Origin of the sequence: Enorma phocaeensis (assembly GCF_016901575.1) — a bacterium.
GTDB lineage: Bacteria > Actinomycetota > Coriobacteriia > Coriobacteriales > Coriobacteriaceae > Limicola > Limicola phocaeensis_A.
Genome location: NZ_JACJKQ010000018.1, coordinates 1 through 44,973 on the forward strand (window position 1 = coordinate 1; position 44,973 = coordinate 44,973).

The window sequence follows — 44,973 nt, forward strand, 5'->3', positions numbered from 1 at the left end:
TTCTCAAGGTGCACGCCCCGCGGCTCGGGGCCGCGCGGCAAGGGGATATAATGCCAGACCTCGGCGCCCCCGGGGGCGGGAATCCGCGTCTCCACGAGGTGCACACATTTCTATTTCGTGCGGCGTGTCCTGTAGCGCTCTTCTGCCTTCTACCTCTAAGCGAATCCTCCTCGCGCAAGGTCGCAGCCCGCCTCGAGAAGAGCATCCCTTCGCCGAGCCGTGGGCGCCTCCGCATAAACCCTCACCACCGGCTCTGTTCCCCCTGGACGAAGCAGCAGCCACGATTCGTCAGCGAACTCTAGCCTGAGCCCGTCCATGTGGCTTACCGCAACAGGCGTCTCTCCTGCGATCTCATGGGGGTTCAGGCCCGGCAGCATCGTCCTGAACATTTCAATGACCTCGTTTTCGAGCCGAAGGTCTCGTCTGCCATATACGAGCGCTCCGAAGGCTTCCTCCATTTCCGCCACGAGCGCGCCTAGGGTCTTCCCTGTCTGTGCCATCAGCTCGCAAAGCATCAGGTTCACCAACAAGCCGTCTCTCTCGCGCATATGGGCAGGAATGCCGATTCCTCCGGCCTCCTCGCCACCGATCAGGACGTCGCCTTTGCACATCTCCTTATATATATGCTTGAAGCCAACCGGGCGCACCGTCACGCGGCAACCCAATGCGCGGCACACGCGCTTCGTGAGCGTCGATGTTGACAGGTTGAGCACCACACGACCCTGCATGCCGCGGTTTCGCACCAAATGCCCCGCGACGAGCGCGATGATCTTGTGTGGGCTCACAAACGTGCCGTGCTCGTCAACGGCACCCACTCGGTCCGCATCTCCATCGTTGATCAGCCCGGCGCTCACGCAGTGTTCGACCACCGCCCTCTCGCAATCATCGACCCAAGGCTCGATGGGGTCGGGATGAATCTCCTCGGCGTCCGCGTCGTCTGCGCTATGGATTTCCACCGACTCGATGCCGAGCGCGCCGAGCACCAGCGGGAAACATCCCCGCGCGGCGCCATAGAGAGGGTCGTACACCACGCGAAGTCCCGCTTGCGCGATGGCATCCGCATCGACCCGCGAGCACAGCTCGTCAAGGTAGGGCGTTACGAAGTCCGTTCGCTGAATTGCGCCGTGTATGGATGGGGCCGTTGGCTCCAAAACCTCCTCGAGCAGGTCGATGAAGTCATCGGACGCCGTGCCGCCGTCGTCCATGCGCACCTTAATGCCCAGATAGTCTGGAGGATTGTGCGATCCGGTCACCACCAGACCGCCGCAGGCACGCTGGTCGTGCGCGATAGTCCACGAGACCGCAGGTGTTGGCGACGGCCTGTCGCACACCTTCGCGTTCAAACCGCACCCCGCAAGAACGCGCCCCGCCAGGCAAGCAAAATGCTCGGCACCCGGACGCGTATCGTAACCTACATATACGATGGCCCCAGGAGCCATCCGGCTCCAAAGCTCTCCGGCGGCGGCGGCAATACGGGCAACGGCCTCTTCGGTAAAGTCGCCGTCGCGCCGAGCCCTCCACCCATCGGTTCCAAAATGAATGATCGCGCCCACGCGCAAACTCCTCTCAGGGCTGTTCCATACGAGGAAGATATACCCAGAGGAGACCGGGATGCGCCGCACCTGCATGGCGCGGACAGAATATGCAAAAGGCTGAACACAGGGCGTCGCTTCATTCGAAACGGGGGCTCGCCAGACGAGGCATTCCGTTCGACCGCGGTAGAGGAGCCCGGCCGGAAGGACCCACGGCGCGGGACACCGTGCATAGGCACAGGACCCTGGGCGATCGTGCCGGGTGGCGCCCTCCTACAGCTCGAGCACCTCGGCAAGGGCGGCGGTCGTGACCGCCGTGGTACCGCAGCAACCCCCCACGAGATGCGCCCCCGCATCGACCCAGACACGAGCGGCGCGCGCATGCGCCTCGGCATCTTCCGCCCATACCAGGCGCTCGTCTTCGTCGCGTCTGGGAGACCCGGCATTCGGGCGAATCATAACCGGCGTGCGCGCAGAGGCGGCCATGCGCGGCACCGCACGTGTGGCCGCATCAACCGAACAGCAATTCACCCCGACGGCAGACGCCCCGTGGCGCTCAGCCCAAACCACGGCGGCCTCAACATTGAGGCCGTCGCCCAAAAGGCTGCCCTCGTCGTCGATGGCAAAACTCATCCACACCGGCATGCCCTCGGCGACATCCAAAACGCCGGCGACCGCAGGCTCGAGCTCGCGAATCGAAACGAACGTCTCGAGCATGAGCGCATCGACGCCAGAAGCAAGAAGGGCATACGCCTGCTCGCGGTACGCGGCACGGGCGGCGCGGTACGCCGGCGTCTCCTTCTCAAACCAGTCAATGCCGCAAGCACCGATAGAACCGACGACAAACTGAGGGCAGCACGCGCGGGCACACGCCACGGCGGCGCGATTCACCTCGTCGGCGCCCTGTTCGATTCCGTCGCGCACGAGCGCCGGAGAGGACGCTTGAAACGTATTTGTCAGCATGATCTGGGCGCCGGCAGCAGCGTAAAGCGCATGCACCCTCTCGACCGTCTCGGGCTCGGCGATATTCCAAAATGCGGGAGGAACGTCGGACGAGCCCTCACCGGACATGAGCACGCTCCCTACAGGCCCCTGCATGAGCATGGGCTCGTCATGCAGGCGCTCCATCAAATCGGCGGCACCTGAGCGGTTGTAATAGGATGGGTCGAAACGCGTGGAGCCCGACGCTTGGACAACGCCGCCCATGGACTAGTCCTCCACCACCGTGACGCCCTGGTTCTCCAAATACGCGAGCCAGCGGTCCATCGTGTCTTCGGAAAGGGCGTGCTCCATCATGCATGCCTCCGCGTCGGCACGCTCAAACCCCACGCCCAGCTCTTGGATCAGGAACGTGCGCAGCAAGCGATGACGGTACCAAACCGCCTTTCCCACCTCGCGGCCCTGAGGCGTGAGCATCACCTTGCCATAGTGGGACTGCTCGACAAGGCCCTGTGCCTTAAGGGCGGCGACTGCCTTGTTCACCGACGCCTTTGACACGTTCAGCTTGTTCGCAATATCCACCGACCGGACGCCGCCTTCGGCGCCCTCCTCCTGCTCGATGCGGACCATGCACTCAAGATAGTCCTCATTGGCCATGGTGAGGTGAAGCTCGCGCGAGCGATCAGTGGTGTCCATGCCGTCCCCTCTCAATGTTGTCATTGCAGCTGATTCTACCGCAACAATCGGCGCCTCATACATGCACGACATGCCAAAACGCGGCGGCGCTGCCGTGCTAGAGTAGGTCCAGGGCCGCAGTCTTGCGCCCTGGCAACATCCAAAATCGACCCGAGGGGGAGCCCATGGCATCGACCTCATCCACCACCAGTCCCGACGTCCTTACTCGATTTCTACGCTATGTCCAAGTCGACACCCAGTCGAGCGACGAGCATGCCGACCACGTGCCCTCGAGCGCCATACAGTTTGACCTCGCACGCCTGCTCGCCGATGAGCTGCGCGCGCTGGGCGCACAAAACGTCCAGGTTTCCGACCATGCCTATGTGACGGCGCATATTCCGGCAAGCCCGGGAGCCGAGGGCCGTCCCCGCCTGGGCCTCATCGCGCATCTCGATACCACCGAGGTGGTCTCGGGCTTCGGTGTGAGGCCCCACGTGGTGCACTACGAGGGCGGCGACTTGGTCTGCGGCATCGTCGACGGCAAGCCTGTCGCCATCGGCACCGAAAAGGTCGCCGCGCTTCGGGACCTCGTGGGCGAGGACCTCGTATGCACCGACGGCACCACGCTTCTTGGAGCTGACGACAAGGCGGGCATCGCCGAGATCATGGCACTCGTCGCACGGCTCAGCAATCATCCAGAACTCCCCCATCCCCCGCTGGGCGTCTGCTTCTGCCCGGACGAAGAGATCGGCCATGGGGCGGAGCTGCTCGACATCGATGCCTTTGGATGCTCCTACGCCTACACCGTCGACGGCGGGCCCATCGGAGAGCTCGAGTGGGAATGCTTCAACGCCAGCGAAGTGACCGTACGCTTCCGCGGCTACTCGATACACCCCGGCGATGCCAAGGACCGCATGGTGAACGCCGGCAACCTCTTCACCGCCTTCCACGGCCTGTTGCCCGCCCCCATGCGCCCCGAGCACACCGAAGGGTATGAGGGCTTCATTCACCTGGAGGGCGTCTCCGCCACCTGCGAGCATGCAACCGCCCGCTATATCGTCCGTGACCACGACGCGCAAAAGTTCGCATCAAAAGTCGATCTCATGCGGCGCGCTGCCGACTTCATCAACGCGCAGCAGGGCGAAGAGCGCGTGACCATAGAGGTAAAGCCCCAGTATCGCAATATGGCCGAGATCGTCGCCGGCTATCCGGAGCTTATCGACGTGGCAAAAGAGGCGTTCGCCGCCGCAGGGGTCGAGCCGCGCGTGCTCCCCATCCGTGGCGGCACCGACGGTGCGCAGCTCTCGTTCCGCGGGCTCCCCTGCCCCAACCTGTCCACCGGAGGCTACTGCTGCCACGGCGTCAATGAGTTTATTCCTGTTCGCTCGCTCGTAACGATGGTCGACGTGCTTCAGGAGCTTGTTGCGCGCTTTGCATAGATGAGCAAAGGCGGCGAGGTCCACGATGGGGCCTCGCCGCCTTTTCGGTGCATCAGGAGTAATCTACTGCGCCGTCGAAGATTCACCGTCCGACGAAGAGCTCGAGCTTGAGCCCGTCGTGGCGTTACCGGAAGCCCAATCCTCGTTGCTGTTGTTCGACAGGTCCCCAATCGTGGCGGAATCCCCCGTCTCCCCCATGGACTGCGGGCCCTGCGGATCCTCGCCGTCGTCCACGCGCTCCATCATTTTGGCGAGCGCTTCCTCATAGACGAATACGTAGCTCTGTCCATTGATATAAGTGCTCTCGTTTGCATAGGACGGGATGTTCGCCGACCAGATGTTGTTGGTGTCCATGCCGCGCATGGCGTTTACCAGCGCGACGATGTCCGACGCGCTCAAGTCGGTAACAACCATGTTCGCCACCGATTCGACCAGCGACACGATGGTGGTCGGATCGAGCTTGTTGAGGATCTGATCTGCCAAGGCACCCAGCACCATGCGCTGGTGGCGCATACGGGTGTAGTCGCCGTCGAGGAACTGGTGACGAGCACGGCTGAAGGTGAGAGCGGCTTCGCCGTCCATGTGCTGCTGGCCAGCCTCGATCTTGACAGGGCCGGCCTCGGGGTCGTCCACCTCGTCGCCTTCGGGCACGTAGATATCGATGCCGCCCACAGCGTCGATGAGCGACTTCATGCCCTCGAAGCTGACCTCGGCATAGTGAGAGATCTGCACGTCACAGAGGTCGTTGACGGCCTGAACCATCTTCTCCGCGCCGCCCAGCGAGTAGGCAGCGTTGATCTTGTAGGTGCCGCCATCGATCGTGACCTTGGTGTCACGCGGGATCGAGATGAGCGTCACCTGCTTGTTGGGCGCATCGATGCGCGCGAGGATAATGGAGTCCGAACGCTCCACCTCTCCGTCCTGGCGGCCATCGGTGCCCAGAAGAAGCATGTAAAACGGCTCGCGGGTCACGTCGGAGTCGACAAGGATCTGCTGAAGGGCGCTCGTGATGATGGAGCTGTCGTTCAGTCGGCTCATGATGCTGGTAAACCAGGCACCTGCCGCGACGACGCCCACCAACAGCACGCCCACCACGCCGCAGAGAATCCCCCTGCGAACGCGCTTGCGCGTACGACGCTGACGGGCGCGCTCGGAATAACGTCCCACGTTCTCGCGGCTGTAGATTCGACTCGCCGCACCTGTCGTCGGTCGCCGGGAATTCTGAATGGGCTTCTTCCGGATGCTCATACGTGGTTCCTGCTCTAGTCTTCTTCGGGGTCGGGAATTGCGTCACGTTCGACGCGGGCACCGATAGCAGTAAGCTTCTCGCAGAAACGCTCGTAACCACGATCGATGTGGTGGATGGCCGAAACCTCGGTGGTGCCCTCAGCGACCAGGCCCGCAACGACCAACGCCGCGCCGCCGCGCAAATCGGGCGAAACTACCTGGGCACCCGACAAGGCGGGCACGCCATGCACGATGGCATGGTGGCTCTCGATACGGATGTTTGCCCCCATGCGCTGCAGCTCGGAGGCGAACATGAAGCGATTCTCGAAGATGTTTTCGGTGATAACTGAAACACCATCGGCAAGCGCGTTCAAAATCATGATCTGCGCCTGCATATCGGTGGGGAATCCCGGGAAGGGAAGGGTCTGGATGTCCACGGGGCGCAGATGGGGAGCGCGCCAGACGCGCAGGCCGTCCTCGGTGCGCTCGCAGCGAACGCCCATGAGCTCGAGCTTCTTGATCACCATGCCCAGGTGGTGGGGGTTGAAACCGGTGACCTCGAGGCCGTGATCGTCTGCGGCCAGAGCGCCCGCCACGATGAACGTACCCGCCTCGATGCGGTCGCCGATCACCTGGTGCGTCACGGGGTGAAGCTCTTCGACGCCCTCGATGGTCACAACCGGGGTGCCGGCGCCCGTGACCTTGGCGCCCATCTCGTTCAGCATGTTGGCGAGGTCGACGATTTCAGGCTCGCGCGCCGCGTTGTCGATCGTGGTGGTGCCATTTGCGCGGACAGCCGCCATGATGAGGTTCTCGGTGGCGCCCACGCTTGCAAACTCGAGCGACACCAGGCTGCCCGTCATGCCGTGCTCGGCGTTTGCATAGATGTAGCCGTGGTCGGTGTCGAAACTCACCCCAAGGGCCTCGAGCCCCAGGATGTGCATATCGATCTTGCGCGCGCCCAGGTTGCAGCCGCCCGGCATGGCGATCTTCGCACGCCCGAAGCGCCCCAAAAGCGGGCCCATGACGGCCGTCGAGGCGCGCATCTTGGCGACCAGCCCGTAGGGAGCTTCCCAAGAATCAACGGTAGAGGTGTCGATGACCAGGGTATGCTCGTCGGCCACCTCGATGGTCGCCCCCATGCCTTTGAGCACCTTGCCCATGACATGAACGTCCGAGATATTGGGAACGTTGGTGAGCGTCGTGGCTCCCGGCGCGAGCAGCGTCGCCGCCATGAGCTTGAGCGCCGAGTTCTTAGCACCCGAGACATGGACCTTGCCCCCGATAGAGCGTCCGCCATGAACGCGAATAATATCCAAAGTCTGCCCTTTCAAAAGAAAGCCCGGGGCGCGCTGCGCTCCCGGGCATGATGTTGGCCGCTGTCAATGATCGGCAGCGTTGCCGATCATTTCGTTGCGAGCAGGAGTTTACACCATGCGATTTCATTATAGAGGTAGGCACGGTGTGCATCATCTTCAGACAAATTACTCAGCTGGTCTTCAAAACCTTCGACCTTCGCCTGAAGCTCTGCATGGTCAACCACAGATACGTCCGCCGCACGCTCGGCTAAGATGACCACCTCGTCCTCGGTTATCTCGGCATAGCCGCCGCTCACCGCAAAGACATGGCTCGCCGTGCCCATCTCGGTGTCCGAGACACGCACATAGCCGGCCTGGATGGTGCAGATTTCGCTGGCGTGACGCGGCAGGACGCCCAGCTCGCCGTCGGTGGAGGGAAGCGCCACGAAGGCGGCCTCCCCCTCGAAGGCGAGCGACTCGGGACACACGATACGGACGTGCATGGTCTTACTGCTCCTTCATCTTCGCAGCGCGCTCACGCACGTCGTCGATGGTGCCGGCGTAACGGAACGCCTGCTCGGGCAAATCGTCGCACTTGCCATCGACGATCTCGGCGAAGGAGCGCACGGTGTCCTCGACGCGTACGTACACGCCGGGGTTGCCGGTAAACTTCTCTGCCACGTGGAAGGGCTGCGAGAGGAACTGCTGGATCTTGCGCGCACGGGAAACCGTGAGGCGCTGCTCCTCAGAAAGCTCGTCCATGCCCAGGATGGCAATGATGTCCTGAAGGTCTGAGTACTCTTGCAGAATCTCCTGGACCTTAACCGCGACGCGATAGTGCTCCTCGCCCACGATGGCGGGATCGAGCGCGTCGGAGGTGGATGCAAGCGGGTCGATTGCAGGATACAGGCCCAAGGACGCGATGGAGCGCGAAAGCACCGTCGTGGCGTCGAGATGGGTGAAGGTGGTGGCAGGTGCCGGGTCGGTCAGGTCGTCTGCAGGCACGTAGACGGCCTGAACCGAGGTAATCGATCCGGTCTTCGTGGAGGTGATGCGCTCCTGAAGGTCGCCCATCTCGGTGGCAAGCGTGGGCTGATAGCCCACTGCCGACGGCATGCGGCCCAGCAACGCCGAGACCTCGGATCCGGCCTGCGAGAAACGGAAGATGTTGTCGATGAACAGAAGCACGTCCTGTCCACGGTCGCGGAAATACTCCGCGGTGGTGAGGCCGGCAAGGCCGATGCGCAGACGCGCTCCCGGCGGCTCGTTCATCTGCCCGTAGACCAGGCAGGTCTTATCGATGACGCCCGATTCGCTCATCTCGAGGTACAGGTCGGTGCCCTCTCGCGTGCGCTCGCCGACGCCGGTGAACACCGACGTGCCGCCGTGCTCCTGCGCGAGGTTGTTGATGAGCTCCTGGATAAGCACCGTCTTGCCCACGCCGGCGCCGCCGAACAGGCCCGTCTTGCCGCCGCGGATATAGGGCTCCAAAAGGTCGATGGCCTTGATGCCCGTTTCGAAAATCTCGGTGTTGGTGGTGAGCTCGTCGAAATGCGGGGCGGGGTGATGGATGGGATAGTAGTCCTCGACCTCGGGCATCGGCTTGCCATCCACCGGCTTGCCCAACACGTTCCACACGCGGCCCAGCGTTCCCGGGCCCACCGGCATCTTCATGGGCTCACCGGTGTCAACGGCGACGATGCCACGGGTCAGGCCATCCGTTGAGGTCATGGCCACCGTGCGGACGACGCCGCCGGGAAGCTGGCTTTCGACCTCGAGGACGGTGCTCAGATGCCCCATCGGCGTGTCGGCCTCGACGGTCAGGGCGTTATAGATGGCGGGAACCACCCCGTCGAACTTCACGTCTACGACAGGCCCGATGATGCGGACGATGCGGCCTTCGCCGGCGGTCGGACGCTCTACGGCCTCCTGCACCGCCGACCGGCTGATGGTGTCTGTCATTGTTGTTCCTCCAATGCTGAGGCTCCGCCAACGATCTCGTTGAGCTCGGTGGTGATGGACCCCTGGCGCACGCGGTTATACGTGCGGGTAAGAGTGGCGATGATGGTGTTGGCGTTCTCCGTCGCGGAGTTCATCGCCTTGCGGCGCGCCCCTTGCTCGGCGGCAGCCGAATCGATGAGCGACTGGTGGATGACCGTAAGGATGTAGCTTGGCACGAGCTTGCCCAGAACATGGGCAGCGGACGGCACGAAGCTGAACGAAGAGGAGACGCGACGCGGCCCCTCGTCATCGTTCTTGCGCGGCCCGTGTGCCATGGCGACGGCCTCGGCATCCAGCGGAAGCAGACGCTCGACGCGCAGCTGCTGGTCCACTCGGTTGCGCGCGTGATGGTAGACGATCTGCACCTCGTCGAGCCTGCCCTGCGCGTACTCGTCGCACACATAGCTCGCGATCATGCGCGCCTGCTCGAAATCGGGCTCGGCGGAAGACCCCTCGAAGTGCATGACGAGCTCCGGACGATGCCGGAAATACTCGCTGGGCTTGCGTCCGCAGGTGATGATCGATACCTCTGCGCCCTGCTCGCGCCACTCGCGCCCGATGCGCTCGGCCTCGCGCTCGACGACGACGTTGAAGCCGCCGGCAAGCCCGCGATCCGACGCCACGGCGATGACCAGACCGCGGCTCACCCCTTCATGGGGAGTGAGCATGTCGCTGGTGCCCGCCGCCTCAGCGTCCTGCGCAACGGTGAGCATGACGTCGGTGAGGGCACGCTTGTAAGGCTCTGCCTTTTGCGCGCGGTCAAGCGCGCGGCGAATCTTGGCGGTGGAAACCATCTCCATCGTGCGCGTGATCTGCCGCGTGCTGGTGACCGACGTGATGCGTTTCTTGATGTCGCGAAGGTTTGCCATGGAGCTAGTTCTCCTTGACCTCTGCCGCAGGCGTCTCCGGGGCGGTCGCACGACGCGCCACGAAGTCGCTCTTGAAATCGGCGATGGCCTGACGCAGCCTGTCGGCGAGATCGCCTTCCACCTTCTCGGCGCGCAGGCGCTCGAGCAGCTGGCCAAACGAGCTGTCCATATGGGCGATCAACTCGTCACGGAAAGGAATGACCTGCGAGACGGGCAGATCGTCCACAAAACCCTCGTTGCCGGCAAAGAGCGCCAGAACCTGGTCGACCACGTCGAGCGTGCGGAAGCGCGGCTGCTTCAGGAGCTCCGTCATGCGGGCGCCGTGCGTGAGCTGCCGCTGGGTCGCCTGGTCGAGGTCGCTGCCGAACTGCGAGAAGCCTGCGAGCTCCTGGTAGGATGCCAAGTCGAGACGAAGCGAGCCCGACACCTGCTTCATGGACTTCACCTGGGCGGCGCCGCCGACACGAGACACCGAGATGCCCACGTCGACAGCGGGGCGCTGCCCCTGGTGGAACAGGTCGCTCTGAAGATAGATCTGGCCGTCCGTGATGGAGATCACGTTGGTGGGAATGTAGGCAGACACGTCGCCGTCCTGCGTCTCGATGAGCGGAAGCGCGGTCATGGAGCCGTAGCCGTTCTCGCGGCTCAGCTTGCACGCGCGCTCAAGCAGGCGGGAATGCAGATAGAAGATGTCGCCGGGATACGCCTCGCGTCCGGGCGGACGGCGCAGCGTAAGCGACATCTGACGATAGGCGACTGCCTGCTTGGAGAGGTCGTCATAGACCACGAGCACGTGACCGCCCGGGTTGTCCGCCGAGGCGGGCTTCCCGTTTGAGCCGTTGTACATGAAGTATTCGCCGATGGCGGCGCCCGCCATCGGAGCGATGTACTGCAGAGGCGCCGAGTCGGCAGCCGTCGCAGACACGATGATGGTGTAGTCGAGCGCGTGATGCTTGGCAAGCGTCTCACGGATGCTCGCCACGGTGGACGCCTTCTGTCCCACGGCAACATAGATGCAGACCATGTCCTTGCCGCGCTGGTTGATGATGGCGTCGATGGCGATGGCGGTCTTTCCCGTCTTGCGGTCGCCGATGATAAGCTCGCGCTGGCCGCGTCCGATGGGAATCATCGAATCGATGGCGAGGATGCCGGTCTGCACCGGCTCGCACACCGGCGTACGGTCGATGACGCCGGGAGCCTTGAACTCGATGGGGCGGTAGTCGGTGGTATGAATCTCACCGAGACCGTCGATGGGGTCGCCCAGGGGATTCACCACGCGACCAAGCATGCCGCGGCCGACCGGGATATCCATGATGTGGCCCGTGGTGCGGCATTCGTCCCCCTCGCGGATGACGGCGACGTTGCCGAACAACACCGCGCCCACCTCGTCGCGTTCAAGATTCTGCACGAGGCCATAGACGGTCTCTCCGGTGAGTCCGCTCTTGAACTCCAGAAGCTCGCCCGCCATGGCGCCGCGAAGGCCCGAGACGCGTGCGATGCCGTCTCCCACCTCATCGACGTAGGAGAGTTCCTGGGTGTCGACCACCGCAGAGAGCGAGTCCAGGCGCTGCGCCAGGACCTGAGCGATGTCTTCCATCTTCAAGGTGTCCGTCATGCGAGATCACCTCCTGCTTTCATAGTGGTTTCAACGAGCGTCTTGCGCGCGGCACGAAGCTGCGTCTTGACCGAGACGTCACGGCGCTGGCCGCGGGCCTCGAGCACAAGGCCGCCGATGATGGTTGGATCGACCTGCTCGATGAGGAAGACCTCGCGGTCGAGATCCTGCTCGAGACGGGCGCGGATCTTCGCCCTCAGCTCGTCATCGAGCGGAATCGCCGTGGTCACGGTAACGCCCACAACGTCTTCGTCCTCGTCGGCCATGGCGCGAAAAGCCTCGGCCACCTGCGGGAGCATGTCCAGCTGCCCGCGCGTGACCATGCAGGAAAGCGCTGCCAGCAGCTCCGGCGAGGCCTGGGCGAGGACCTCAAGATTCTTGAGATCGTCGAACACCCTGCCATCAGCCTTGGCCGATTCCATGAGGGAGCGCGCGTAGGTCTCGACAACCCTGTTCTCCCTGCGGCTAGTTGGCATTCAGACTACCCGCTTCCTTGAGATACTGCTCGATGAGTCGGCGCTGCTCGCCATCCTCATCAAGGGACTTCTCCACGATCTTCGCTGCCACAGAGACCGAGAGGTCGGCGATGGTGCCGGCGGCATCGGCGTAGAGCGAACGACGCTCCTCCTCGACCGTGGCATGCGCCTTGGCGATGATGTCCTCCGCCTCGGCATGCGCCGCCGCGATGATGCGGGCGCGCTCGGCCTCGGCGTCCTGACGCGCCTCGAGCACGATGTCGGCCGCCTGGCGGCGGGCATCGGTGACGAGGGCATCGGAGACGGCGCGGTCCTCGATGGCCTTCTGCTTGGTGCGCTCAGCCTCATCAAGGCTGTCGGCGATGCGCTTCTCGCGCTCCTCCATCATCGAGAGGACTTTAGGCCAGGCAAGCTTGCTCAGGACCACCAAGATGATGAGAAACGCTATGAGCGCCGGCACGAACTCTGCCATGTTGGGGATGAGAATGCTCGGGCCGCCGGCGGAACCCTCGGCGAACGCGGTAGCAGGCATCATCGCCACAAGAGAGGCGGCCGCAGCCATGAGCGCGCGGTTCGAATACTTCATAGTCAACTCCTTTGAGGACACGAGCGATGCCCTAGGAGATGAGCGTCACGACGAAGCCGATGAGGCCCAGCGCCTCGGTGAACGCGGATGCCAGGATGAAGACCGTGAAGGCTCGACCCTGGATCTCGGGCTGGCGAGCCATGGCGCTCGTGGCGCCGAATGCAGCAAGGCCGATGGCGAGGCCGGCACCGATAACACCGAGACCATATCCGATAACTCCCACAATTCCTCCTTTGCCGTGCGCCTAGGGCGCGAGGTTTCCTATGTCGATGGGCGAGGCCGCCCATATGACACCATGCGATGCGCGTTTCGCGCGAAAACTAGTGGCCGTCAGCCTCGGCGATCTGGATATACACAGCCGAGAGCACCGTGAAGACGTAGGCCTGGACAAACGCGACGATGAGCTCGACCGCGTAGATGATCAGCAGGATGGCGAGCCAGGCGATGCTCGGGATGGCACCCGCGATCGTGGCCGCAGTGGCCTGCTCGAGCAAGGGTTCGGCAAACAGCGCGGCCATGATGGAGAACGAGCCCATGACGATATGGCCGGCGAACATGTTGCAGAACAGACGGATGGCGAGCGTAATGGGGCGCAGCAGCAGCGAGAACACCTCGATCACCCACACGAACACATTCATGGGGAAGGCGACGCCTGCAGGAGCGAGGCTCTTGAAGTAGCCGATGACGCCGTGCTTTTTGCAGCCGTAGTAGACAAAGTACACGAAGGAGCACAGCGCAAGCGCAGCCGTGCAGCCGATGGCGCCCGTTCCCGGCTTCATGCCAGGAATCAGGCCGATGAAGTTATTGACCAAAATGAAGAAGAAGACCGTGGCAAGGAACGGGAAATGTTTCTTCCAATTGGTTCCCACCACGCCCTTGGCAACGTCGTTCTCAACGTATTCGATGACGTATTCGACGCCGTTGACGAACGTGCCGTGCGGAACGAGCGTCTGCTTCTTCACGAACGCGAAGATCAAGATGCAGAACACCGCCGCAGCGACCAAGAGCCAAAACGAGTACTGCGTGATGCCGACGGTAAGGTCGCCGGCAACCGGAGCCGAGGAAAACTCGGCCACGAGATGCTGAATCTCTCCCGACAGCTTCTCGAATGCTTCCACAATTCCACCTTTCCGACACGACGGCACGCTGGCCGTCGGGCTCGGTCAGCCCTTGTGGGCAATGACCGCCATGGCGACCGCAACCCAACAGACGAAAAAGCCGCCCAGCTCCCCCACCAAAAACGGCAGGAGCGCATCGCGGGCAACCAGGTATACGGCAACCACCGCCACGAACAGGATAGCGAACGAGACGATGACCCCCAGCATGCCTTTCGCCATGTTGGCATCGCATGTGCGCCGAAGCACCGGCACCAGGGCCAGGAGCAACGGTACGAACGCGAAGATGCCTACGAGCGCCCCGAGAACGACGGCGGGCAGGTGTGCGAGCAGATCGATCTGGGCCATCTCTCGTACCTTTCCGTCCCCGAACCCGAGCTGCGACCGCAGGGGCCCGTAAACATCATCCGCCTATTCTAGCCAGCTCTGGTGAAAAAACAACCCGTATTGCAAGGCGCGGCTCCGCAGCTTGGGCGCCAAACGGACAAATCGGCTTCGAATCATCACAATTCGCAGGTCAGCGCGGCCGTGTCTACCTATGACAGCAAGCTGGACCGCACCTTCCACGATAACGCACGCGCGCCCGCTCGAGCTGTCCATCATGGAACGCCGGCATGACGAATCGTCACGTCGCCGGCGCTCCCATGCAACGCATGCACCTAGTCGTCGAGCGCCATGATCTTCTCGACGCGCTGGGCATGACGCCCGCCTTCGAAATCCGTGGATAGGAAGACCTTCACGATCTCCTTGTTCACGTCCAGGTCGACGAAGCGGCCCGAGAGGCACACGACGTTGCCGTTGTTGTGCTGGCGGAAAAGCTCGGCGAACTGAGGCGAAGTGATGGACGAGGCCCGCACGCCCGCAACCTTGTCGGCAGTGAGCGCCATGCCGATGCCCGTGCCGCATACGAGCACGCCGCGGTCAGCGCTGCCGCTCGAGACCGCCTGGGCGACCGGAAGAGCGTAGTCGGGGTAATCGACGCTCCCCTCGTTGGTGGTACCAAAGTCCTCGACTTCGTGACCGAGCTCGGCGATATAGGCTTTGAGCTGCTCTTTCTGTTCAAACCCGCCATGGTCGGCGGCGATGGCGACACGCATGTGACGTCCTTCCCTAGAGGATGTGCTACACAAAGGTACTGTAACATGACGCGGCCCGCGTCGAGCCGCGGAACGGCGGGACGCGGGCACGGCATGAGCAGGGCGGCAGCGCCGCGGCGCGACTGCCTATAGAGACCCGCGCGTGCGCGACACCGCGTCGTGCCAACCGGCGAGGTTGCGCGCGCGAACCTCGTCATCGCCCTTCGGGTCGAAGCGGTCCGCGACGGCGCGATTCTGCTCGATCTCCTCGCGATCCTCCCAGAAACCCACCGAAAGCCCCGCCAGATAGGCGGCTCCCAGCGCCGTGGTCTCGACGGACTCGGACTGGATGATGGGAATCTGCAGCAGGTCCGCCTGGAACTGCATGATGAACTCGTTGCGCGAGGCCGCTCCGTCCACATAGAGGCTCTCGAGACGAACGCCCGCGTCCGCCTCCATGGCGTGCAGCACGTCGTAGCTCTGATAGGCCATGGACTCGCAGGCGGCGCGCACGATGGTGGCGCGGTCAGACGCCCCGGTAAGACCGCAGATAAGGCCCCGGGCGGACGAATCCCACCAGGGCGCCCCAAGCCCGCTGAAGGCAGGGACCAGATAGCATCCCCCGTTGTCCGGGCGCGAGGACGCGATGTCTGCCGTCTCGCGAGCCGACGAGATGATGCCCAGCTTGTCGCGAAGCCATTGGATGGTGGAGCCAGCGTGGAAGATGGACCCCTCGAGCGCGTAGCTCACCTTACCGCCCTCGGCGATGCCGATGGTGGAGACGAGCCCCTGGTGCGACTCGACCACGCGGTCGCCGGTGTTCATGAGCATGAAGCAGCCGGTGCCATAGGTGTTCTTCGTCTCGCCGGGCTTGAAGCAGCAGTGCCCGAAGAGCGACGCCTGCTGATCGCCGGCCACTCCGGCGATGCGGGGCATATGGGTCATGACCTCACTCGACACCCGGCCATAGTCGCTCGCGCTCTCATGCAGCTCGGGCAGCATCGCGCGCGGGATGTCCAGAAGCTCCAGCAACTCATCGTCCCAGTCGAGGGTGTGGATGTTGAAGAGCATGGTACGGCTGGCGTTGGTATAGTCGGTCGCGTGCACCAAGCCGCCGGTCAGGTTGTAGACAAGCCAGGTGTCGATGGTGCCAAAGACCAGCCTTCCCGCCTCGGCGAGCTCGCGCGCGCCGCTCACGTTGTCCAAAATCCAGGCAATCTTGGTCGCAGAGAAGTAGGCGTCGGGGGTAAGCCCCGTCTTTGCCCGAATCGTGTCCGCGTGGCCCTCGGCGACGAGCGCATCGGCGATGGGAGCCGTTCGGCGGCACTGCCAGCCGATGGCGTTGTAGATGGGCTGGCCGCTCTCGCGATCCCACACCACCGTGGTCTCGCGCTGGTTGGAGATGCCCACCGCGGCAATGCTGTCAGAATGGATACCGCTTTTGTACTGGACCTCGATCATGACCGCGATCTGGGACGCAAGGATTTCCATAGGGTCCTGCTCGACCCAGCCGGAATGCGGATACGTGGTCTTGAGCGGACGCGACGCCTGAGCAACGATGCAGCCATACTCGTCGACGATGACCGCGCGCACCGAGGTGGTGCCGCTGTCGAGCGCCATGATATAGCCGCTTTCGTAGGAGAAATCGTTCTGCACCAAATTGAGGTCGCGCAGCGAGATTGCCATCTTGCACCTTTTTCTAAAGCGCCCGGGCACCGTCGTCGCCAGGAGGGGTCTGTGCAGATGCCACCACGCGCTCGATCTCCGCGGCGGGCAGCGCCCCCTGACGAATGATTTGCAACGAGCCCGAGACGAGCGAGACGATCGTCGAGGCATCCCGGCAGGGCGTGGCGCCGGCATCGATAGCGATGTCTACGCCGGCAAGCACCTCGGGTTCAACGTCGGCAAAGGCTGCCGGGGCGGGGTTTCCATGCGTGTTGGCGCTCGTGACGGCCAGCGGGCAGGCGCAGGCACGAACAAGCGCCGCGACGACGGGAGAACGCGACGCACGCAGGGCCACGGTCCCATCGGACGCCTGCATGAAGGCGGGCACGCGCTCGTTTGCCTTGATCACGATCGTGAGGGCGCCGGGCCACAGCTCTCGAGCAAGCGCGCGGGTTGCAGGGTCGATGTCGCGCCCATATCGATCAAGGTCCTCCGGACCGCCGACAAGCCAGGGGACGGTCTGCGCGAGATCGCGGCGCTTTACCGAAAAGATGCGACGGTATCCCGATCCCTCCGGAGGCAGCTCGTCGCCGCCTCGGGCAGCGGCGGCTACCGCGACGCCGATGCCATAGACGGTCTCGGTTGGGATGAGCGCCAACCCGCCTGCGTTCAGCATGCGCGCGGCATCATTCACCGCCAGACCGTGCGGGCGCCTCGCCTCTCCGTCGATTCGATAAAGCCTCTGCATCGGTTTTCGCCCAGTCCCCCATCTTCTGCGCGCGCAGCGAGCGTCCGACACGCCAAAGTCCGTGTCGGCCGTCGTGCGTGACGCGAGTCTTCCTGCCAATCATGCACGGGGCATTGTCTCACGCGCCAGGCGATCTGGAGCGTGCAAAGGGCACCCACCTCGCAGACGGGGCTCAGTTTCCGGTGAAGGGAACAAATTATGTTGGTTGGATGGTTCGCAACCGGTCTTTTGGTCCGGCACGAGCCGATCCAGGCAATCGAAGGCCTGTCAGGGCGAGACCTGATTGCCCGAGCGGCCCTAGAGACGAGGCATGCGCGCGAGCACGAAACGAGGTCGCCGCGCAAGGTCAGAGGCCACCCGCACATCTTCCATGCCCGCGGCTCGGCACAGCCCTGCAGCCACATCGAGGGCATCTTCAAAAAGCTCGCAGGCAAGAAGCCCGCCAGGGCTCAGCATGCGCGGCGCCGCCGAAAGGAGGCGGCGGAATATGTCAAGTCCGTCCTCGCCGCCATCGAGGGCAAGCGACGGCTCGAAATCGCGAACCTCGACGGGAAGCGTGGGCATGACCCGCGAAGGAATGTAGGGAGGGTTGGAGACCAAAACATCGAAGGTTCCCAGCTCGTCGGCGGTAACAGGAGCCGTAAGGTCGCCCTGGCGAATATCGACCTTGTCGGGTGAGATTCCGAGCCGCTCGCGATTGCGACGCGCGAGGCCGACTGCATGGGCGTCGATGTCGGTGGCAACGCAAAGCACGCGACCCGCGCGCTCGGAGGCAATCGAAAGCGAGATGCATCCCGTTCCGCATCCGACCTCGAGCACGCGCGCGCGGCGAACATGTCCCACGCCGCCGTTCCCCTCAGCGTCTTGGACATCAGAGGGTGCCTCGGCTGCCCCGGCATCGCCCGTCTCCAACATCTCGGCGGCAGGCCCGTTGTCCTCCGCCTCGGCAGCGGCGCCCGGCTCGCCCCCGGCCGCGTCAGGGACCTCCCCCGCACCGGCGGCGCGCTTCTCCTCTGCAAGACGCGCGCGCTCCTCCTGACGGGCCTGGTCGACCTCGGCGTTCCAGGGCAGCTCCACGCGCTCTCGGCGCAAAGCGGGCTGCATGGGCCCCAGTATCTCGCGGTCAAGGTACTCGAGCACCAGCTCTACAAGCATCTCGGTCTCTGGCCGAGGAATAAGCACGCCGCGCTCGCAGGTAACGTCGATGGTGCGGAACGACGTCTCTCCCAAGATATATTGGAGCGGCTCGCCGCCACGGCGACGCACCGCCGCATCATGCATGACCGCAAGCTCCTGGGACGATAGGGGGCGATCCATATTCATGTAGAGGTCGATGCGCTTGAAGCCCGTCGCCATGCCGAGCAGCCACTCGGCGGCAAGCCGCGGACGCTCCTCGCCGCAGCGGCCCAAAAAGCCCTCCGTCCACTCCATGCAGCGCTTGATAGTCCAGATCTCGTCCATGAGCTCCCCTAACACATATGGTCTCCGCAGGCGATTCTAATGTACGCGCGACGTCTTACCGAATTCTCTCCGCATCTGCTGAAAACCTTGCCGCCATCTTCCCAAAATCTAACCGCGGCGCCCTTCACCCGCCGCGACCGGCGCTTCGCAAGCATCGAGGTCTCAAACGCGCCATGAAAAAACGCCCCGGCGTGCCGGGGCGTCCTCATGAAACATCCATATGGCCGGAACTTAGACCGCCTGGGCAAGCTTTTCGGCTCGGTCGGCGGCGGCAAGGGCGTCGATCACAGTCGCAAGCTGGTCGCCCAGCAGCACGCCGTTGTACGTGGAGTTGAACCCGATTCGATGGTCGGTCACGCGATCCTGAGGCTGATTGTAGGTACGAATCTTCTCTGAGCGGTTGCCATGGCCGATCTGGCTCTGGCGCTCGGCACCGAGCTCGGCCTGCTGCTTCTGCAGCTCCATCTCATACAGGCGAGCGCGCAGCATCTGCATGCACACCTCGCGGTTCTGAATCTGGCTGCGTTGCTCCTGGGACTGCACGACGGTATTGGTGGGCAGGTGGGTGATGCGCACCGCCGAATAGGTGGTGTTCACGCACTGGCCGCCCGGGCCGCTCGCGCAGTAGGTATCGATGCGCAGGTCGCCGGGGTCGATCTGGATGTCGATCTCGTCCGCCTCGGGCAGCACCGCCACCGTGGCAGTCGACGTCTGGATGCGGCCCTGGCTCTCGGTCTTGGGAACGCGCTGGACGCGGTGCACGCCGCTCTCGTACTTCATGACCGAGTACACCTTGTCGCCCGACACCTTGAATTCGATGCTCTTGAAGCCTCCGGCATCGCTGGGGCTTGCGTCGAGCACCTCGACCTTCCAGCCGTTGGCCTCGCAGAAGCGCTGGTACATCTTGTACAGGTCGCCGGCAAAGATCGCGGCCTCGTCGCCTCCGGCGGCAGAGCGGATCTCGACGATGGTGTTCTTCTCGTCGTTCGGGTCACCCGGAATGAGCATGAACTTGATGTCTTCCTCCAGCTGGGGAAGCTTGGCCTCGTTGGCAGCGATGTCCTCCTGGAGCATGGCCTTCTCGTCGGGGTCCGACGTGTCGTGCTGCATCTCCTTTGCCGCGTCGATGTCATCGAGCGCCGCGATGTACTCGCGGGCGCGCGCCACGAGGTCCGCCTGATGGGCATGCTCTTTGGCGAGGCGCATGTACTCCTTCTGGTCGGCCACGACGGAGGGATCGGAAAGCTTCTGCTCAAGCTCGGCATAGGCGGCGATGAGCTTCTCAAGTTTGTCACGCATAATGGTTTCCTTTGCAGATAGGGCGCAGAGCGCCGTGGGTTCGGCAGGTGAATGGGCGGCGACAGCCGCACGTCAAATGGCCTGGAAGGCCGCCTCTAGCCCAGCTAGAACATGTCGAACTTCAAATACATCGCGCAAAGGCCCTTTCTCTCGACCACCTATCATACCCAGCGGAAGTCATAGGGCAAGGTCGTAGGCATCAAGATGGGCAAAATCCACGGATACCACCCGCCGGCCCGCCACCGGCCCGTCGGCCATCGTCCCGGCAGCCATCACTCCGCTGGCGCGCGCTCCACCGGCCAGCGTCCCGCCCGACAATCACCCCACGGCCCGTTGCCCCACGGCCCACCGCTCCACGGTCCATCTCCCCGCGGTCCTTCACCCAACGGCCCGTCGTCCCACGGCCCATCTCCCCGCGATCCACCGCCCCACCGATCTTCTGATGCATTTTGGACGCATCTGAGAGACTTCTTGTGCAGAATGGACGATAAGGGGCTGAAAACGGGCGCTTAGCGGCCGTTCTGCATAAGAAGATTCCGCAAGCGTCCATTCTGCACAAGAAAATGCCTACCAGGGGCTGTCCTCGAGAACCGCCCGCCAGGAACCGCCTGCCCGAGGCTGCCTTCGGAAGCCGAGCGCGGCGGCTACATATCGATGGCGAAGTCCTCTCCGATGACCTGCCTGGTAAGATCTTGCATCCAGGCATAGGGATCGTCGAGCCCTGCGAGGAGCTCGTTGGAGCGGGCCTGCTCCTCGGTGTAGTCGGAGAGCTGATAGACGGTATCGACCCCATCCTGCCAGTGTTCGATGAGCGGGTGCCAGACGACGTTCTCGACCGAGACCTTTCGGCCCGCCTCCTTGGCGGCGTCGGCGTCGAGCCGCACGAAATCGCAGCTCATCATGCCCGACAGCACGCACTCGGGCTTATCGTGATATCCGCTCCACACATCTCCGAGACCATAGACCACAAGGGTTTTGCCACCGGCGCCCTCAAGCCATTCCATCGGCTGGATCACATGGGCGTGGCTTCCCACCACCACATCGACGCCGGCATCGGCAAGCTCCTGGGCCCAGGCGCGCTGGGCCTCATCCGGGGCATGGTCGTACTCCGTTCCCCAATGCATATAGACCACCACCGCATCGGCAACCTCATGCGCACGGGCGACCTCTTGCTGCATGGCCTCTTTCACATAGGGCACGGCATAGTAGTCGTTTGGCAAATCCTCCTGGTCGTATCCGTTTTGCCCGTAGGAGTATGCGAGAAACGCGATGCGCACGCCGTTACGCTCGACCATACGCACGCGCGCACGCTCCTCGGCGCTGGCGAAGCTTCCGATCGCAATGAGGGCATCGGCCTTTCCCGCCCACACCCCATGAGAATGCTGGACCGCCGGCTCACCGGTATCGTAGGTGTGGTTCGAATTGATCGATACGACGTCCCAGCCCGCCGCTGCGATAGCGTCCGCCATCGAGTCGGGAGTGTTGAAGCTGGGATACCCGTTGTATCCATACCGGTCCGGACCGCCCAGCGTGGTCTCCTGGTTGATGAACGAGATGTCATACGATTGCACCGCATCGCGGATGCCGTCGTAGAACGCATTGAAATCGTACTGGTCGTCGCCCACGTCGCCCGCGGCAGCATCAGCGAGCTCGAGCAGGTTTGCGTTGGCGATGTTGTCGCCGACGGCAGAGAAGCTGACGCGGCCCTCGCCGCTTGCGGTGGCAGACCCCGCGCCCAGGACCACGGCGTCGGGCGCCTGCGCTCGCAGCGAAGCCTGATCGGGAGGGACCGCGATGCCGCGTGCAAGCCCCCGCCCCAAGGCAGTCGCCGGCGCAGCGGCATCACCGCCGCCCGCCAAGATCGCGGGAGGCGTGAGGCCGTTTTGGACAAGCGTGCCCACGCCCCATAACGCCAAAACGACAGCCACCACTCCCAAAGCGTAGGGAACCGCCTTGATGGCGCCCGCGCGAGCGGCGCGCCTGCGCGACCCCCTGCGGCCGCGGCTGATATATCCAAGGGAGGCGTTGTGCTGGATCTTCGAGCCGATTACCCTGCTTTTGCCAGGGCCCATGCGGCGAGAGCTCTTGGCGAGGCGCTCGCTCACCGTCGGGTATCCGTAGCGTCGCCGATTGACATGTTGCTGGGCACGCCGGGGCGTCGGTCGCTGCCCGCCCAGACGAGCCGATGCCCCGCCGCGATTCTGCGAAGCAGATGATGCCGCCGAGCCGATGCGCGGGACGTCTGCCCGCGACGGCTTTTTTCCTCGAGCGCGCGACGCGCCCCCTGCCCCCACGGGTGCCTTTCGCCCCTTTCCCGGTGCCTGAGCAGCCATGGCTCTCCTATCCCCCAGCGCCGGCCAACCAACGGCCGCGCTCGTTTGTCCCCCTTCGGCGCCTACTGTAGCGCATCCGCCGCCGCTGCGCCCCCACGCGTCGGCGAGGCGGCTCGGAGCGACGGCGGATGCCCGCCTGTCATATGCAACATCTGAAACGAAGCGGTTGCCCCGCCCATATGAGACCAGCCAACGTCAGGCTCCGCCCTTCCATGCAGGCGGAGCGCACGCATCTCTGGCGGGCGCTTTTCCCTACAGCAACGTTACCGAGAAAGAGCGCTCGTCAACCGCGCCCGGGGCAAGCACCGTGATGTCGCGCTTGTGCTCGAAGACGTCGTCCTCGCTTGTCAAGGTGGCGTGGCCCGTCCACGGCTCAAGGGCAACAAAGGGGGCGTCGCCGGCAGCAGACCAGACACCCAGATACTTGAAGCCCTCGAAGTCGACGCGCACCCCGTGCCCGCTCTTCGAACCGCGCAGGGTCACCGTGCTTGCAGGAACGTCCTCGAGCATCACGGTGTCATAGCGGAAAAGATCACGTGAGAGCGGCAGTCGGTCAGAATCCTTCAGCAGCGGATTCATGACATCGTAGGTGAGCAAGCCCCCATCGGTGATGGTGGCGGAGTCAAAGGTCCACGGCTCTGCAAATTCGAGCGCATAGTCCTCAAACGCCTCGTCCCCGGCGCCGGGCGCCGGCACGTTGAAGGCAGGATGGCCGCCCACGGAGAACGGCAACTCGACTGCGCCGGTGTTCTCGACCCTGAACGCCTGCGTGAAAGCGCCGTCCCCCGAGATCGCATAGGTCATGTTGAGCTTAAAGGCGTACGGATAGTCGGCGCGCGTCTCGGGCGAATCGACCAGCTCGAAGGTCACCGAGGAATCGTCCTGGCGCACAACGGCGTGCTCATAGTTGCGTGCAAGGCCGTGGCGGCCGAGCTTGACGGGACCCTGCTGCGAGACCGCTTGATCGCCGCGGATGGAGCCCACGATGGGAAAGAGCACGGGCGCATGGCGGTTCCACCAGCGGGGATCGGCCTGCCACAGGTACTCGCGCCCGTCGCGCGCAAGACTGGTGAGCTGGGCGCCGAGCGTGTCGATGCGGGCTGCGACGCCGCCGTTTTGGATCGTGATGATTGACATGGGAGCTCCTTGCGACGTAAGGCCTATGGGCGACGGAAAAACCGCCTCCCTTATCGTACCCAAGCGACGCCGCCGCGTGGCACCGCACGGCAAAACGGAGCGGCGTCCCCGCCGCACGCATCTCGGGAACCGCCGGCTACTTAGGGCAGCAAAACTCGATGAGCAGGTCGTCCTTACGAGCAAAGAGCACATCCTGCTTCACGCCCGGCGCAGGCTCGTCCTCGAAGGGGCCGAGCACGACCTCGTCGCACCACGCCGCCGCGGCATCGAGGTCGTCGGTTGTCAGCGCGACATGCGTGGTGGACTTCATCATCTCGGGCGCAGGCGATCCGTCCTCAAAGAAGAGGTACTCGATTCCGTCCGGCGAAAGCGCCGGATCGGAGATCCACAGCTTCATGGGCGGCGCATAGCGCATCCCGCCCAGATGACGGGTCGTGGGAATGCCGGTGTGTGCATACGAGAGCTTCATGGCTCCCCCCTTCGTTGTGTCGTCGCGCCGCCCGCAGAAGCGCCCGCCGGAACGCCGTCAAGCCAAGCACGCCCCGACGGCCGTCGACCATGGCGTCCCCGATGTCGCGCATATTCCCGCCAGACAGCGCCGTCGCATACGGATAACTGATACGGATAACTGATGCCGAGCGGCTCCTAGATGCTTGAGACGTAACGCTCCAGGCCGGCGCGAACCTCGGGGTCTTCGAGCGCGAGGCGGGTCCAAGGAGCAAGTTGCTCGGGCCGCCCCGCAAGGTACCCCTCGAGCTCTGGAAGCGACACGCGGCGAACCTCGGACACCTCCTCTTCGTTCACGCGCATGTCGGCCGGCATGCGTCCCACGAACACGCCGCACCACTCGCATTCGCAGCGGCCGTCGCCATGGTCCTCGCGATAGATGACATGTCCGAGTTGAGTAAGCTCCGTCGTCGTCCCGATCTCTTCCGACAGCCGGCGCTCGGCGGCAACCCGCAAGTCCTCACCGACGTGAGGATGCCCGGCGCATGTGTCGGCGAGCACACCTCCCCACAGGCGCTTCATGGGGCTGCGGCGGCACAGGACCAGGCGAGGCACGGACCGGTCGCCCTCGACCAGCAGCGTACAGAACGCTTGGTGCAAGATCCCCTCGCCCTCATGAGCCGCGAGACGGTCGACGGGGCCGATGGGGTCGCCGGAACGCGAGACGGCAACCACCTGGTCCTCGTCGTCCCAGCGGGCCCGCTCGATGGCGCGGGAGCGCTCGACCACCGCCCGAGCGACGTCGCGCGCAGTCTCCACCAGGCGCGCAATGTCCTCCTTCGTTGCATGGTCGATGTGTATCCCGCACGTCACGCTCACGGGCACCTTCAGCTCGGTGGCGACCGCGGCGGCGATGTCGTGCGCGGGCACCTCGTCTCGATGGCACGGGACCGCCAGGATGCTCACCGTTGCCGTGCGGTCCGGCTCGGGCCTCGGGATCGCCTGCGCGGTCGCTCCAACATGGGCAGCTCCCGGCGCAGCCGACCCGACGGCAACCGTGATTCCACGGCCGGTATCGACCATGGTCACCTCAAGCTTGAACGCCCCCTCGCCCACGCAGAAGGTCCGCGTCTCCATGTTGCCCTCCTTTACACAACGTGCCCGGCAGCCACGCCGCCGGGCACGTGCTCACACGTACCGTATTAGCAAGTATCGGGGGTATAGCGACTCTACACGCAAGCGTCACAGCACGCGCCGCGCCCCAACACATGCGAACTCACGTCCCAGCGCCTCGCCCTTAGGCGTCCGTCCAATGCTTCGGGTCGACATCTTTGAACTTTGAGCGCTGGAAGCGGTGCTTCTGGTCGAACGGCACCGTGCAGTCAAAGATGGTCTTGCAAGCGATTCCGTGGTCGCGGATGGACGGGTCACACGTGGGGTCGTTCGACGGGTCGAGCGGATGGCAGCGCACGCCGGGAATGGTGATGACGTCGGTGTCTGCCTGGAAGCGGGTGTTCATGGCCCAGATGACGTCGCCGATGTCGAACGGGTCGACGTCCTCATCGACCAGCCACACGTGCTTGAGCTCGGGGAACGCCGAGAAAGCCAGGAGCGCCGCCTGGCGCTGACGGCCCTCGTCCGAGGGGATGGTCTTCTTGAACTGAATCACGGCCATATACTTGCCGCCGCCCGGCGACGCCGCGTAAACGTTCTGGACCTTGCCGGGAAGAGCGCGCTCGACCATGGTGAGGATGGACGCCTCGGTGGGGATGCCCGCCATGGAGACATGCTCCTCGGAGGGGCCGATCACCGTCTGCATGATGGGATTCTTGCGCGTGGTGACCGCCTTGACCTTGATGACGGGGAGCGCTGCCTGCGCGCCGCCGGTATACCCCGGGAACTCGGGCATGGCCTTGCCCGAATCGGTATTCTGGTCCTCCCGGACGCGCACGTCCGGCAGGAGCTCGCCCTCGATGACGTACTCGGCGTTGGCGATGCACTTCTCATCGATGGTGAGGCACTGGGCCAGCTTCACCGCCTCGCCGCGGATGGCGCCGGCGCATCCAAGCTCGTCGTAGCCGAGCGGCGTTGTGGGCGGCTCGAAGCACGCGGCGATCTCGATGGCGGGGTCCACGCCGATGGAGATCGAGATGGGCAGGGGCTTTCCCGCCGCCTCCGCCTTCTCGCGGAAGACGGTGAGGTGGCGGGCGCCGGGGACGAAGTACATAGAGATCTCGTCTTTGCTCTGCAGGCAGAGACGGTGGATGGTGATGTCCGTGTCGCCGTTCTCGGGGTCGGTCGCATAGCACATGCCCATCGTGATATAGGGGCCCGCGTCCTCCTCGGTGTTGGTGGGGGCGGGGATGAGCTTGCGAATGTCGAAGTCGGGGTCGTCGGCCTTGTAGACGACTTCCTGGCACGGCGCGGGCTCATCGGTGACGACCGGCGCGATGGGCGCGTTCACGGCATCCTTGAGCATGAAGCCCAGCTTCTTGGGATCGCAGTCAAGCAGGTATCCCACGCGCTTGCGGCTGGCAAGGAGGCCGATGACGACGCGCGCGCCGGGATGCCCCTTCACGTTGTTGAAGATCATCGCGGGACCCTCTTTGGTGGGACGCATGACGGTGCCGCCGGCGCCGACATGGCGATAGACGCCCGAGAGCTCGGCCAACGGCTCGACCTCTACGTCGGTTTCGACCAATTGCCCAGGAATCTCTTGCAAAAGCTCGAGTGCGCTCCGGAGGTCGTTTACTTTAGTAGACATGATGCTCCTCCTTTTTGATCAAAGCGTTCGGTCCTATGCGGGGCTGCTGGCATACGCCGAGGAGGACGGATGTGCAGCACGCCGCTTCCGCATGGGGAGGCGTGGAAGGATGCCAGGCCGGCTGGGGGGGTAGGATGGGTCGTAGCCGCGCCTCGATTATTCGACACCCTCCCACGCATGGAACTTCGTGGGCTCGATCCCAAATTGGCGTAGGACCTTACCCACCACATGGTTTATCTGGTCTTCAATGGTCACAGGCCCGTTGTAGAACGTAAGCATGGGAGGAACGAGGACGCATCCCGCGTCTGCGGCAGAAAGCATGTTGCGCACGTGAATCTTCCCCAGCGGCATCTCGCGCGGCACAAGCACCACGCGACGCCCCTCCTTAAGACACACATCGGCCGCACGCGACACCAGATTGTCGGCATATCCGTTCGCAATGGAAGACAGCGTCTTCATCGAGCACGGCATGACCACCATGCCGTCGGTCACATAGGAGCCGCTCGAGATAGACGCCGCGAGGTTATGCGCGTCATGCACCACGTCGGCGAGCTCATAGAGCTCTTCGATAGGCGTGGCGCATTCCAGCTCCCACGTCTTTTTGGCGCCGTCGCTTACCACCAAGTGGGTCTCGACATGCTCGACGGCCGCAAGCGCCCGCATGAGGTACAGCGCCAGCTGCACTCCGGTAGCCCCGCTGACACCGACGATAATCCGCTGCTTGCCCATTTGCTCCCCTTTCGGCGTCGACCTTGCCGCCCGCTGGCCCGGCAGATGCACTCGAACCAGACGCGGAGCAAGGCGGGCGGCGCTTGAGCCAAGCATTCCGCGCAGCAGCCGCACCGCCTTCGCCATTTCTTTCTGCTACATCACACCAAACCGATGATGCCGAACCACACGACCATGAGCCAACCCACGATAAAGAGCACCGGAATGAGCGCGATGCCGAGCTTCAGAGTCTCTTTCTGGGTGTAGTTGCCCGTATCGGGACTTGCTCCAACAAGCGTATTGAGGTGCTGGAACGGGAAGAGGTAGTGCGCAGCAACCGCCATATAGCAGATCATCGTTGCGGCCATGGGGTCGATGCCCAAAGGCTCCGCAAATGCCAGGATCGCCGGCACCGCTACGCCCATGACGGCGATGACAGAGCCGAGCAGCATATGAATCACGAAAGACAGAGCAACGATGATAGCAGCGATGAGGAACATGTTGTCGGGGACAGACGTCGGCATGAACGAGGCAATCCATGCGTTCATTCCGGTGTCAGCGCCCACGTGACCGATTGCCATCGCGGCGGTCAGGAATACGAGCACGTGGATGGGGACGGCACTCCAATCCTTGGCGGCGTTCAGGTCGCCAATGATAGGCATGCTCATGAGCATGCCTACCGCAAACGTAACCCAACCGATATCGATGCCATGAATCGACTCGGTAAACCAAAGCACGATAGCGATGACTACCCACACGATGGTCTTGATTTCAACCTTGCTCATCTTTCCCATATCAGCAAGCTTGCCGTGGATAGCATCCTTATCGACCGTGTAATCCTTCTCCGGGCGATACAGCAGCAAGAACAGTACCAACGTAATGATGCTCATGATGATGGCGGGAACGCCCATGACCTGCAGCCAGGTTATGAAGTCGGCTCCGCCGGCATAGGAGGCGGCGAGCGGGTTGATGACGGCGTCGCCTGTGATGAAGATCAGCGAGCAGGGCACCGACGCCGCAAACACGGCAAAGCCAATCTTGACGGCATCCGCTTTTGAAATGCCCGAACTCTGGATAATGACGGCCATCACCGCCATGATCAAGAAGGCGCGAGGCCATGGATGCGGAATGAGCAGCGACAGGATTGCCGTAAGCACGAAAATGCCGATGATGATGCTCTTGAAACCTGTAACAAAACGCAGCATGTAGTTGTAGGCGATACGTTCGCCCAAACCAGAGGTCTTCACTGCGTTGGCAATGAGGTAGGCACCGATCACCAGCCACATAGTGGTGCCCGTCCACGCATAGAATATCTCTGCTGGCTCATCTAACTGGAAGATACACATAAGCGCAAGCAAAACGCCCGCTGTGTATCCGTTCTGGGCAATCTGCAGAGCCCACCAGATAACCGTCATGAGGGTAAAGGCGAGCATAAGCTTCGCCTTACCTTCGATGCCCGGCAATGGAGCAAACCACACAATCAGGGCAACAATGATGCCAGCGAGAAAGCCTATCTCTCGTTTGGTCACCTTCATTGAGTCCCCCTTTCAGTCACTGGAATGCAAGACGATGCCGTTGATGACTGGGAACGCAAAGAGCGTGGCCGGACCCGACCTTAGGAAAGACCGAGCCCGGCCCGTCTAATAGCACGTTTCCCTCGCCGTCATCTCGGCAGGGCGCCCCTTACGCCTCGAGCGGCGGAACGGGCGGGATGACCTGAAGATTGGCAATCTTCTCGTCGGTCAGCTTGAACACATCATCGACGTGCGGATTCTCGGTCGAACGCCAGGAATAGAAGCACACGTCGCACTGATACATCTCCCACGCCCCCTCGACAGGCGACGTAGCGATAGTCGAAATCTCTTCATGACCACAACGCGGGCATTGCATGAGTCATTCCTCCTTTTTGATACGCCTGCTTGATGACGTACGTCTCTTACTTGGCTGCCATAAGGTCGGCGATGATCTTGGTGTACTCGGCCGTCTTGACAGGATCCTTAAGCAGCTCGACGGAACGCTTGTTGGGCTCGGGGTCGACCGGCGTGGTGGCGTCGATGATCAGCTTCGCGGTGATGCCGGGAATCTCTTCGGTTGGGTTGAGCGGCATGCCGGCGCAGTTGGGAACCACCTTGACGTCCTTGTCCGGACGGACGCGCGTGGAGAGCGCCCACATGACCTGGTCGAGGTCAAACGGGTCGACCACGTCGTCGACGACGATGACCACATGGCAGTACGGCATGCCGTGCGGGGTGGAGAGCAGGCGGAAGGCGGCACCGGTCGCCTGGCCGCCGTAGCGCGGCTTCATGGAGATGATCTCCGCCATGCCATGGGTGTACATGGCGTTCACGGCGACGATCTCGGGGAAGTCGGTCTTGAGCTGCTTGTAGATGGGCACCGAGGTGTTGAGCGCCATGAGGTAGTCGATCTCGGACCAAGGCATGCCCAGATACAGATTCTCGAAGATGGGGTTGGTGCGATAGGTCACATGGGTGATCTTTGCCTCGCACTGCAGGCGTGCGCCAGAGTAGGATCCGGGGAACTCGCCGAACGGCCCCTCGCAGGTGCGGACGCGCGGCACGATATGGCCTTCGAGCACGACCTCGGCGCCGGCGGGGACATAGAGATGGTCATAGAGGTCAGACTTGACGATGTCTGCCGGCACGCCGCCGTTGAGCGCGCCCACGAACTCATACTCGTTCTGCGTGTACGAGATGGGCGTGGAGGCCATGAAGGTCACGAGCGGCGCGTTGCCCAGGGTGATGCACACCGGGAACGGCTCGTTCTTCTTCTCGGCTTCCCACAGCTGCTTGGCGATGTCGTGCATGGCCAGGCACTGCATGCCGATGCGATCCTTGCCCTTGACCTGGATACGATAGGTTCCGACATTGGTCTTATCGAAGTTGTCAGGCTCGGAGGGATCGCCCGTAATGATGGACGCCTTCGAGATGAAGCAGCCGGCGTCCTGCTCGTTGATGCGATAGAGCGGCAGAAGCTCAAAGAGGTTGATCTCGCCCTCTTCCAGCGTGTTCTCCTTGCAGGGAGCATCCTCGCGCGACACGATGTTGGGCTTGACCGGGAAAAGATCCCAGCGACGATTGAGCTCGAAGAACTGCTCCTTGGTGGAGGTGTTCTTGGGCATGCCCATCATGAGGGCATGGTTTGCCCAGGAGCCATGGACGTTGGTGACGACGCTCTGCCCCTTGGGATAGCCCTTGATGTGGTCGAACATGACGGCGGGGCCGTTTGGAAGGCGGCTTGCCGCGCGGCCGGCCGCACCGATTTCGGTATCGGGGTCGACCTCCTTCGTCACGTGGACGAGCTGGCCCTCCTCCTCAAGCACCTCAAGGAACGAGCGCAGGTCTTGATACACCTTTGGCATGGAGACTCCTTTCCGCAAAGTCCGAATCTGCCTTGGTGCCATCTTGCTGCGAAAAATCCACATATCTCGTTCGTTGATTGCACGGCGTCTTTCCATAATGGAAACGTGAAGTCCTCAGCTGCAGTTATTCGTTTTTCGCAAGTCGATACGCGAATATCGAAATAAACCGCAGGTCAATTGACGATAGATTCAAGGAGAACCCGTATGGATGGAAAGCAGCAGTGGAGTACTTGGGGCTACTTTGATCATGCAGAGTATGCAAAGGAGGCGGCCGTGGACTTCCGCAAGCTTGAAGCCTTTCTCACGGTCGCTAACACTGGCAAGTTTGTGACCGCTGCGGAAAAGCTATTCATTTCGCAATCATCACTTTCGAAACAGATGGCCCAACTTGAGCGCGAACTCGACGTAAAGCTTTTTAAGAAGACGCGTAACGGCGTCGAGCTCACTCAGGCAGGTCGCGATTTCTACACCTACGCCAGAAAGGCGGTGCCAGACTATCAGCACGAGCTGTCTCGATTGAAAATGTACAAGAAGGATGCTCTGTATACGCTTACCGTCGGAGCTTTGCCGCTTTCGGACGAGTATGGTTTTGCAGATTCGTTCAGCTCATATTGGGTACGCAACACTTCGGTACAAATACAGTTTGTTGAACGAAACCAGACCGACCTTTTGGATAAGCTCAAGCGCAACAAAGTTGAGATTGCCCTGGCAAGAACCGATTTCCTTGACGAGGGATGGTTCTCTTATCGTCCCATCGTACAAGATGACCTGGTACTGGTCTGTCCTTCGTCTAGCCCCCTCGCCAAAAAGACGAGCGTCTCTGTGGGGGAGCTTCGTAACGAGCAGTTTATCTTGTTGGAAAGTCAGTCTGAAGTTACCAGGATGTTCTTAGAGGCCTGCAGCCGCTGTGGCTACCACCCCAACGCGCCACTCAGTCATACTCGTCACCGCATGATTTTAAAGGCGGTTCAGCGTCGCATGGGGGTCTCCGTGTTATCCCGGCGCCTCGTTTCCACCTATCATGCCGACGACATCATGTATCTACCGTTTGATCCGCCGCTGGTCTCGACCATAGGCTTCGTCTGGCTGCGCGATGAACAACCCTCGAAAATCGCTCAAGATTTCATGGACTTCGTCTGCAGCGACTTCAACCACAAGCTCAAAGAAGAAGAGCGCTAGCGCCGAATCGCTGCCATCGCTACGGGCGTCACTAGGGAGACGCCGATTACCGAGCCGACGCGGCCCCGAGGCCCTCTCGCGAGCGCCTTTTCGCGTGCCCGGGCCGGTTCCGCCCGAGGCCGCCGCGCCGGCGGACGCCCGGGAGACGGCGGCCGCCGACGGAGGGGTGAGCGCGGGCGGTCTCCGGGCCGCCATCGGCTCATGAATCATCGACTTATAGAGCGCGGCGCATTGCTGCAAAGCCCAGGCAACCAAAAGCATCGAGATTCCCTGGATGTGCGGCTGGCGATCAAACGCGGGGCGCGCCCGTCTCGCAATCAGGCGCGCCACGCGGTTCGCTCGCGACATGGTTCGACCGTCAATAACGCCCGAAACCACACTTCTCTGAAATCAAGGGCGCTACGCCCCTTAGGCAGAGCGCCCGAATCACCCCATGGCCCTAGTCGCTCAGGTAGCGAGACAAGAACTCTCGCGTACGCTGCTGCTTGGGCGCGGTGAACATATCCTTTGGCGCGCCCTTCTCGGCGATGACGCCACGGTCCATAAAGACGACCTCGTCGGAAACGTTCTTGGCGAAGGCCATCTCGTGCGTGACCACAACCATCGTCATGCCGTCGGCGGCGAGCTTGCGCATGACCTCGAGGACCTCGCCGACGATCTCGGGGTCGAGGGCGCTCGTGGGCTCGTCGAACAGCATGATTTCAGGCTTCATGCACAGCGCGCGAGCAATGGCCACACGCTGCTTCTGGCCACCAGAAAGGTTGCTGACATTTGCGTGGGCGAAGTCGGCAAGGCCCACGGACTCCAGATGCCCCATGGCGACGCGCTCGGCCTCTGATTTGCTCATCTTCTTGAGCGTCACAGGTGCGAGCGTGCAGTTGTCGAGCACGTTCATATTGTTGAACAGGTTGAATCCCTGGAACACCATGCCGATCTTTTCGCGCAGGCTGTTCACGTCGACGTGCTCGGCGGCGAGATCGGCGCCGTGGAACCACACATGTCCCGCATCAGGCGTCTCAAGCAGGTTGATGCAGCGCAGCAGCGTAGACTTGCCGGAACCGGACGCGCCGATGATGGTGACCACCTGTCCGGGCATGATGTCGAGATTGATGTCTCGCAGCACCTCAAGGCTTCCAAAGGATTTGCGCAGGCCCTCGATTCGCACCATGGGCTCGGTTGCAGTGTTGTGTGCCATGGGTTACTCCTCGACCTTGATGGGCTGATCGGACGTGCCCAGCACAGGTCCGGGCTTCACATCAAAACGCGTGGCAAACTTGCCCAGCAGCCACGATGCCAGCATGGTCAAGAACAGGTACACCACTGTGGTGATGAGCGCCGTCTGGAACTGCTGATAGTAGATGCCCGCCACAGTCGTGGTGGCAAACATCAGATCGAAGGTGCCGATGACCGAGAGCACCGACGAATCCTTGATATTGATGACAAGCTCGTTGGAAAGGCCCGGGATTGCATACTTGATGCCCTGAGGAAAGACGACCTTGCGCATGGCCTGCCACTGCGAGAGACCAAGGGAACGGGCTGCCTCGAGCTGCCCGGCATCGACCGATTCAATGCCGCCGCGCAGCACCTCCATCATGTAGGCAGTGGAATTGAGCGTGATGGTAACAAGGCCTGCCAAAAAGGTGGTCCAGATGCCGTTGATCTGTGTCGTGGTGAGACTCGTCATGCGGAACAAGCCAAAGATGCCATAATAAAGCACCATGGCTTGGACCATCATCGGCGTGCCGCGCACCACCGTGCTGTAGGCCTTCGCAAAACCTGCGCCCACCTTTTTCCAAAAGCGAACAAAGTCGTTATCGGGCCGGTCGACGGTCTGGATGCGCGCGAAGACGAGCAGCAGCGCCAGGAAAAAGGCGATGACGGTGCCAAACACCGCGAGCTCCACCGTGGTGATGAATCCCGTCAGAAACGTCTGACGCCCCTGGTAGAGGATGTAGCACATGCTCTCAAGCATGGGCTCGGGACGGCGCGGATTCTCCTGCGACGCCGCGGCAACAGCCACAGACCATGCCGAGGCGACGCCCATGACCACGCGGTCGACAACCAACACGAGCACAATCGCCCACACCACATAGGATGCATAGCGCAGCACGCGGCGCACCGCAGGTCGCGTAAATGGAGAGACCTCGGCATAGGTGCGCCACTTAGCCAGCTTGAACACCAGGGCGATCGCGCTCACGACCAACCAGGCCACAAGCAGGTAATACATGACCACCTCAACCGTAAACGCCTGGGCAAGAAAGCTCATGGCAGGTCGCGGCTGGCTTGAAAGCAGCATGCCGAGAAACGCCACCGCGCTCGTGCCAAGCAGCACGTAGCGATGGTCATCGAGCACGAACGAGGCAAGCCTGCCGCGCCGCCTCGGCGCGTCCTGCTTCCCTGTGAGTGCGGAGTCCATTGATTCTCCTTCTTGTTATAGATACGGATACGGGCGCACGCCGGATATGGCGCGCGCCCCTGCGTCCTGGTACGTTATTGCACGCATGCGACCGCAAGCTTTATGCAGGCTGGCGATCCATGCACTCATTCCACATCTGCTGGCGATCGTCCTCAGAGATGCCGTCGATGGCCTCGTTGATCGCATCCACGATCGACTGGTCGGTGCCAAGGGCAACCGCTGCGTTGTCAGGCATCTCGGAACCCTCGAACTTGTCGGTCATCTGCAGCTCCACGAAGTCAGGATAGGTCTCGAGCAGCTTGGGCACCGACAGCATTGAGTAGGTGATGACATCGGAGGTGCCGCTGGACAGGCTCTCCACCACGGCCGGCACGGTCTCCGCCGGAGTCATATGGTTGACGTCGGCAACCTCGGCAATCTGATCGATAACGTCGTTGTACATCGTGGCGGCCTGGCCCATGATCGAAGCGCCGGCGAGGTCGGCAAAGGTTGTGGCGCTTGCGTAGGGCGAGTCCTTGCGGGTGACCATAGAGATGTCGTCGTCGATATAGGAATTGCAGAAGATCGCAGAGTCCTCACGGTCGGGCGTCACGGACATGCCGGCACAAATGATGTCGATCTGGCCGTTGTTGAGCATGTCGATGAGCGCCGTGAAGTCGCACTTCACGGCAACGGCCTCCATGCCGAGCGCATCGGCGATGACCTTGGCCGCCTGGACGTCGTAACCATCGGCGTAGGCACCGTCGACGTTCTCGATGGGAATGGTATAGTCAGACGCCTCGCTGACCTGCCAGTTATAGGGAGCATAGGCGGCTTCCATACCCACGCGCAGCGTCGTGCCGTCGCCGAGCGTGCCGGAGCCCTCTGAAGAGTCGCTCTCGGCAGAACCCTCGTCGGCAGTTCCAGAATCCTGAGCAGCGGGGCCGCATCCGGCAAGGAACATCATCCCTCCCGCACTAAACGCCGTGATTCCCGAGAGCTTGAGAAAATCGCGGCGGGAGCATGCTCCCATAAGAGGGCGATTTGCAGCAGATCGCTTCGTCATGATGGTTCCTTCCGGTGTGTTTTGTTCAATACCCCTTCCGTGTGACGCAACCGGAGGGGACCCATTCCCCTCCCCCTTGCAACTTAATGCGAGAAAGTTACGCACACAATGTGGCAGCATAGCGCTCTGGAGCACCGGATGCCACTAACAAGCAGGAAAAACAGCGTAAGAAACATGTGGGAAACGAACTGGCCTACCTCGGCTCGATGGCGTTGACAACAACTTCCTGGAGATAGGGGTCGCTGCTAAAAAGCAAATCAGAGGCTCGATCGGTCGCCACCATGTCATCGCGTATCTCGATATAGGTATATGCTCCACCCGTCTGGAGGTCGACGATCTCGCTCGCCTCGTCCAACGAGTAATAGTCAGACGGATCGGATGAGTTGCGCATATAGGCGTCGCCGATGATATAGGCCCAGCGATTTGCCCACACGACGGCATATTTGCCCCCACCGAGCGGGACGCTGCCCATGCATGACGTGGCAATGTCGCCCATCACCTGCGAGGGGCCGTCTTGCACGGTGATGGTGCAGATATCGAGCCTGCGATATTCCGAAGACCTGACGGTCACGCTGTCGCCTTCGACGTCGGCCTCGACGCGCCCGTCCCAATAGGCAGGCAGATACAGCTCGAAAGAGTCCGCAACTACATGGCGGGCTTCTTCGGCAGCCTTGCGAGCCGCCTCCTGCCGAGCAGCTTCGGCAGCTCTGACGGCGTCGTCGCGACGCTTTTCGGCAGCCGTGCGCAACGCCTGAGCATCCGGCGCACCTTCGGAAGCGTCGTCCGCCGCATAGCGCCAGGCCGCATCGATCTGGTCGTCTGTCACCTCGGCCGCCGCAACGGGAGCAAGCGAGAAGGAGCATGCGGGCAACTCGCCCGCAGCGGCATCCTCGGCAACAAACGAGAGGTGCTGCGACGCGCCGTCTATCGTGTAGACCGTCCCGTCGGCAGCAATGGGCGACGCGGCTATGGAAACGTCGTACTCCCCCTGAACAAGCAGCAGTCCCAGCACCATGGTGGCGAGCAAGGCCACCAGCATGGGGACGCTCATGTACAAAAACCAATCGATGAAGCCCGGGTTGGCGCCGCCTGCCTCGGCGCTGTACTGCGCAACGAGCGGGTTCAGCGTGGAGTCGCCGGTGAGAAAGAAGGTCGACGCCGCAGGAGCCGCGGCAAACACCAAGAAGCCGAGCTTTGCCTTGTCATCATCACCATAGTTGGCTGACGACGCGATCACCGACACCACGGCGAGAATCAGAAAGGCGCGCGGGAAGGGATGCGGGATCAGAAGCGACAAGATGAGCGTCAACGCAAAGATCGAGATGACGAGGCTCTTGTAGCCTTTCACAAAACGGAGCATAAACGCATAGGCGATGCGCTCGCCAAGGCCGGAGTCCTTGACGGCCGAGGCGATGAGGTAGACTCCGATGACGAGCCACATGGTCGCCTTGGTCCAAGAGCTAAATGTGCTCGCAACGGTCGCAGACAGGCTTGGGCTGCCGGCGTCATCGGTGCACACCTGAAAGAGGATGAGCAGCACGCAGTACAGCACGCCCACATATCCGGGCTGCGCCACGCCGCAGGCCCACCACACCACCGTTCCCAGCGTGAGCGCCAAACACGTTTGGCCCCCTTCAGAAAGCGCGGTCTCGCTGAGGCCGCCAAGCGGCAGAAACTTTACCAGCAAAAAGACGATGATGCCGGCGATGAAGCCGATTTCGCGCTTCCCGATGCGACGCGGCGCCGCGGCCCCAACAGCTTGTGCCATATTCCCCACTCCTTCCCATACGTGCGGCACGCGCGATGCGGTGCCCTCTCGCTCGCCGCCGCCCTGACAAGCGTCTGGACGATGCGGCGTTGTACTGACGCCGTCGATGGTGGGATGTGTTGTCGGAACACAGTCAAGAATCTTTTGCCTGCCGCGCCGTTCACGGGCAAAAAGCGACCGCCCGCACGATGCCGCGCTGGCACGCTGCTTGCCGAGGCGCGATCGAGCGTATGGCCACGCCGCCGTTTGGGTCCTCGCGATGGTGGCGTTTTGACCCTTTTTGCCGCGGCCGCAGGCGGCGATGCCGAGGCGAGAGAAAATGAGACGAAACGACCCCGTCCCCAATCAACCACCTAGAAAGGCGCGCCGATGCACCGCATTCTCTTTATCTGCCACGGCAACATCTGCCTCAGGAACTAGAACGCCAGATAAATGATGGTTTATTGACAGCTCGAGAGGTTCCATACTCCAGTTTTACACCACAGGGTGCTTCGCAAACGATAGAGGGGCCAAGAGATGGAACTCTCGGCCCCTCTCTTTATCAAACGGTGCGGTTAATGAGTTCCCATCTCCTACAGTGACCCATCGACCATTCGGCCCATCTTCAGTCGCAGGGGCTCTATCTAGTTCACCAAAAAATGGCTGATGATAGAATAACGCCTGTTAGTCGTCGTTGACGACATGGCGAAGCTACCTGAGGTATCAGCATGAAGCACGCTTACATAGAATACGACTCATCGCGAATCAATGAAGACTGGTTCGAGCAGGTTGTCGTCGAACACCTCGTCGACAACCTCGGATACGAGCATCTTTATGGGCCGGACGTCCGCCGCTCCTCAGATGACTACCGTGATGTGTTCCTGCCCGACGTATTGCCCGACGCTCTGGCGCGAATCAACAAGGGGCTCCCCTCCGCCGCAATCGATGAGGCCATCCTCAAGATTTCGAACGTCGAGGGCGGTACGTTGGAGCAGCGCAACGAGACCTTCAACGACTATCTCCAGTCGGGCGTCGAGGTGCGCTACTTCGACGGCGAGCAGGACCGGGACGAGATCGTTCGCCTGCTTGACTTCGACGACCCCGGCAACAACGACTTCCATGTCGTAAACCAGTGGACGTTCGTCGAGTACTCCGAGAAGCGTCCTGACGTCATCGTGTTCGTCAACGGCATGCCACTCGTCATGTTCGAACTCAAGTCACCATCGCGCGAGGAGACGGATGCGTCTGACGCCTACAAGCAGCTCCGTCAGTACATGCGCCAGATCCCCGGCATGTTCGTCCCCAACGTCTTCTGCGTCATGAGTGACATGTCCGAGACACGGGTGGGCACCATCACGGCGGACGAGGACCGCTTCGTGGCCTGGAAATCCGTGGACGGGGACTACTCCGAGACCAAGGCCGCGACGTGGAAGACGATGCTCGACGGCATGCTTCCCAAGGAGCGGCTGCTCGACATAGTCCGCAACTTCGTGTGTTTCAACGACTCCAACGACAGGATTGTCAAGATCCTCGCCGCCTACCACCAGTACTTCGGCGTGCGCAAGGCCATCGAGCGGGCCACGAAGGCCGTTGAGGGCGACGGTAAGATCGGCGTGTTCTGGCACACACAGGGTTCCGGCAAGTCCCTCTCCATGGTCTTCTTCGCACACCTGCTCCAGAGCAGGCTCGACAGTCCGACCATCGTGGTCATCACGGACCGCAACGACCTCGACGACCAGCTCTACGGCCAGTTCGGGCGCTGCTCCGCGTTCCTCCGCCAGACACCGGTCCAGGCGGAGAGCCGCAAGGACCTCAAGGACCTGCTTGAGGGGCGCGAGGCAAACGGCATCATCTTCACCACCATGCAGAAGTTTACCGACGGCGATGAGCCCCTGTGCGACCGCAGCAACGTCGTCGTAATGGTCGACGAGGCCCATCGCGGCCAGTACGGCCTCACCGAGAGGATGGACGCCTCCGGCAAGGTCAGCGTGGGCGCTGCCCGCGTGGTACGCAAGGCGCTTCCCAACGCCTCCTACATCGGGTTCACCGGCACACCCATCGCGCTGGAGGACCGTAACACCAGAGAGATATTCGGCGACTACATCGACGTCTATGACATGACCCAGTCGGTCGAGGACGAGTCGACGAAGCCCGTCTACTACGAGAGCCGCGTGGTGGCGCTCCACCTCGACGAGAACGCGCTCGGGCGCATCGATGACGCGTACCGCGAGTTCGCCAACCAAGCCGACGAGGCGACCGTGCAAAAGTCCAAGCACGACCTGGGCGGGCTGGACGCCATCTTCGATACTCCGGAGACCATCGATGCTCTGTGCAGAGACATCGTCGAGCACTACGAGGAGAACCGCGCCGACGTGCTGGCAGGCAAGGCGCTCATCGTGGCGTACAGCCGCCCCATCGCGATGAAGATCTACAAGCGAATCATGGAGCTGCGCCCCGGCTGGAAGGACAAGGTCGGCGTCGTGATGACGATGTCCAACCAGGACCCCGAGGAGTGGTTCGAGGTCTGCGGCGGCTCCAAGCACAAGAAGGACATGGAGCAGCGCTTCAAGAACGATGACGACCCGCTCAAGATCGCCATCGTCGTGGACATGTGGCTCACCGGCTTCGATGTGCCGAGTCTGTCCACCATGTACGTCTTCAAGCCCATGAAGGGCTATAACCTCATGCAGGCCATAGCCCGTGTGAACCGCGTCTGCCGAGGCAAGGAGGGCGGTCTGGTCGTCGACTACATCGGCATCGCCCGCGCCCTCAAGCAAGCCATGAAGGACTATACCAACCGCGACCAGTCAAACTACGGCAACATGGACGTCGCCGCGACGGCCTACCCAAAGTTCCTGGAGAAGCTCGACGTGTGCCGCGACCTCATGTACGGCTTCGACTACCGCAAGCTCATCTTCACAGACAAGAAGGCCGAGCTCGCGAGCGCCATCGCGGAGGGCGTCGACTGGCTGCTCGAACCCAAGCGGCAGGACGACGCAGAGGAGTTCCTCAAGCAGTGCCAACTCATGAACCAGGCCCTCAGCCTGTGCAAGAGCCTGGTCTCGCACGAGGACCAGCACGAGGCGGCGTACCTCTCGGTCCTGCGCGTCCAGGTGCTGAGGCTCACGGGGCGCAAATCCGGGGGTTCGGGAGGCATGACCTACGCGGAGTTCAACAAGCAGGTGACCGAGATCCTGCAACAGACCGTCCATGCGGACGGGGTTCTCAACCTCTTCGACAACCAGGACGTCGAGATCTCCCTCTTCGACGAGGCGTTCCTCGCCGAGGTCGCCAACATGAAGGAGAAGAACGTCGCCGTCGAGAGTCTGAAGCGCCTCATCAAGGAGCGCGTGCGGGCCTACCAGCGCACGAGCGTGGTCAAGGCCCAGAAGTTCAGCGACATGCTCCAGGGCACGCTCAACTCCTACCTCAACGGCATGCTCACCAACGCCGAAGTCATCGAGGAGCTCGTCAAGATGGCCAAGGACATGATGAGGGACAGGACCGACGCCGAGAAGCTCGGACTGAACGACGAGGAGATGGCCTTCTACGACGCCATAACCAAGCCCGAGGCGGTCAAGGACTTCTACGACAACGACCAGCTCGTGTCCATCACACGGGAGCTCACCGAGACCCTGCAGAGGAGCGCCACGATAGACTGGCAGAAGAAGGAGAGCGCCCGTGCGGGCATGCGCCGCGCGATCAAGCGCCTCCTGCGCAAGTACAAGTACCCGCCCGAGGGCGTCGATGACGCCATGGAGACGGTCATGGAGCAGTGCGAGCTCTGGGCCGACACGAAGATCTACGAATAGGAGCTGCGTATGGCACGCAAGAAGAAGGATAACACCGCCGAGATCGGCTTCGAGCAGCAGATCTGGAGCGCTGCCGACAAGCTGCGCGGCAATATCGATGCCTCCGAGTACAAGAACGTCGTGCTCGGTCTCATCTTCCTCAAGTACATCTCCGACAAGTTCGACCAGCGCCACCAGGAGCTTGTCGACGAGGGAGAGGGCTTCGAGGAGGATCGCGACGAGTATACGGCGGAGAACATCTTCTTCGTGCCGGAAAGCGCCCGCTGGAAAACCATCGCCGCCGCCGCGCACACCCCCGAGGTGGGCAAGGTCATCGACGAGGCCATGCGCCAGATCGAGGCGGAGAACGACAAGCTCAAGAACATCCTCCCCAAGAACTTCGCCCGCCAGGAGCTGGACAAGCGCCGCCTGGGCGAGGTCGTGGACCTCTTCACCAACGTGCAGATGGCAGAGAAGGGCGACACGCGCGACATCCTGGGACGCACCTACGAGTACTGCCTCTCCAAGTTCGCGGAGGCAGAGGGCAAGAATGCGGGCGAGTTCTACACGCCCGCCTGCGTTGTCAGGACGCTCGTCGAGGTCATCGAGCCCTACCATGGTCGCGTCTACGATCCCTGCTGTGGTTCGGGCGGCATGTTCGTTCAGTCGGCGGAATTCGTGAAGCGCCACCAGGGCAACATCGACGACCTGTCGATCTACGGCCAGGAGAGCAACCCCACCACGTGGAAGATGGCAACCATGAACCTTGCCATCAGGGGCATCGATGCGGACCTGGGCAAGCAGAACGCCGACACGTTCTTCAACGACCTACACCGCACGGAGAAGTTCGACTTCATCCTCGCCAACCCGCCCTTCAACCTCTCTGACTGGGGCGGCGACAAGCTCAAGGAGGACCCGCGCTGGGAATATGGCGTCCCGCCCGAGGGCAACGCGAACTTCGCTTGGGTCCAGCACATGGTGCACCACCTCAACCGTACCGGCCGCATGGGCATGGTACTCGCCAACGGCTCGCTCTCCAGCCAGACGAACAACGAGGGCGAGATAAGGGCACGGCTCATCGAAGCCGATCTGATTGAGGGCATCATCGCCATGCCCGACAAGCTCTTCTACAGTACGGGTATCCCGGTAAGCCTGTGGATCATCACCAAGAAGAAGGCCCAGCCCGGAAAGACCCTGTTCATCGACGCCCGCAACATGGGCACCATGGTGTCACGCAAGCTCCGCGAGTTCACTGAGGAGGACATCGCCAAGGTCGCCGGGGCGTTCGACGCGTTCCGCGAGGGAACGCTCGAAGAGGAAAAGGGTTTCTCCGCCATTGCCTCCATCGAGGACATCAAGAAGCAGGACCACATCATCACGCCCGGTCGCTACGTTGGCATTCCCGACGCCGAGGACGACGGCGAGCCCTTCGAGGAGAAGATGGCGCGGCTGACCGGCGAGATCGCCAAGTGCTTCGAGGAGTCCAACCGCCTGCAGGAGCAGATCAAGAGGAACCTAGAAGCGATTGGATATGGGATTCTTGGGGAGCGTGATTAGTTGCTTACGGTTGCATTACGATATGCTGAAAACTTCGCGCCCCCCTGCGGAACGATTGCGGCACATCAAGAGCTAATCGATCAATACGGCTTCGTCTGGTACGGGAAGCTCGGGGCCCCGGTATCCGCTGCCGTTTCACGCGAACTTCTTGAGCAGGATTCCCCCCGGGTCCTGCTTATCCACAGCGGCTCCACAGATAGGTTTTGGGCACATATCTCAGATATATCCCGTGAGCTGCCGGAGCGGAGGTATGTCCCCCCGTATTATCGCGACAAGGTCGGCGACTTCCACTGTTGGCTAAAGGTTGAGAAGCTCGTTGCCGCACCGCGCAATGTGATGGCAAGGTGCTTCGTTAGATCATCCGGAAAACCGCTATCCGTCGCCTCAAGGCACAGTATGAGCCCTTACTTTATTGTTGACTACACTGAGGAGTGATAGCTAGTGTACGAACAGGCCAGCATCTCTGATATTGCCGACGTTGTCACTGGAAAGACTCCGTCAACTAAGGACTCCGGATTGTGGGAGCCCGACATCCCATTCATCACTCCGAAAGACTTGCAGACAACGAAACACATCGCCACTACGGACAGACACGTTTCCAACGCAGTGAAAGACAGGTATTCCAAGCAGGTTGTTCCTGCTGGTTCAGTATGCGTTTCTTGCATTGGCAACCTTGGATACGTCGGTGTGACTGAGGTTACCTCACTGACGAATCAGCAGATCAACACCATCGTGCCCAATGATCCATGCGACTCAGACTACCTGTACTATGCCATGAGGTGGTTATGGCCCTATTTCAAACATCTGGAGGGGCAATCGACCACCTTGTCAATTATCAATAAAAGCCAGTTCAAGCGTACTTCGATTCCCTGGCCGAATCAAAGATTGCGGCAAAGGATCTCTGATATTCTCAATCGTTTCGACGACATGATCGAGCTTAATCTGCGCACAAATGATTATTTGGCTGAGCTTCTCGACGTATTGTTCGTGGATATGCTCAACGATGCCGACGCAAGCTGGGAGCGACTCTCGCTCTTAGATATCGCAAGCTATAAGAACGGCCTCGCGATGCAGAAGTTCCGCCCCGCTCCAGGTGATCCCGGCTTGCCAGTGCTTAAAATCAAGGAGCTCGGACAGGGGGTTTGCACACCGGATTCCGAACGCTGTGCGAGTACGATAGACGAGAGCGTCAAAATCCATGACGGCAATCTCGTCTTCTCGTGGTCTGGAACGCTTCTGCTGGATTTTTGGGCAGGAGGCGACGCCGGACTCAACCAGCATCTATTCAAGGTCACCTCAGACAGGTATCCGAGCTGGCTTTACTATCTTTGGACAAAGCATCATATGGACAGATTTATCATGCTGGCAAAAGATCGCGCCACGACCATGGGGCACATCAAACGCAGTGCGCTGGCAGAATCCGAAGTCCTCATTCCGCCCGTAGAACAGCTAGAAGTCCTTACGCGAAGAATGCAGCCCATCGTTGACGAGCTGGTTGTAAACAAGATTCAGTCGCGCAATCTGGCAGGCCTTCGCGATGTCCTGCTCCCCAAGCTCATGTCGGGCGAAATTGACGTCTCAAACGTCAGGCTTTCTACGCTGCCAAATAATCATTTAGTTTAGTGTTAGCGTTGATTTTTGAGTCAATGGTTCCAAGTAGTTGAGAAACTCGCTTCTGTTCGTCGAGAGGTGGCAGGCAGACTTCCTGTTTGGAAAGGGTTTTTACCGAAATGCCAGGTTGGGCGGATTGCGCAGACAGACGCCCGAGATTTTGGATTGAAAGGAGGTAGGAAAGGTAGCGAGTGTCATTCTCATCGTTTGCGCAAACAACGACCGCGTGTTCAGTCATATATGCTTTACCCGAGTGATACCTCACGTTTCCGCAGGCCGCGCCCTGGCGTCCTATGACTGCGCATTCTCCATCGAAGTTGTAGCTGTCGGTATACCCGCGGAGTCCATTACCGCCAATAACCGGGTAGACTCCAATCGGGTTTATATTCTCAGCACGAATCGATTTCCCGCTGCTGAGACGTGAGCAGACGCTGCCGAGTTCTCGCTTAATCATTCTAGATACCTTCTGTGCGAGGCCTTTACGTTGCTTTGGTTCACCATGGCGTAGTGCATGGTGGTGTCTATTCTCGCATGGCCGAGGAGCTTTTGCACCTGCTCGATGGGCATACCTTTGTCGATGGCGTGCGTTGCGAGCGTTCGCCGGAACTTGTGCGGATGTACCCTATCGATTCTCGATCGCTTGCCGAGATTTCGCAGACGCGACTCCACGCCGCCGATGCTCATCCGCTGTCCGTCTCCTCTCAGGGCCACGAAAAGGGCGGGGCTGTCGTCATTCCTGGAGCGCAGGTATTCCGTTAGATGCAGCTTGGTCCGCGCGTCGAAGTAGACAGGACGCTGCTTGTTGCCCTTGCCGGTGACAACGCATTCCCGTTCCTGC

General features: G+C 61.9%; 40 protein-coding genes. 6 read left to right on the forward strand and 34 right to left on the reverse strand.

Translation table 11 applies throughout. The annotated features are described in order from the left end of the window. Positions 1-155: 155 nt before the first annotated feature. The 3 genes from H6A15_RS08440 to H6A15_RS08450 form a co-directional block, all read right to left on the reverse strand. A complete protein-coding gene (locus tag H6A15_RS08440; protein ID WP_204673313.1) occupies positions 156-1,553 on the reverse strand; it encodes a phosphoglucomutase/phosphomannomutase family protein in 1,398 nt (465 codons plus the stop codon). Between the two features lie 252 nt (positions 1,554-1,805). Continuing rightward, positions 1,806-2,738, reverse strand: coding sequence for a homocysteine S-methyltransferase family protein (locus H6A15_RS08445; protein ID WP_204673314.1), 933 nt, complete (start codon positions 2,736-2,738; stop codon positions 1,806-1,808). A gap of 3 nt (positions 2,739-2,741) precedes the next feature. Next, positions 2,742-3,167: a metal-dependent transcriptional regulator gene (locus H6A15_RS08450; RefSeq protein ID WP_204673315.1), complete on the reverse strand. Its 426-nt coding sequence runs from the start codon at positions 3,165-3,167 to the stop codon at positions 2,742-2,744. 164 nt (positions 3,168-3,331) lie between these two features. On the opposite strand from H6A15_RS08450, the gene pepT reads away from it, so the two are divergent. Beyond that, the gene (pepT, locus tag H6A15_RS08455) at positions 3,332-4,585 is read left to right on the forward strand and encodes a peptidase T (RefSeq protein ID WP_204673316.1); all 1,254 of its coding nucleotides are present in this window, start codon (positions 3,332-3,334) and stop codon (positions 4,583-4,585) included. 63 nt (positions 4,586-4,648) lie between these two features. Here the strand turns inward: pepT and H6A15_RS08460 are convergent, their stop codons facing one another. The 25 genes from H6A15_RS08460 to H6A15_RS08580 all read right to left on the reverse strand — a co-directional run bounded on the left by H6A15_RS08460 (position 4,649) and on the right by H6A15_RS08580 (position 30,789). Continuing rightward, on the reverse strand, positions 4,649-5,833 hold the full coding sequence (locus H6A15_RS08460; protein WP_204673317.1) for an LCP family protein: 1,185 nt from the start codon (positions 5,831-5,833) through the stop codon (positions 4,649-4,651). 14 nt (positions 5,834-5,847) lie between these two features. After that, positions 5,848-7,131, reverse strand: coding sequence for a UDP-N-acetylglucosamine 1-carboxyvinyltransferase (murA, locus tag H6A15_RS08465; protein WP_204673318.1), 1,284 nt, complete (start codon positions 7,129-7,131; stop codon positions 5,848-5,850). Positions 7,132-7,217: 86 nt separating this feature from the next. Beyond that, complete coding sequence (gene atpC, locus H6A15_RS08470) at positions 7,218-7,613, reverse strand: ATP synthase F1 subunit epsilon (RefSeq protein ID WP_204673319.1); 396 nt, start codon at positions 7,611-7,613, stop codon at positions 7,218-7,220. Positions 7,614-7,617: 4 nt separating this feature from the next. Next, complete coding sequence (gene atpD / locus H6A15_RS08475) at positions 7,618-9,072, reverse strand: F0F1 ATP synthase subunit beta (RefSeq protein ID WP_204673320.1); 1,455 nt, start codon at positions 9,070-9,072, stop codon at positions 7,618-7,620. Then, the gene (gene atpG, locus H6A15_RS08480; protein ID WP_204673321.1) at positions 9,069-9,980 is read right to left on the reverse strand and encodes an ATP synthase F1 subunit gamma; all 912 of its coding nucleotides are present in this window, start codon (positions 9,978-9,980) and stop codon (positions 9,069-9,071) included. The genes atpD and atpG overlap by 4 nt, the downstream gene beginning before the upstream one ends. Before the next feature lie 4 nt (positions 9,981-9,984). Then, positions 9,985-11,595 carry a F0F1 ATP synthase subunit alpha gene (gene atpA / locus H6A15_RS08485; RefSeq protein WP_204673322.1) on the reverse strand — a complete coding sequence of 537 codons (1,611 nt, stop codon included), beginning with the start codon at positions 11,593-11,595 and terminating at the stop codon, positions 9,985-9,987. Further along, a complete protein-coding gene (locus tag H6A15_RS08490; RefSeq protein ID WP_239462476.1) occupies positions 11,592-12,017 on the reverse strand; it encodes a F0F1 ATP synthase subunit delta in 426 nt (141 codons plus the stop codon). Before H6A15_RS08490 ends, atpA begins: the two co-directional genes overlap by 4 nt. Before the next feature lie 43 nt (positions 12,018-12,060). Continuing rightward, positions 12,061-12,657, reverse strand: a complete 597-nt coding sequence (atpF, locus tag H6A15_RS08495) for a F0F1 ATP synthase subunit B (protein ID WP_204673324.1) — start codon at positions 12,655-12,657, stop codon at positions 12,061-12,063. A 31-nt stretch (positions 12,658-12,688) separates the two neighbouring features. Next, complete coding sequence (locus H6A15_RS08500) at positions 12,689-12,880, reverse strand: ATPase (RefSeq protein WP_087356603.1); 192 nt, start codon at positions 12,878-12,880, stop codon at positions 12,689-12,691. A gap of 97 nt (positions 12,881-12,977) precedes the next feature. Next, positions 12,978-13,775: a F0F1 ATP synthase subunit A gene (atpB, locus tag H6A15_RS08505; protein WP_204673325.1), complete on the reverse strand. Its 798-nt coding sequence runs from the start codon at positions 13,773-13,775 to the stop codon at positions 12,978-12,980. 45 nt (positions 13,776-13,820) lie between these two features. Next, the gene (locus H6A15_RS08510) at positions 13,821-14,120 is read right to left on the reverse strand and encodes a hypothetical protein (protein ID WP_204673326.1); all 300 of its coding nucleotides are present in this window, start codon (positions 14,118-14,120) and stop codon (positions 13,821-13,823) included. Positions 14,121-14,431: 311 nt separating this feature from the next. Further along, positions 14,432-14,869 (reverse strand): ribose 5-phosphate isomerase B, encoded by a 438-nt coding sequence (gene rpiB, locus H6A15_RS08515; protein WP_204673327.1) that lies wholly within the window; start codon positions 14,867-14,869, stop codon positions 14,432-14,434. Between the two features lie 126 nt (positions 14,870-14,995). Further along, the gene (glpK, locus tag H6A15_RS08520; protein ID WP_204673328.1) at positions 14,996-16,534 is read right to left on the reverse strand and encodes a glycerol kinase GlpK; all 1,539 of its coding nucleotides are present in this window, start codon (positions 16,532-16,534) and stop codon (positions 14,996-14,998) included. 13 nt (positions 16,535-16,547) lie between these two features. Further along, the gene (locus tag H6A15_RS08525; protein ID WP_204673329.1) at positions 16,548-17,261 is read right to left on the reverse strand and encodes an L-threonylcarbamoyladenylate synthase; all 714 of its coding nucleotides are present in this window, start codon (positions 17,259-17,261) and stop codon (positions 16,548-16,550) included. 297 nt (positions 17,262-17,558) lie between these two features. Continuing rightward, positions 17,559-18,722: a N5-glutamine methyltransferase family protein gene (locus H6A15_RS08530; protein WP_204673330.1), complete on the reverse strand. Its 1,164-nt coding sequence runs from the start codon at positions 18,720-18,722 to the stop codon at positions 17,559-17,561. Positions 18,723-18,953: 231 nt separating this feature from the next. After that, positions 18,954-20,021: a peptide chain release factor 1 gene (prfA, locus tag H6A15_RS08535; protein WP_204673331.1), complete on the reverse strand. Its 1,068-nt coding sequence runs from the start codon at positions 20,019-20,021 to the stop codon at positions 18,954-18,956. 644 nt (positions 20,022-20,665) lie between these two features. After that, positions 20,666-22,354: a CapA family protein gene (locus H6A15_RS08540; RefSeq protein ID WP_204673332.1), complete on the reverse strand. Its 1,689-nt coding sequence runs from the start codon at positions 22,352-22,354 to the stop codon at positions 20,666-20,668. 252 nt (positions 22,355-22,606) lie between these two features. Further along, positions 22,607-23,491, reverse strand: coding sequence for an aldose 1-epimerase family protein (locus H6A15_RS08545; RefSeq protein ID WP_204673333.1), 885 nt, complete (start codon positions 23,489-23,491; stop codon positions 22,607-22,609). 136 nt (positions 23,492-23,627) lie between these two features. Next, a complete protein-coding gene (locus tag H6A15_RS08550) occupies positions 23,628-23,960 on the reverse strand; it encodes a hypothetical protein (protein ID WP_204673334.1) in 333 nt (110 codons plus the stop codon). A 176-nt stretch (positions 23,961-24,136) separates the two neighbouring features. Beyond that, complete coding sequence (locus tag H6A15_RS08555) at positions 24,137-25,075, reverse strand: isopentenyl-diphosphate Delta-isomerase (protein WP_204673335.1); 939 nt, start codon at positions 25,073-25,075, stop codon at positions 24,137-24,139. A gap of 160 nt (positions 25,076-25,235) precedes the next feature. Next, a complete protein-coding gene (locus H6A15_RS08560; RefSeq protein WP_204673336.1) occupies positions 25,236-26,702 on the reverse strand; it encodes a UbiD family decarboxylase in 1,467 nt (488 codons plus the stop codon). A 156-nt stretch (positions 26,703-26,858) separates the two neighbouring features. Continuing rightward, positions 26,859-27,431, reverse strand: a complete 573-nt coding sequence (locus tag H6A15_RS08565) for a UbiX family flavin prenyltransferase (protein WP_204673337.1) — start codon at positions 27,429-27,431, stop codon at positions 26,859-26,861. Between the two features lie 140 nt (positions 27,432-27,571). Continuing rightward, positions 27,572-28,945, reverse strand: a complete 1,374-nt coding sequence (locus tag H6A15_RS08570) for an SLC13 family permease (RefSeq protein ID WP_204673338.1) — start codon at positions 28,943-28,945, stop codon at positions 27,572-27,574. 148 nt (positions 28,946-29,093) lie between these two features. Beyond that, on the reverse strand, positions 29,094-29,300 hold the full coding sequence (locus tag H6A15_RS08575) for a non-oxidative hydroxyarylic acid decarboxylases subunit D (RefSeq protein ID WP_204673339.1): 207 nt from the start codon (positions 29,298-29,300) through the stop codon (positions 29,094-29,096). Between the two features lie 46 nt (positions 29,301-29,346). Then, positions 29,347-30,789, reverse strand: a complete 1,443-nt coding sequence (locus H6A15_RS08580) for a non-oxidative hydroxyarylic acid decarboxylases subunit C (RefSeq protein WP_204673340.1) — start codon at positions 30,787-30,789, stop codon at positions 29,347-29,349. 204 nt (positions 30,790-30,993) lie between these two features. Here H6A15_RS08580 and H6A15_RS08585 point away from each other — a divergent pair, with 204 nt between their 5' ends. Continuing rightward, positions 30,994-31,968: a LysR family transcriptional regulator gene (locus H6A15_RS08585; protein WP_204673341.1), complete on the forward strand. Its 975-nt coding sequence runs from the start codon at positions 30,994-30,996 to the stop codon at positions 31,966-31,968. Positions 31,969-32,407: 439 nt separating this feature from the next. Here the strand turns inward: H6A15_RS08585 and H6A15_RS08590 are convergent, their stop codons facing one another. The 4 genes from H6A15_RS08590 to H6A15_RS08605 form a co-directional block, all read right to left on the reverse strand. Next, a complete protein-coding gene (locus H6A15_RS08590) occupies positions 32,408-33,163 on the reverse strand; it encodes an amino acid ABC transporter ATP-binding protein (RefSeq protein ID WP_275060847.1) in 756 nt (251 codons plus the stop codon). A 3-nt stretch (positions 33,164-33,166) separates the two neighbouring features. Continuing rightward, a complete protein-coding gene (locus tag H6A15_RS08595) occupies positions 33,167-34,384 on the reverse strand; it encodes an amino acid ABC transporter permease (protein WP_204673342.1) in 1,218 nt (405 codons plus the stop codon). Between the two features lie 100 nt (positions 34,385-34,484). Then, entirely contained in the window at positions 34,485-35,429 is a 945-nt protein-coding gene (locus H6A15_RS08600) for a transporter substrate-binding domain-containing protein (RefSeq protein WP_204673343.1), read from the reverse strand. Between the two features lie 193 nt (positions 35,430-35,622). Next, positions 35,623-37,197, reverse strand: a complete 1,575-nt coding sequence (locus H6A15_RS08605) for an SLC13 family permease (RefSeq protein ID WP_204673344.1) — start codon at positions 37,195-37,197, stop codon at positions 35,623-35,625. 707 nt (positions 37,198-37,904) lie between these two features. Between H6A15_RS08605 and H6A15_RS08610 the strand changes: the two genes are divergently transcribed. Genes H6A15_RS08610 through H6A15_RS08620 form a run of 4 tightly spaced genes read left to right on the forward strand, consistent with a single transcriptional unit; the run spans position 37,905 to position 44,147 of the window. Next, positions 37,905-40,988: a type I restriction endonuclease subunit R gene (locus tag H6A15_RS08610; protein ID WP_204673345.1), complete on the forward strand. Its 3,084-nt coding sequence runs from the start codon at positions 37,905-37,907 to the stop codon at positions 40,986-40,988. Positions 40,989-40,997: 9 nt separating this feature from the next. Beyond that, a complete protein-coding gene (locus H6A15_RS08615; protein WP_204673346.1) occupies positions 40,998-42,524 on the forward strand; it encodes a type I restriction-modification system subunit M in 1,527 nt (508 codons plus the stop codon). Further along, positions 42,525-42,959 carry a hypothetical protein gene (locus tag H6A15_RS10745; RefSeq protein ID WP_428840705.1) on the forward strand — a complete coding sequence of 145 codons (435 nt, stop codon included), beginning with the start codon at positions 42,525-42,527 and terminating at the stop codon, positions 42,957-42,959. It begins immediately after the preceding gene. 6 nt (positions 42,960-42,965) lie between these two features. Beyond that, entirely contained in the window at positions 42,966-44,147 is a 1,182-nt protein-coding gene (locus H6A15_RS08620) for a restriction endonuclease subunit S (RefSeq protein WP_204673347.1), read from the forward strand. Here H6A15_RS08620 and H6A15_RS08625 read toward each other — a convergent pair. Then, positions 44,119-44,589: a restriction endonuclease subunit S gene (locus H6A15_RS08625; RefSeq protein ID WP_204673348.1), complete on the reverse strand. Its 471-nt coding sequence runs from the start codon at positions 44,587-44,589 to the stop codon at positions 44,119-44,121. The genes H6A15_RS08620 and H6A15_RS08625 overlap by 29 nt on opposite strands. Further along, a partial coding sequence (locus H6A15_RS08630) for a tyrosine-type recombinase/integrase (RefSeq protein WP_204673349.1) occupies positions 44,586-44,973 on the reverse strand: 388 nt, incomplete at its 5' end. The genes H6A15_RS08630 and H6A15_RS08625, both read right to left, overlap by 4 nt.

Excerpts from the sequence above, each read along its gene's own strand:
- H6A15_RS08445 (WP_204673314.1), bottom strand. The coding sequence starts at position 2,738 with ATGGGCGGCGTTGTCCAAGCGTCGGGCTCCACGCGTTTCGACCCATCC.
- H6A15_RS08450 (WP_204673315.1), bottom strand. The coding sequence starts at position 3,167 with ATGGACACCACTGATCGCTCGCGCGAGCTTCACCTCACCATGGCCAAT.
- pepT (WP_204673316.1), top strand. The coding sequence starts at position 3,332 with ATGGCATCGACCTCATCCACCACCAGTCCCGACGTCCTTACTCGATTT.
- H6A15_RS08460 (WP_204673317.1), bottom strand. The coding sequence starts at position 5,833 with ATGAGCATCCGGAAGAAGCCCATTCAGAATTCCCGGCGACCGACGACA.
- atpC (WP_204673319.1), bottom strand. The coding sequence starts at position 7,613 with ATGCACGTCCGTATCGTGTGTCCCGAGTCGCTCGCCTTCGAGGGGGAG.
- atpD (WP_204673320.1), bottom strand. The coding sequence starts at position 9,072 with ATGACAGACACCATCAGCCGGTCGGCGGTGCAGGAGGCCGTAGAGCGT.
- atpG (WP_204673321.1), bottom strand. The coding sequence starts at position 9,980 with ATGGCAAACCTTCGCGACATCAAGAAACGCATCACGTCGGTCACCAGC.
- atpA (WP_204673322.1), bottom strand. The coding sequence starts at position 11,595 with ATGACGGACACCTTGAAGATGGAAGACATCGCTCAGGTCCTGGCGCAG.
- H6A15_RS08490 (WP_239462476.1), bottom strand. The coding sequence starts at position 12,017 with ATGGAATCGGCCAAGGCTGATGGCAGGGTGTTCGACGATCTCAAGAAT.
- atpF (WP_204673324.1), bottom strand. The coding sequence starts at position 12,657 with ATGAAGTATTCGAACCGCGCGCTCATGGCTGCGGCCGCCTCTCTTGTG.
- H6A15_RS08510 (WP_204673326.1), bottom strand. The coding sequence starts at position 14,120 with ATGGCCCAGATCGATCTGCTCGCACACCTGCCCGCCGTCGTTCTCGGG.
- rpiB (WP_204673327.1), bottom strand. The coding sequence starts at position 14,869 with ATGCGTGTCGCCATCGCCGCCGACCATGGCGGGTTTGAACAGAAAGAG.
- glpK (WP_204673328.1), bottom strand. The coding sequence starts at position 16,534 with ATGGCAATCTCGCTGCGCGACCTCAATTTGGTGCAGAACGATTTCTCC.
- H6A15_RS08525 (WP_204673329.1), bottom strand. The coding sequence starts at position 17,261 with ATGCAGAGGCTTTATCGAATCGACGGAGAGGCGAGGCGCCCGCACGGT.
- H6A15_RS08530 (WP_204673330.1), bottom strand. The coding sequence starts at position 18,722 with ATGGACGAGATCTGGACTATCAAGCGCTGCATGGAGTGGACGGAGGGC.
- prfA (WP_204673331.1), bottom strand. The coding sequence starts at position 20,021 with ATGCGTGACAAACTTGAGAAGCTCATCGCCGCCTATGCCGAGCTTGAG.
- H6A15_RS08540 (WP_204673332.1), bottom strand. The coding sequence starts at position 22,354 with ATGGCTGCTCAGGCACCGGGAAAGGGGCGAAAGGCACCCGTGGGGGCA.
- H6A15_RS08545 (WP_204673333.1), bottom strand. The coding sequence starts at position 23,491 with ATGTCAATCATCACGATCCAAAACGGCGGCGTCGCAGCCCGCATCGAC.
- H6A15_RS08550 (WP_204673334.1), bottom strand. The coding sequence starts at position 23,960 with ATGAAGCTCTCGTATGCACACACCGGCATTCCCACGACCCGTCATCTG.
- H6A15_RS08555 (WP_204673335.1), bottom strand. The coding sequence starts at position 25,075 with ATGGAGACGCGGACCTTCTGCGTGGGCGAGGGGGCGTTCAAGCTTGAG.
- H6A15_RS08560 (WP_204673336.1), bottom strand. The coding sequence starts at position 26,702 with ATGTCTACTAAAGTAAACGACCTCCGGAGCGCACTCGAGCTTTTGCAA.
- H6A15_RS08565 (WP_204673337.1), bottom strand. The coding sequence starts at position 27,431 with ATGGGCAAGCAGCGGATTATCGTCGGTGTCAGCGGGGCTACCGGAGTG.
- H6A15_RS08570 (WP_204673338.1), bottom strand. The coding sequence starts at position 28,945 with ATGAAGGTGACCAAACGAGAGATAGGCTTTCTCGCTGGCATCATTGTT.
- H6A15_RS08575 (WP_204673339.1), bottom strand. The coding sequence starts at position 29,300 with ATGCAATGCCCGCGTTGTGGTCATGAAGAGATTTCGACTATCGCTACG.
- H6A15_RS08580 (WP_204673340.1), bottom strand. The coding sequence starts at position 30,789 with ATGCCAAAGGTGTATCAAGACCTGCGCTCGTTCCTTGAGGTGCTTGAG.
- H6A15_RS08585 (WP_204673341.1), top strand. The coding sequence starts at position 30,994 with ATGGATGGAAAGCAGCAGTGGAGTACTTGGGGCTACTTTGATCATGCA.
- H6A15_RS08590 (WP_275060847.1), bottom strand. The coding sequence starts at position 33,163 with ATGGCACACAACACTGCAACCGAGCCCATGGTGCGAATCGAGGGCCTG.
- H6A15_RS08595 (WP_204673342.1), bottom strand. The coding sequence starts at position 34,384 with ATGGACTCCGCACTCACAGGGAAGCAGGACGCGCCGAGGCGGCGCGGC.
- H6A15_RS08600 (WP_204673343.1), bottom strand. The coding sequence starts at position 35,429 with ATGACGAAGCGATCTGCTGCAAATCGCCCTCTTATGGGAGCATGCTCC.
- H6A15_RS08605 (WP_204673344.1), bottom strand. The coding sequence starts at position 37,197 with ATGGCACAAGCTGTTGGGGCCGCGGCGCCGCGTCGCATCGGGAAGCGC.
- H6A15_RS08610 (WP_204673345.1), top strand. The coding sequence starts at position 37,905 with ATGAAGCACGCTTACATAGAATACGACTCATCGCGAATCAATGAAGAC.
- H6A15_RS08615 (WP_204673346.1), top strand. The coding sequence starts at position 40,998 with ATGGCACGCAAGAAGAAGGATAACACCGCCGAGATCGGCTTCGAGCAG.
- H6A15_RS08625 (WP_204673348.1), bottom strand. The coding sequence starts at position 44,589 with ATGATTAAGCGAGAACTCGGCAGCGTCTGCTCACGTCTCAGCAGCGGG.